Below are 57,671 nucleotides of genomic sequence, written 5' to 3'. Positions count from 1 at the left end.
TTTCCTGATAGAGTTGAGTTTGGTCAATATCGATAGGTGTGAGTACCTGTTGGCGGCTAATCCGACCGCTTTGTGCAAAGAAATCAATCGGGTTATTAAACAAAACCGTCTCTATTTGCTCTTTGTTGAAGCCTGCTTGCTCCATCGCCAATCCGGTTTTAGGTACTTTTAGAGGGTCACTTTTTCCCCAATCAGCAGCGCTGTTGACGATCATCTTTTCGGTACCGTATTGTTTTAACAATGCCACCATTCTTTGTTCGGACATTTTGGTGTCTGGATAAATAGAATGCCCACGCCAGCAGTCCGTCTCTAAGACGATTGGAAGAGTAAGTTCGTTGAGATGATCGATGACCACCATAGACTCATCCAGACCAACTTCGCGAATCGCTTCTATCGTTCTTATGGTGCCACCTATTTTGTCTCGGTGCGGGGTATGGATGAGCACGGGCAGTTTGAATTCTTTGGCCATTTCGAGCTGACGACATAGGACATAGTGCTCTTGCTCTGTAATGTCGTCATAACCAATCTCACCGACGGCAACAACACCAGGCTTGAGTAAATATCGTGGCAGCAAGTTCAGAACCTCTTCTGCTAGGGGCTTGTTGTTGCCTTCTTTTGGGTTGAGACCTATGGTCGCGAAATGATGGATACCGAACTGACTGGCTCGAAAACGCTCCCAACCAAGCAGAGTATCGAAGTAGTCTATAAAGCTGCCTATATGCTTACGAGGCTCACCCTGCCAAAAAGCGGGCTCTATGACACCGGCAATGCCAGCATGGTTCATGTTTTCGTAGTCGTCGGTGGTTCTTGATACCATATGGATATGAGGATCAAAATAATTCATCTTTTATGCACTCCTTGCTTGGTGAATCATATTTGTTTTTGTCTAATCGGTTTGCAACGACTGATACTGTGTTAAAGAAATTCGTTGTTGCTCAGTAAGGTGAGCGGGCTCGATCAAATGAAACAGATAATTTGGGAAAGGTCTTTGAGCTGCGAGGCGCTCAAGAATAAAGTCGCAGATAAGTCGATTGAGTGTCGCGTTGTGGTGGCGATCGAAGTCTGCGATGAGTCTGATATCGAGTTGATAGAAAAGCGACTTTAGAACCATGCGATGAAACGATTCTGTGGGTAAATGCTGCGCTGGCCAAGGGTTATTTAGCGCTATGGAGGCAAGCAATTGGGTGTTGTTGGTTCGGCATTGTTCTAACACAAGCTCCACGCAATCTCCCTGTTCATCAAAAAGACACATTCCTTCCATTAGTATCTGTTTTTCGGCATCAGAGCCGAAACTTAAACAGAGTCTAAGTAGCTCAAAGCGCACGTCTTCTTCTAAAAGGAGTAAAGCATAGCAGAGGGCTGACTGAAGAAAATGCTTGTACCAATAAGCCTCAAAGGGTGTGCTGCTGTTTTGTTGGTGATAGTTATGTTGCATTGAGTCCGCACTTAGTCGCACCCATGCAAGCGCCATATGTTCAAGGTGCGAGTCTTTACTTTGTGCATTGAGCGTACGGCTACAAAATCGACCTAAATCTTCGTGTAGCATCAAGTTTTTATCAGTTGCCTTGTCTACTTCCGATTGTATTTTTTTAAGTAAAATCTCATTGAGTTTCATATGTGACACTCCCTTTTAGCCTGACAATTAGCTCGGCGCTATCCAGCGATGAAGTTTGGGGGCAATTGAGAAATAACCAATGCAAAACAACACCCCCCACCACTGGGAGCAGGCAAGGAGTATGGCGGCGTCATAGAGTGGTATTCTGCTAAGTAATGCACCAATTGACGGAGTCGAGGGCTGTTGATTTGTTTTGATGAAGCGCAGAATTAAGTGCTTCAGAGTTGGATAGGTACACATTGCCAACATTATTATTAGAGGCAGTGAAACTGGAAGTGCAAGCGTAAGCAGCCAAGGCGACAATAGAAGCGTTAAACTATACCAGTGACTTTTTTGGGTAGTATGCTCATACTGAGCGAGCAACGTAACGCCAGAAATATAGCCAGCTAAAGGTAGAGCAATAGCTAATGCATCGCTAAAAGAGTCGGCCATCATCTGTGCGCAAATAAGGTAAATCAAGGCACGACATGCGCCCATGAGGAATCGAGACAAAGAATAGCGTTTGTGAAGACAGTTGTAGCTGACGATGCAAAACAGCAGCAGTAGAGCCAAGCTAGTTAATAGGCCAACGTACTGAACGCTTGTTTGAAAAGCGAGCGCTAACAATAGAATGAATCCTGAAGTTAGCAGGACCAATGAGTAACAAAGAACGAGTCTTTGCGATATTTGTCCCTGTATGATGGGGCGCTCAGGGTTGTGAATGCGGTCCCAATCGACGTCAGAGGCATCATTGAGGTACATACCACCTAAATAGAGTAAAGAGAAAGCAACACATAGCCAAAGCAGCACCAATCCTTCTATAGGTTTTTGCGTGACCCACGCAGTCCAAAAAAATGCTGCAAGGACATTGCTCCAGACGGTAGGCAGGTTGGATATTCTACCTAAGCACAATAAGGTATGAAGTGATGGTGACTTTTTGTCGATAAGACTGATCATAGCTTCACTTATGTCGCCAAGTTTTGATGTTTTTTCTTCAACAATACGATCGCCTGTTCAAAGCGCTGAAAATCGACCGAATTGTGGCTTTGATGGCTGCCAATCTCATGAACAATAGGAATGGACAGCTCCCCACCAAGATGTTGACGAAACTCTTCTATGCCATTCAAAACGGCGAGATTGCCTTTTTCGTCCAATAAGCTTAGACATGGATGCCATAACTTGAAGCCTACATCGCAAAGCACGTTGATACAGCGTTGATAGACTGTGTTGTCAATAAGATTGTTTAACAAGGCGTAAGTAAGATCTATCGCAATGCCAATAGCAACCGCCTCACCATGCTTGAGCTGATGATTTGATAGCTTTTCCAGTTTATGGGCGCTCCAATGACCAAAGTCGAGTGGGCGAGTATTGCCCCTTTCAAAAGGGTCATCAGACTTCACGATGTGATCGAGATGACAATCTGCGCAAGTTTTTATCATTTTCGACATAGCGTTGGTTTCGAAGCGAGCTAAAGCCATTCGGTTATCTTCTAGCCAAAGAAAGAACTCTTTGTCTTTTATCAGTGAGACTTTTATTGCCTCTGCCATGCCTGCGCGTTTGTCCCTTTCACTTAGTGTTTTTAACCACTCAATATCATTGATAACAGCGGCAGGAGGAGCAAAGCAGCCAAGTAGGTTTTTATGTTCAAACCCATTGATACCATTCTTTACACCTATGCCAGCATCGTTTTGTGCCAACGTGGTTGTCGGAACGCGAATATAACGAACTCCCCGATGGAAAATAGAGCAGGCGAAACCAACAGTATCGAGTAGAGCGCCTCCTCCAACAGCAATAACGCAGCTTTGGCGGTCTAGGTCATTTTGCAGCATTGCATTGATGCATTTGTCAATGTTAGTTTGAGTTTTATTAAGCTCGCCATTGCTCAAAATAAAAGGGACGGCAGCTTTTTGGTAGGAAGCGAAGTATGTGACAATACCGTCTTTAAGCTGAGGTATGGTATCGATAACCCCTGAATCAATAATAACTAGAGCAGGGCTTTGGGTATTACACTTAAAAAGTCCATCTATAGTGTCGCTTAAACAAGAGTTTATAGGTGAAAATATATGGTCGTTATAAATTACGTCATAAGAATAGTTAATCGCAAAACTAGCATGATAAGTTTTATGACTATTTGAATTTGGTTTAGTATCGGATTCCTCTATTAAGTTTTCGCAAAGTGTGTGTGGGGACTCATATTGACCTTCGCTTATAGCTGTCGGGCTCGAACGGAAGTATTCGATTAAAATGCGAAATGAACAAGCCAAAATAGGAACTAAAATAGACGCTAAAATAATATATCCAATAGAGTCTAGATACTGGATACTGCTACCGACAGATGCATAAATTAACGCGATCCCAAGGTTGGCAGCTCCTGTAATAAATAGAAATCGCCAGAATGGATATCGTCTCATGCCTGAGGCGACGACAGAGGTTTCAGCCAAGATAGGTACGCCACGCATTGTAACTAGTGCCAGGTCGTTAATACACAGCGATAGTTTCGAAGCGCTTGCAATATCTTTTTCCTTTAACCATCGACTTGGTGCAATTGACAGTAAGCCACTTCCTAAGAAGTAACCTATGATGGCGCCCAAACACATGCCGGAGAATACTATCAGGGTAGCGTAAGCAAAGCCATAATATGTGGCAGCGAAAATTGAAATTAAGCTAGATGGCACAGGGAGGAATATATCTAAGGCTAAAAGTAGTACCAATAATAGAGCGATGGCAACAAGTTGGTTTTGGTTGTTTGAAGCGGTGCGAGTAAAGTCAGTGTATACCTGAGTTATCGTGTTATCCAGCATCAAAAAACTGATCAGTATCGTTGTAGATATAAAAACACACGATAGAACTAAATAGTGATTTCTTAACATGCTCTAATCCAATGAATAATAATGTTTAGGTACAAAGTTATTACGGCTGATTAAATGCAATCAAAATCAGACTTATTCATCAGTGAAAAGCATAATTGCAATACAAAACCAAGCTTAGCTTACGCTTGTTGCATTTCAATCTGATGCATATCAATTTGGTGGTGCATTGGTGTTTGTGTGATAAAAGTCACACAAACATTACTTCTTGAGGTGAAGTTTAAGACAAAGCAGGAGGAAGAAAGAATCTCCCCCCTGATAATGCAGCTAGAAGTGCTGATTCAAGTGCGCTTCAAATCGAGCAAAGTCATTGTTGATGTCGCCATTTTTCATCACGTCATAAGAAGCCGCAAAGGTTGGCATGGTTGTCATACCAAAGTAGCGGAAGTTGCCGTGCATGATATTTTCCTTTTAAAGAATGAACCCATTTATTTGGGTAAGGGTAAATGATATTAAATAGACGTCTATTAAAGCGTGTACAAGATTACAATCAAATCAAATTTAACAAATCTATGATCTAGACCTTGTATACCGTTTGAAATAAAGAAGAAACTCAATTAATAACGATAATTTATGCTATCCGATCTGTCGGATCTTCCAATATTTGTACATGTACACTAAGTAATAACGTCATAATTGTTCGTTTGTAGGGGTTATCAGTGATGTTAGGCATTGACATCTCAGTTATGAAGTGACTATTGCAATCACACAGTGGATTTGTCTTTTATATATGGAATCAATAACAAGATAGAAAAATATCGCCACTTCTAATTTATTGGCACGATGCCCTGGCACACTAGTAAAATTCGCACCACTCATTGCAATGGTTAACATCTAAGGTTATGTGAATCTACTTAAAGAAAACATAGTTCTTGTAGAACCACTACTTTCTTTGTTGATTGGGGTTATATTGAAAAGCTCATTTCTGTCCCGAATCTTCTCAGAACCTGCGAATGGGACACCTGACCAGACACCAATAAACTAAGTTAACCTAATCCGTACTTTAAGCTCTTGTACGTAACTTTTCTGTAATTTGCTTCCATAATTAAATTCCTACTCACATAACAGGTTGATATCAGTTGAGTTTCATAATAAATGGCAGCAACATAGGCGGAATACAAAGACGGAAAAGTCCGTCCATAAAGCGTTAAGCATACAAAATTGAGTGAATTATTCATTGTGAGAATAGATATATGAAGAAGCCGAATACTTATCGCAAAGCATTGAAGGATTGCGAAAAGATTGCTCAGGAAGAATTCAAAGCGGCGGTAAAGTTTAGTAAGCGTTGCGATCAAATTGTTAACAACCTAAACAATGAATTTAGCGATATTGCATGGAAGGCAGAACAAGTTACCGCCAAGGGTCAGGTTGCAGCAAAGGGATTGGCTGATATTCAAAGCTGCTTGGGTGCCGGTTATGAGTTGCTAAGGGCTAAGCAAACAAAGGCTTTAGAACAGCAGAAAGAGTCACTAAAAAGCTTTAGCGTTATGTTGTTTGGTCGCACTATGGCGGGTAAAAGCACTATACGTGAAGCCATTACTGGAGGAGATGGTTCAACTATAGGGATGGGGGCGCAAAGAACGACCCGAGACGTGCGTCAGTATGACTGGAATCATCTTCGTATTATTGATACACCGGGGTTTGGCGCTTATAACGGTGAGGAAGATACAGAGATAGCACGCAGCATTCTTGAGCAATCAGATGTGGTTCTCTTTTTACTCAGCGATGACAGTATTCAAGAGTCTACATTTACCGAGCTGAAATACGCCTATCAGTTGAACAAGCCTTTAATATTTGTTGTGAACGTGAAGAAAAACCTGGAGAAGAATGTTCATCGAAAAAAGGCGATAAAAGATCCCGATAGCTATATCTACAATGCTTCAGACCTTGAAGGGCACAAGGAAAGGTTGCGAAATGAAGCTTCAAAGCTGGGTATGAACCCAAGATACATCCATATTGTACCTATACATGCTCAAGCAGCTTTTTTGTCGACTCAGGAAGCCTATAGCGATCAAAAAGAAGATCTTTATCGAGTCAGTCGAATGGATAACCTTCTGGCGCTATTAACAGATGAAATTACACATAAAGGCCGTACTAGGCGAGTTCAAACGCTATTAGGATCGACATTAACCCATACGGATGAACTTGAGACATTGATTCGTTCCCAAAAAGAATCAGTGAAAGGACTGCTCAAGGAATATGCTAATACCCAGAAGCGTGTATATATATGGCACGAACGCCAGTCAAAAAGGGTGCCGGATAAGATTGAAAAAGATGTCGGACGCGCTTTTGCTCCTTTAATGAAGTCAATATCAAGTTTTGTTGATGACAATATTCAGTCTAATTCTTTTGGCAATAGACTCGACGATCACATTGCTTCTTTTGATTTAGAAGAACGCTGCAAAAATGTGGCAAATAATATAGCTGAAGAGCTTGCTGCTGATCTTGAACAATTCAATCGGGATATGGCTAAGAATATTGAGCTTGGTGGCAAGCTCAATATGGAGGGAAGTAAAAGGTCATTTGATCCTTTCGATTATAAACGCATGAATGGTTGGACAGCAGCCGGGTTAGGTGTTCTTTCTGCCATTGCTTTTGCAAATAGCTGGAATCCCATTGGTTGGGGACTAGCAGCGGCGGGTTTCGTGTTTGGTTTATTTCAAATGCTCTCTGATTCAAAAACCAAGAAGCTACAAATGGAAAAACGTAGTCGAACTAAAGAGATTCGTGATGAAATAGAAGTGCAACGGGATAATTCGATTAAAGAAATCACAAAATGGTTTCACAAGGATATCGAACGAAAGCAGATATTGCAGGTTAAATCGGAATTAAAAGAGGTCTGCATGGGGCTTGAGAAGTTTATTCAGTCTCTCGAAAAAGCGTTTCTCCAGCTTGACCAATTAGAACATGACATAAACGAAAGGTACTTGCTGCGGTCTATGGATATCGTGGCTTCCGATAAGTATCAAAAACCACAGTTTAAACGCATAGTCCGCCAACCCGGTTACGCTTGCTATTTCACCGTCACCAATCATTTTAAAGAGCCTGAGCTGCTCTCGTCGTTGCAGACACTTTTGGGTGAGCGGGTTAGAGTGGTATACGAAAACTCGGTAGAAAAGATGCTTTCTCATATGTTGGATCTTAGAAAAGTTAGGGCTCGAGTAGAAGGTGAAAATGGAGAGTATTTCATTTTTGCTAAAGAAGAAGATCTTGGACGGATTATTGGAAAGCAGGGACGCAATATTATGTTGGCTGCTGCTATTTGTAATATCAAGTTATCAGCAAAACCAATGCATGAAATGAGTGAGGTTTGTCATTAATGGAAGAGTTGAAGTTTAATCAGGCTAAACAGATGGTAGCGGCATTTATCGTTAATTTGTCTAATAGAAATAAGTTAACTGAACTGGGTCTCAGTTTTCCTAATCAAGACGAGTATCAAAATTCAAAGCTAAATATCGCTTTTGTAGGCCAATATAGCTCTGGGAAATCCTCTCTAATTAAAGGGTTAACAGGACTTGATGACATTCCCATTGGCTCAGGCGTCACAACCGATCAAGTGACTAAGTATAACTACAAAGATCTGGTTGTATGGGATACCCCAGGCATACTTGCTGGTGAAAGGGAGCAGCATGATGAAGCATCATTTGCAGCGATGGATCAAGCGGATTTGTTGATTTACGTGATTACAAATGAACTGTTTGATGATGTTGTTGGGGCTGCGTTTAGAGATCTATGTTTTACAAAAGGAAGAGAAAAAGAAATTCTTCTGGTAGTAAATAAATCTCAACGCGATTCAGGTACTGTAGAGACCAAATTAAATGGGATTGCTGAGGTTTTAGAACCTAGAATACCGGAAGACTTTCCTATTGTATTTGTTGATGCAGAGTCATATTTCGAGTCATTAAAAGAAGAGGATGAAGAAGATAAAGCAGAGTTAATGGCTCTATCCAACTTTAGTGGCTTTATCGAAGCTATTGACAAATTCTCCCAAGAGAGAGGTTTGCTAGGCAAGGTGACTACACCATTAGCCGCTATGCACACTCAATTAGAAGAGTTACTAGGCAAGTTGGCAGCTGAAGATCCGACGCAGGAAGCGCTGGTTGAACTGCTTCAGCAAAAGATGAGAATATTAAAGTCTAGTCAAAAGCAGCTTCAAGAGCAGTTTGATGGCAATCTAGCTGAAATGGAGCAAAATATTCTACTTATTGGTGATGAGCTGGCGGAGTCAGTGGATGATGGCCTCAATGAGGCGGATTTTAAGCAAATACAGCAGCGCTCTGCAGATGATGTTCTTACTCAAGTTAAGCAAACCCAACTGAAACTTGAGAAAATCGTCGATTCAGCTTTAAGTACTCTTGAATCTGATCTGCAAGAGTTGGATACAAGCCCGCTAGCAGAGTCACTCAAAGCCGCTTTGAGCGATCATTTTCAAGCTACAGAGCAACTTAATGCTAGAGCAGATATTGATATTGAAACGCATAATATCGGCGATAAATATGAGAGTTCGGTAAAAACACAGCAGACTCTTAAGTCTGCAGAGAAAGGATTCTCATGGCTATCAAATCAGGCGATCAATAAGACAGCTAAAGAAGGGATGAAAGCAGCATCGGGCAGTAACCTCCACAAAGCAGTCCTGGAGGTAGGACACTTTTTTGGCGCCAAATTTAAACCTTATCAAGCTATTAATATTGCTGAAAAGATTGGCTCAGTTGCGAAGTTTATCGGACCGGTTATGGCGTTAATCGGCGTAATCGTACAAATCAATGACGACATTCAACAAGAGAAATGCGCTGCAGACCGAATAGCTGCTAGACGCGATATTAGGAAGAATTATCGGGAAATATTTCTTGAGTTGAAAAATGAGTTTGTTAAACGTATGGATGAGCTATCAACATCTTTCTATACGACTGAAATTCGCCATGTTTCTGAAGCATTGCAAGACTTACAGCGCACATCAGAAGCGAATATTGAACAGCGACAACAAATTGAAAAGGCGATATCTGAATTAAACAATCTGCGCGATAGATTGGTCCTTGGGTAGAGTTACGAACTGTTTATCTCTGAACGAACCAAAGCAGGGTTAAAGGCTACATGAGTCAGAGGCCGTAAAGTTAATCTGACGACTTCTGATATCAAGAAAGCACTAGCTAATTATATAGAGAATTAATAATGGATAATGCACAACAAATAAAGCTGATTGCTAGTGAGGCTGTCGATGTAATGGAGAGTGTATCCAATGCTGCTGAAAAGTTTGCAAACAGATCTAAAGCTTCAAGTGGATACGCTCAACTAGCAAGTATCAACGCATTCACTGATACGCATGCTGTTGATAATATGTGTGAAATATCAAGTTCTATCCAAGCAGGGTATCGTGCTCTTGAGAATGAGCCAGCTATTGCAAGAGTCCTGTATCATGACGGGGTTGACTCTAAAATACTCTACATATCTCGTAAAAGCGCTCTCAATTTAGATGGAGACATAGCACTTGCCAGTTATGATTCCCCATTAGGCCATTTAGCTTCTCTACAAGTTGGGGATGAGGCAACATTAAATATTGGTGGTAAATCAGTATTATTAGAAGTGTTAGAAACTTTGACACTTAAACCTCAAAAAAGCACCAATGGTTGGGATTCTTCATTTTCTATTTTTACATCAGAAGATGAGGAATGTAGAACGTATGAGCCTTCTTTACGTCGATTGTTTGAAGAGGAAAAAGATCTATCCGATACGTCTTTTTTAGATTCGTTACTTAATGGTGGAGATTCCTCAACTGACTTTACTATGGGTGTTAAGCACCAAGTTCGTACAGCCATGAGTCTTAGAGACCAGCCAGTCTTAGATAAATTTCAGTCAGCTATTTTTCGCTTACCTTTAGATAGCCAATTAATCATTCTAGGGCCGCCTGGAACGGGCAAAACAACCACACTAATTAAACGCCTAGGTCAAAAACTAAATGTTGAATATCTAGACGTTGACGAACAAACTCAAATCAAGAACTTAAATGGTGGAGAAGCCAAACACAAAACCAGTTGGATCATGTTCACACCTACTGATCTATTAAAGCACTACTTGAAAGAAGCTTTTGCTAAAGAGCAAGTACCTGCGTCATCTGAGCAAATCAAAACCTGGGGAAGTTACAGCAACTATCTTGGGCGAAATGTTCTATCCATTTTACAATCGACAGGTAGCAGTGGCTTCGTTAAAAAAGATGATAGTTATCTCAATTCTAAAGCATGCTCTAATCTGCCTAAGTTTTATGAAGACTTTATTGATTTCCATAAAACTGCCGTCGCTAAAGAGTTACTAGCTAGCATCGAGCTTCTTAACAAGCTTGAAAGTTCAGAGCTTATAAGCATACAGTCCGCATTACAATCGGTCGCAAAGTATTTGGAACAGGGTAAGCTAATTGCTTTCTATGAGAATCTTGATAAGTATCAAGATGACATTCAATTACTCTTAAAAAAGCAGAAAGATAGCTCAGAGTCACTACTACGTGGGTCTTTAGCCTATCAGGTAAATACTGACAAAGGCTTTATTTCCGATTTGATCTCTGTGATTAATGATTGGAAAAAGAACAAACTATCTGAATCAATCATCGATGAAGAAGATGATGAAAATGAAGAAGATGAACAGATCGTTACTCCGCAACAACAAGCTTTTAGTGAATATAAGAAAGCTATTAATGCATTAGCGCGAGCTAAATACCTAAAACGAAGCCTTCCCAAAGATGGGCTACCTAACACGATCATACAGTGGTTAGGTACTCGACTACCTGAAGCGGATAAACTTCAAAATCTTGGTTTCTTAGCGATTCAAATGCGTGAGTTAAGGAAGTTCAAAAGTGCTGAATTAAAGTATTTAAAAAATATATCAAAACACTATAGAGCCTTTAGGAAATCTGAAGAAGTGCCTCAAACCTGGTTTGATCATCTACCAACTAAACCTAATCATATCGAGCAATCAGAGTTGGACGTGATTATTTTAAGTAAGCTAAAAATTGCAAGAGAACTGCTCAATGAAAACTTTGTTCGACAAAGAGTTGAGTTAAGTTCTTACCTCCAACTTCAATTAATTAACGAAACATTCAGAAACCAAGTCTTAGTTGATGAAGCGACCGATTTTTCACCTATTCAATTAGCGTGCATGGAATCGCTAACAACGCTTTCTATAGGTTCTTTCTTTGCGTGTGGCGATTTTAACCAAAGAATAACTCTGCTGGGAACTCAGTCCGTGGAACAACTTAGTTGGGTATCGGCAAATCTAAGATCTGAACCGATCAACATTGTGTACCGCCAAAGTAAATGCCTAAACGAGTTCGCCAAGGCGCTTCTCCAAGAGATGGGTGGCAATGTCGAATACAGCGGAGAGCTTCCAGACAAGTCGAACCATCAAGGTGTTAGTCCTGTTTTGCTAGAGAACGAACATAATATTCACACGCTTGTACGCTGGCTAAAAGATAGAATATCTGAAGTTGAACAGACTGCAGATGCACTACCTAGTATTGCAATTTTGGTAAACCATGAAGAAGAAGTAAAACCATTGGCAGAAGCTCTAACTGAAGAATTAGAAGATTTAAACATTAGAGCGGTAGCTTGCAGTGATGGACAGTCCTTAGGGGAAGGTAATGACGTTCGAGTATTTGATGTTCAGCACATTAAAGGGCTTGAGTTTGAAGCTGTATTTTTTGTAGGTGCGGATGTATTAGCTGACACTCAACCTGAACTCTTTGATAAATACCTTTACGTTGGTGCAACTCGTGCAGCAACTTTTTTGGGGATTACTTGTGAAGGTTCTGCTCCAAATTTAATAGATAAATTGCGGCTTTCTTTCCAAGAAAATTGGGGGTAGTCGGTTATTAGATGGATAAGGAAATTTGGCCAGCCATATGTAGGCTGGTCGGATAATGGCGATACTAGAAGTCATCCGAAAAAACAGAGTGCTCTACGGTTCGTAACTCAGAATTGTACTAAAGCTTCTCAAGTTGAACTTTTACCCGTGGCACTTTCTAACTCGAAAGTGTCCCTTTTATTTTCGGCAGTACCGCCAGGTACTCCTAGACAATAATATAGAAGAGATTCTAATTTGGATGTATCTAAAAACCACATACGGTCGGATGCATAAGTTACTATCTAATCTTGATTACTTATCAGAACCAGATTTTTCGGTCGAATGAATCATTGAGAGCATCGAGGCTAGATTGGATAGTTTCCGTAAGGTACTATCAGCATTGAAATAATTGTTGTAATTACGAGATTATGAACAAAGAGCCTCGGTCTCGTTCTATTTAATGTATGAGGGAGAGTATGGCGACAATCGCAATTCCACGTGTAAGTGATAATCTGTTACTTCAAGTTTTCATGAATGATGTCTTATTTCACTATGAAGAACTTGGAATGGATTCCACCTCCAAGGTGATAGTGTTAATCGCTAGTAATTCATATTGTGTCCAAGCTGTAAACGGGGCTAATGGCGATGGTTCGTTAAAGGATGAGTTTTTGGAGTCATTACGATCGTCGACAAATACGAGTTGTGCAATTGAGTCCATAGTTGTCCAAGATCCCACAAAAACTCATAGTTCAATTACCTACAGGCGTTCTACTGAATCTCTAATAGATCAACTAAGTACGGTTTCTAATCAAAGACTCCCAGTTGAAATGTTAGGGGTGTACACACTATTACAAACGAAACTTCAGATGAGTATCGGCTCTGCATCGACTGGAGAGATGCAATCTGATGTGTTTGCTGCTCACCATGAAGTGTTGACTAAGTTGGAAGGGCTAAATACCACCCTGATTGACAAGCAACATGAAAAAGTTAGGGCATTAGATGCTGAAAAATCAACATATCTTGACCAGAAAAATAAAGAATTTGCTTCTAAGCATGAAGCACTAGATGCAGATTACGCTGCTAAACAACAGAGGCTAGAAGACGAATATAAAGCAAGAAGTGAAGAGCTTGATGCAAGAGCCAAACTTATTGAAGATTCTGATAATACGACTGCTAGACGAAAAACAACTACGTCTATGCTTGAAGATGTTCAAGAAAAGGCTAAGTATTTCAACTTCTCTTCGTCTGTTACACTTCGTTCAATATGGGCAATTGTATTAACAGTATTGCTATTAGTTGCAGGTGCACTTGGTGCGTATGTCAGTGCATTAGAATTAAAAGAGCTTCATTATCAGTACCCTAGTAATGGGTTAGTGCAGACAGGAAAGTCAACGCTCACTGAAGTGTCGAAAGATGCTGCAGAAGCTAAACTAACCGCAATAAAGGAATCAAATTACGTTTGGTTCTTGTATATCAGAGCATTTTTGAGTTCCGCACTGTTTATTTCATCAGCTCTTTATATGATCAAGTGGTTTAACTCATGGGCAAACAGGATTGCTCAACAAGAACTGGATAATCAGCAATTTGTTCGAGATTTGAATAGAGCTCATTTGGCTGTAGAGATGTGTCTTGAATGGAATGAGAAGAAAGATGGTGATATTCCTGAGCGCCTATTAGACTCGCTTACGGAAGGGTTGTTCAAGGATAAAGCGCAACCTAACAATGAGATATTACACCCGGCAGAACAATTAGCTTCTGCATTAATCCGAAGCTCAGATTCGATCAAACTCCCTATTGGGTCTAGCGAGCTAGATGTAAGTGGTAAGAAACTATCAAAGCGAAAGCAATCAAAACCAATTCCCCTTGAAGCAGCCGAATAAAATCAAAAACGGTAGTAAGTAATATGTTTATCTACCAAACAAAAGACATACACAAACTACCGTCTTCACGCAGAGTCAATTAACAGATGGCAAGAAGCCTCGGAGTTGCGTATGAAAAACAGAGAAGCGTTTAGATAGAAGAAGCTCTGAAATTAATGGACGTTGGGTATCTCCCGGTCATTAGCAATAGAACTACATCATTGACTTCTTTTTCTGAAACTAAACCTACACATTTACAAGCAAAGCCCAAGTCCTACTCTTCTTAAAGAGTGTTCGGGACAACATGTCAAATTTGAATATTTTGTCACTAAAGAGCTCTAGCTGTGGAAAGTTAGGCCATAGAAAAGTAGAACGGCCTAAAGTTCACGGTTTAAACTTTCCAACAGCTTTGCCTTTTCTTTATCACTCATCTTATCAATTGCACATGCCAATTCAGCACTCAAATCGTTTCTACAGAAAAAGTAGTTTAGTGGTACATCTAATTCTTCGGCCATTCGTTCGAGTGTACCAATATCTGGCACGTGCCTGCCTTTCTCGTAGTGGTTCATTCGTCCACTCGCAGAACTTGGCTCCATACCAATTTTCACCCCCAAATCTTTTTGGGTGATCTTGGCTTTTTTACGCGCAGCTTTGAGCCTCGCTGGGATTGGGTTGTCTTTCTGCACTTACACATTTCTATTCAACCTTTAGGTAACTTAGATTGTCTAAGTTTTACTGATTTTTGTATACTTAGCAATCCTAAGTTTTTATTGTTTGTATTATTAACATGAAGAAAGTAACTAGAATTAACCCTTATATGTTTAACCTATTGATTGAAAGAGAGATGGATAATTTTTCAGTCATAGAGGCGAGGGATGTTTTATGTGACGGTGGTGAACCCTTCTCGAGCAAGGAGAAAGCGCGAAAGTATATCTATAAGCAGCTCTTGTCATATGAGAAAAAAGGTTGGCTTTCTGCCCTTGGAGCTCGCCGAGATAAACGTTACCAAATTACCAACGACTTTAAATTACTCACAACTAAACCTAAGCCGCTTAAGACTAGAAAAACTGAAGCCGATTTTACAACTATTCAAGCTTCCGAGGCTTCTATAACTGTATTGGAGAAAGAGAAGAAGCAACATGAAGGTGAGCTTGCGATTACGCTAGGAGAGATTGAAGAGTATAAATCGTTATTGATGCGCTTCCCAAACAGCAAACAAGACATGCTGCCTCTATTTAACGGAGCAAGAGAGCGCTCAGCCAAGCTATTAGGCCGAATCAATGCACTAACTAATTGGATAAAAGTAATCCAAGGGAATGACCAAAAATGTTAAGGGTGTGGCAAGCCGAGTGCGCAGAACAGGTTATTAATAAATTTACTTCAAATAAGCGACCACACTTTTTCTGCCAAGCAACTCCTGGTGCAGGTAAAACAGTTATGGCTGCAGAGGTTGCAAAGCAATTGTTTGCACGGCATATGATAGATTTGGTGCTCTGCTTTTCGCCATCTCTTTCGGTCGCTGAGGGGATGCAGAAAACATTCGCCTGGAAATTAAAGTGTTCATTTAACGGAGGGCTTGGATCTCTTGGAGGCTCTTACACTTACCAATCAATTAGATTTTTGGATGAGAACTTTTGGAAAACCGTCAATAAACATCGAATTTTGGTCGTATTTGACGAGATTCATCATTGTTCGTTTGAGAGCGATGGTCGCTCTAACTCATGGGGTTTAGATATTGTCTCAAAAATACAAGGGTTGGCACGATATACATTGGCACTGTCAGGTACACCTTGGCGCTCAGATCAGTTACCAATTGTTATGGCTGAATATTCTGACCCAGAAGGCATTCTTATTTGTGATTATCAATATAGCCTGCGACAGGCACTTGTTGATGGAGTATGCCGTAAACCAAAAATTGCTTTAATCGATAGCGAGCATTTAAGTATTAAGACTAGCAGTAACAACCACCATTTCGCCTCAATTTTGGATTGTCTTAAACAATCCGATATTTCTTACCAAAACCTCATCCATAATGAAGAGGCTATGAATTATATCTTGAATAGTGGCTGTCAAAAACTCTCTCAGATCAGGGAGTTGTCGCCAAATGCAGGCGGGTTAGTGGTGGCTGCTTCTATCAAGCACGCTAAAGACATTCAAAAACGGCTAGTTGAGCGATTTAATCAATCAGCCAGCATTGTGACTTACCATCATGTAAACCCATTAAGTGAAATTGAGTCTTTTCGTCATTCAAATGTTCAATGGATAGTGAGTGTTGGGATGATCAGTGAAGGTACGGATATCCCAAGACTGCAGGTTTGTTGTCATATGAGCTCAATCAAAACTGAACTTTACTTTAGGCAAGTCCTTGGAAGAATATTGAGAGTTAACAACTCAATTAACCAGGAAGCATGGTTGTATACCTTCGCTGAAGAGAGTCTGATTAAGTTTGCTGAGCGTGTAGAAGAAGACATTCCAGAATGTTGTATGTTTGTTGATATTGAAAACTCAGCACCATCATATTGTTTGGGGCCTCTTTCAGAAGAAACAGGCATTATTTCTACATCAAGAACAGGTGATGTTTCCAAACTTGAATGGGGTATTGGCTCTTATTCGGAAAGTGAGAATAGTTGTTTCTTAACCTCTGAAGAATCCGAACGCGTTAAGTTGGGTTCTTTTCGAGAGCGAATTATTGCGGCCTTTGATTATGTTTAACTTTAGTCAAGGAGTTATCAATGTGTTTTAAAAAACTTGATGAACTGGATGTGAGTTACAGTAACTATGAACTAGGTTTAGAGCGCTATGTCATGGGGATATGGGACTTGCATATTTACAGGCATCATGTGTTTCGCGTAGATCTGGCGGATTCATTGGTTCATAAGATTAATCAGGTAAATGCGTCGCTAGGGATTGCTGTGCAATCCATTGATTTAAATGACTATAAGAATAATTTTAGGTTATCAGAGAGCCTCAACAGTGTGATCGAGGAAAATGAATATCCTAAATGGATTTGGATTTACGGCATTAAAGCGCTAGGCGATACTTATTTTTCAGGTTGGCTGCGTTCTCGTTTAACGGTAAGAACTATAGAAAACTTAAGAGTGGTCTTTGTTGCTGATTCTCACCAGGTTTATCATGATGTCTTTTGCAAAAGTAGTGCTCCATTCTATCAATCTACGGTGTCGTTGCAGACTGAAATAGAGCAGCTAAGTTGAGCCTTAAAAGTTTTCCCCGTTAAGCTAACGATCGTTAGGCTAATGTTCGTTAGCTTAACAATGCTCTATGACTCACGAAATACAAATTAATTGAATATCAACTAAATGCTTAATGGGGTAAACTCCCTCCCTGTAAGTAAAATTAGTTACGGAAGTCAAAATGGCAACCTTACTCAGTTGGCTTGGTAGAACAGATCTTGATCAAATGAAGCTAGATAACCCAGCTTCAATTGCAACGATTGCTTTGAAATGCAAACCTCTAGACAGCATTATTATTCTTGCCAGTACCTGGGATGATGAATGGCATGACTACAAAGAGTGGTTGGAGAGAAAGCTGGCATGTGTGGGGCGTTCCAAAACCTCAGTGGTCATCCAACGTGTTCGATTGGCGTCGCCGATAGATTATTCCTCTATAACCAAAGTGATGCAAAAGCAGCTGAGCAATATTTCTGCAGGCTCGGAACATATTTACTTAAACCTCACATCTGGAACGCCGGCAATGACAGTTGTTTCAGTCTTACTCGGTAAGAGCATTGCTAAATGCCAGTTACTTCAAACATCACCCAAAGGTGAGTTAATCGAGGTTGATATACCCGTCGATTTCGCGACGGAATACACCAAATCCTCTACTAGCGCGATACAGTCACTGTCATCAGATGCCCCTCATTTAAGCTCGGCTTTTGAAGCTATAACAACAAAGTCGAAAATCATGCAGGTTCTAGTGAAAAAAGCTCACAGACTCGCATTATCTGATTTACCTGCGCTTGTCCTGGGTGAAAGTGGTTCAGGCAAAGAAGTCATGGCAACAGCCATTCATAATGCGAGCTCTCGCTCAGATAAACCATTCAGAGCCGTTAACTGTGGTGCATTACCAGAGAATTTGGTGGACTCAATTCTATTTGGTCACATCAAAGGGGCGTTTACTGGAGCGGATAAAGATCATTCAGGGTTATTTGAACAGGCAAATGGCGGCACCTTGTTCCTAGATGAAGTAGGCGAGCTGCCACTTAATGTCCAAGTTAAATTACTTAGAGCTTTGCAACAAAAAGAGATTACTCGAGTCGGTGACGTTAAATCAAAAGTTGTTGATGTTCGCATTATCGCAGCAACACACCAAGACTTGTTTAATATGACATCGCAAGGAGCCTTTCGGGAAGACTTATTCTACCGACTCGCCGTCGGGGTTATTGAAATGCCACCGCTTAGAGCGAGATCGGAAGACATTCCTGAACTAATATCAACACTAATGAACGATATCAATCAACAGGCTGACAAACACCCTCTGTTCGAAAGTAAGAAAATTTCCACTGATGCAATAAATTTTGCAAAATCCTATCCATGGCCCGGAAATATCAGGGAGCTTTGGAATACACTGAATCGCGCTGTGTTATGGTCCGAATCACCTACCATTTCTGCCGAAGACCTTCAATCATCAGTATTAAGTGCAGGCAGAAGGCAATCATCTCGGGGGGAGTTTTTTGTACCTGGGGATATACAGCAATACATTGATACTATTAAGAAAGATGCGGTTGAATCAGCTTTAGAGTATAGTCGCAACAATAAATCCAAAGCAGCTGAAGTACTAGGTCTAAAGAGCCATCAAACGTTAAGCGGTTGGATGACAAAATTAGGCATCGAAGAATAAGCAAGTTGGCTAAAACAGGGGTGGCACACCCATTGCTCATTGAGGTCAGGAGTACAATAAGAGTGAAAACGTCAGTGAACTTTGAACATCTAAGAAAAGACTGGCCAGAATTGGCTGAATTGGGTGCATTTGCCGAAGCTTATGCAGTGACAGATCCTCAAAGCTCGATGGTAAAACTTCGTTGCTATGTCGAAAAGATTGTAGGTTACCTATATCGAGAGCTACGTATACCTGTATTGCCAAATGCATCGGTTCACGACAAGCTAACGAGTGCTTCGTTTACTGCCATCATCCATAAAGATATTCTCGATAAATTTCATGCTGTGCGCAAAGGCGGAAACAAAGCTGCCCATGACGGATATGTCAATCAGCATGACGCACTCTGGTTACTCAAAGAATCCTACCTGATTGGTTGTTGGCTTTTCATTGCCTATGGGGATGGTTCCCAAGAAGAATGTCCACGATATTCTCAACCTGACAATGCTCCGCTAGAGGGTGAGTCTAAAGCAGATTTCAAGCGAAAAAACAAACAGCTACAGCAAAAGCTTGCCCAGAACAGCGAACGGCTTACACAGGCATTAAAAGAGCTTGAGGAGGCGAAAGAAGCCCAGTTGTTGGCCCAGCAGACTGCCAGTAAGCTCAAGTTGGAAGTTGATCAAACCAAAGCTGATAAGCTAAAGCGCAACACCCTTAAGTTGAAAAATAGCTTTGACTTTAACGAAGCGGAAACTCGTAAACGTCTAATCGATTCTGAGCTAAGAAGTGAAGGCTGGGACGTTGCACTCGCAGAGGTGAGCACTGAACAAGTATCCAAAGAGTACGAAGTAGATGGTCAACCGACTCAATCGGGCAAAGGTCGTTGTGACTACGTACTTTGGGATGACAACGGCAAACCACTGGCGGTTATCGAAGCGAAGAAAACCCGCGTGGACGCGCGAGCAGGGCAAGAGCAAGCCAAAATTTACGCTGATGCGTTAGAAAAACAATCGGGTCAACGCCCAGTTATTTTTTATACCAATGGTTACGATATCTGGCTGTGGGATGACGCTCAAGGTTACGTGCCACGTAAACTGTTTGGTTACTACTCTAAAGACAGCCTGCAATACCTCATCCAGCAGCGTACGCTGAAAAATGATCTTAACAGCACTCCGATTGATACCGAAGTCGCAGGTCGACTCTATCAAATGGAGTCAATCACTCGTGTTTGTGAACGATTTAGCGATAAGCACCGTAAAGCGCTGGTCGTGCAAGCCACAGGTACAGGTAAAACACGTGTTTCTATTGCATTGACCAAGCGTCTACTTGATGCAGGTTGGGCAAAGCGAGTGTTATTCTTATGTGACCGTAAAGAGCTACGCAAGCAAGCGGCAAACGCATTTAATGAGTTCACTAAAGAGCCGTTATTCGTAAAGGGGAAAAGCAAAAAAGAACTCGCGAGTAAAGCGCGTATCGTGATCGCGACTTACCCAGGCATGATGCAAACCTTCGAAGAGTTTGACGTTGGTCACTTCGATCTTATTATTGCCGATGAATCGCACCGCTCTATCTACAACAAGTATGGTGAGCTGTTTAAGTACTTTGATGCGCTGCAAGTGGGCTTGACGGCAACGCCAGTAGAGATGATTTCCCGCTCGACCAGCCAGCTGTTTGGCTGTGACTACAAAATGCCAACGGCGAACTATCCGCTAGAACAGGCGATTGAAGAGGGTAATCTCGTCCCTTTCAAAGTCGTTTCTCATACCACCAAGTTCTTGCGTGATGGTATTAAAGGTAATGAGCTCACTGATGAGCAGATGGCTGAGCTAGAAGAACAAGGCATCGACCCGAATGAACTCGATTTCGATTCAAAGCTGATTGATAAAGCTATCTTCAATAAAGACACCAACCGCCAGATCATCCGTAATCTAATGGAACGTGGTCTTAAAGATGTTGATAATCAATTGCCTGGTAAATCGATCATCTTTGCTCGTAGCATCAAACACGCAGAACTTATCGCCGATCTGTTTGCGGAATTGTACCCCGATTTGGGTGGTAACTTCTGCCGAGTGATTCACTCGAAATATGAACGAGCGGATGAACTGATCGACAACTTCAAAAGTGCAGAAGGCAACAAAGAAGAGATCACCATTGCGGTGTCTGTCGATATGCTCGATACCGGTATTGATGTGCCGGAATGTATCAACCTTGTGTTTGCTAAACCGATTAAATCGAAAGTGAAGTTTTGGCAAATGGTAGGTCGTGGTACCCGTTTGTGTGAGAACTTGTTTGGTCCTGGCGAACATAAAAAACATTTCTTGATCTTCGATCACTGGAACAACTTTGAATACTTCAAAATGAACCCAGATGAAGATGATGGTGCAAAAGGTAAGTCTCTTGCGCAAAAGGTATTTGAAGCGCGGCTAAACTTGGCTGATGAGGCTCTAAAACGTGCAGAGATGGATATCTTCGACGCAGTAGTTCCACAGATTAAAGCCGATATAGAGTCGCTTAACGACAAAACCATCGAAGTGCGTGAAAACTGGCAAATCAAAGCGCAGCTAAGTAATGAGAAAACCTTGCACCAAATGGCTCCGGATACCAAAGAGCTACTGCGCTCTACCATGGCCCCGCTAATGCAATGGAAACCGATTACTGGCGAGAGCGAAGCTTTGCGCCTCGATCTCCAGTTCTTAGAACTTGAGCTTATCAAACTCACACAACCCTCCAAGGTCGATATTGTTGCGATGCCGATTATGGACAAGGTCACTACACTATCCATGCACCTTAATGAAGTACGCAGTAAGGCCAGTTCGATTAAGCAGGTGCAGCAGCCTAACTTCTGGAATGACGCTGACCACCATGAACTAGAAACTTGCCGAAGCGAGCTTCGGACGGTAATCCATTTGCGTGATAAAGGCGCGACACCGCCTCCTAAGCCAACACCTGTATTGGACGTGAAAGAGGACGCGGCTGAATATCGCACTGAAGAGGTGAAAACCGATATTGTGACGGTGGACTACCAGATCTACAAACAAGAGGTCGAAAAAACACTGTCACCATTGTTTGAATCGAATGAAGTGTTGCAGAAAATACGCGCTGGACAATCAGTAACAGAAGCGGATTTAGACACGCTCAATGCGCTTGTGCATACCCAAAACCCAAGTGTTGATCTTTCAATTTTGAAAGAGTTTTTCCCGGAATCAACCGCAGGACTTGATCAGATTCTGCGTACCATTGTTGGCATGGATGCAAAAGCGATTGAAAATGAGTTTACGGCCTTTGTGCAGCAAGTGCATACCCACCTTAACTCGAGACAACAGCGCTTTATTGGCATGCTCAAAAACCACCTTTGTCGCTACGGTAGCGTCGATATTGAACAGCTGTACGATGCACCATTCAATCAAATTGATGATGCTGGCTTGGATGGCGTATTCCCAATCCCAGCTCAAGCGGATGTGGTGGAGCAGTTTGTGCGTCGTTTCAGTGTCCATTTGGGCGAGAAACAGCCAAGTGTTGAGAAAGTACTTAATTAACACTTTAGCCCCAGCAAGTCGATAAGTACACTAGACGCAATTCCAATTGACGCGGCTCAGGCTCATTAATTCATACCCCGAAGAGGGGAAAGCGACCTGCGTTAATTGCCTAAAAGATACATAGAGAACCGATCATGATTACATCAGGCGCATTAAAGAGCCAAATCAACAAACTGTGGGATGAATTCCATACGGGTGGCATCACCAATCCCCTTACCGTCGTTGAGCAAATTACCTATTTGATGTACGCCCGTATGCTAGACATGAGTGAACGTAACGACGAAAAGCGGAGTGCTCGCACTGGCAAACCCTTTAATCGCCGCTTTCCTGACGACAAACAACATGTCCGTTGGGAAAATTTCCGTCACCTTGGTGCAGAGCAATTGTACCCATTAGTAAAAGATGAATTGTTCCCATTTTTCAAGCAGCTGACTACGGAAGACACCCTGTTTGCTGAGTTTATGAAAGATGCGCAGCTCATGATCCAAAAACAATCGCTACTGGTGAGAGCGGTTGAGTTGGTGAGTGAACTGCCACTGGAAAACAAAGATGTAAAAGGTGACTTGTACGAATACCTGTTGTCTAAATTGACCACCGCAGGGATCAACGGCCAGTTCCGTACCCCGCGCCATATTATTCGCGCCATGATTGAAATGCTCGATGTAGAAGAAACCCACCGAGTGTGTGACCCTGCCTGTGGTACGGGTGGCTTCTTGTCTTCGACCTATGAATACCTGCTAGAAAAGTATTCATCTCCTGAAGGCGTAGAGAAAGAACAAGCGTTTGATACAGAGGGTAAGCCTGTACTCGATGTGTACGGTAACCCAGTGTTTAATTACCTTTATGCAGGTGATCTACTTTCTAACCGTTGGCACATTGACGAAGACATGTTCCACGGCTTTGACTTTGACTCTACTATGCTGCGCGTGGCAGCAATGAACTTGGTGATGCACGGCGTAAAACAGCCAGACATCCATTACCAAGACACCCTAAGCCAAAGCTTTATGGAACGTTTCCCTGATGAAGCGAAAAATGGCTTTGATATCATCCTAGCTAACCCGCCATTTAAGGGCAGCTTAGATGAAGAAGACGTCGATCCTGCGATTCTAAAAGTGGTCAAAACCAAAAAGACCGAACTGCTGTTTGTCGCGCTGATCCAACGTATGCTGAAAGTAGGTGGTCGCACTGCAACCATCGTTCCTGATGGCGTGTTATTTGGTAGCTCTAAAGCGCACCAAACCCTGCGTAAACACCTAGTAGAAGATAACCAGTTGGAGGCGGTGATCTCGCTACCAAGCGGGGTATTTAAGCCTTATGCGGGAGTTTCAACCGCTATTCTGATTTTCACCAAAGGTGGCAGCACCAATAATGTTTGGTTCTACGATGTTCAGGCCGATGGTAAATCGCTCGATGATAAGCGCACACCAATCAAAGATAACGATCTGCCAGACTTGGTGAAGCAATACAAAGCCTATCAAGCAGCGGTTATGGCAGGCGAATCAACCGAGCAGTGGTCAGACAAAACCCAAAAAGCGTTCTTGGTAACGAAAGATGACATCAAAACGAACAAATACGACTTGTCGATCAACAAATATAAAGAAGTGGTGTACGAGCAAGAAAGCTACGAAGAACCCAAAGTGATTCTAGGCAAACTTAAAGCACTAGAAAATGAGATCTTGGCTGACCTCGATGAGTTGGAGTCGATGCTATGAGTTGGCCATTGGTGAAGCTAGGCGACCTGTTTAAGGTTACATCGGGCGGAACTCCATCGCGCAAAAAGTCGGAATATTACGATGGGGGAGACATCCACTGGGTAAAAACTGGAGACCTCCACAATAAGTATGTTCGTTCAGCTAGCGAGTTTATTACTCAAGAAGGGTTGGATGGTTCTTCTGCTAGGCTTTACCCAAAAGGTACGGTACTGGTTGCAATGTATGGGGCGACGATAGGAGCTTGCTCTATTCTTGATATCGAAGCAGCAACTAATCAAGCATGTGCTGCATTCACTCCTAGTGAAAAAGTTGATCCGGTGTTTTTGTATTACTTGTTGAAGCATAGCAAACCAGCTTTTGTCAAAGCAGGTTCAGGTGGAGCACAACCCAACATTTCAGGTACCTTTCTTAAGAATTTTGAAATCCCACTCCCTCCACTAGATGAACAAAAGCGCATCGCTGCCATTTTGGATAAAGCCGATGCGATTCGCCAGAAACGCAAGCAAGCTATTGACCTTGCGGATGAGTTCTTACGCAGTGTGTTTTTGGATATGTTTGGTGATCCGGTGACTAATCCGAAAGGGTGGGACAAGAAACAACTCAAATCACTTTTATCATCTATTGATAGCGGGAAAAGCCCAAAATGTGATGGACTACCAGCGAATGTAGGTGAATGGGGAGTGTTAAAGCTCAGCGCAGTGACATCCGGCCAATATTTAGCCCAAGAGAACAAAGCAATGCTGTCGAAGAGTGATGTCGATGAGCGATTTGAAGTTGTTGCTGGTGATGTACTTTTTACTCGGAAAAATACTCGAGATCTTGTTGCAGCAGTTGCTTACGTGTTTGAAACAGAACCTCGTAAGCTAATGCCTGATCTAATCTTTCGACTAAATATTAAAGATAAGTGCGAACTAGAGCCTTTGTATTTGTTTTCGCTTTTAGCTAATAAATCCCAGCGTTCAGACATTCAGCAATTGGCAGGTGGTGCGGCTGGGTCAATGCCGAACATATCGAAAGCAAAGCTACTTGAAGTTGAAGTCCCTGTCCCACCTATTGTGCTGCAACGTAGATTTGCAGAAGTGGTAAGTAAAACAAGGAAGATTCATCAGCAAAATACTGAAAGTCAATCGAATAGCTTTTTGTTTTTCAATTCTCTTTCCCAAAAAGCCTTCTCAGGCCAACTATAAATTTCAGAGGTATCTTCGGATGCCTCTTTTTTGATCAAAGGTTAGGTAAAAATGAAAATAACATCACTTACCATTGCTGGATTCAAAGGCATTAAGAATAAAGCGACCATTCCACTCACGCCCATCACCTTGTTCTTTGGCGCGAACAGTACAGGTAAAAGCACAGTATTACATGCATTACTGTATCTGTATGAAGTGGCCGCTAAACGTAACTTTGATGCGCAGTACAGCTCAATCGCAGGGGAGTCACTTTACTTTGGCGGCTTTCACAATATCGTACATGGTAAGGACTTAAATTGCGTGATCACCTTAGGCGCAACTCTGGATTTCAGGGATGGTGCTGTGGATATTTGGGATGATTATTTGTCTAGTCCTGAACGTCAGTTATTAGAGGGTGAGTTAGGTTTCACACCGGATTCAGACGCTGACGTTGTATCCTTTGAGTTAGACATACCAAAAACCGTGCGTATATCAGCCGATATGAATGCAATAGCCAAGGGATTGAGTATTTCAAAACAGCAGCTCAAGCCGGTCGCCCAGACTGCCAAATTACTCACTATCAACCACTGCCACATTGGGAAGTCGATGAATCGTTTAAAGTCGAAAATCTCTTTGCTTCGGGCCTGTGGGAAGATGTCTCCATCAATAGCCAAGATGCATTGCCTAACATCTATAAAAGGCTTGACCTATCAGAACCACCGTTCGAGTGGTCTGATGTTTTCGAAAGTAATCCGTTAGCTGCTCAGTTGTTTGCTGAGGCTTCACTCTCTCAAGCAGCGTTTGCACCACTAAAACTATTAGTGAAAAAACTTGAAGACTTGCTTCACATTGGGCCGCTACGTATTGTGCCAGCGCGAGCAACCGTCTTGAACAAGAATACGAATACTCAGCGTTGGTATGACGGCACAGCTGGCTGGGAGACTTTCGCCTTTTCGAGTGAAAGGGTAAAAACCAAAACTAATGAAAAGTTCATTAGTAGCCAGTTCTTTGGCACTAATTACTGCTTTGAGTCTCCAGCTTACGGTGAAGCTAGTTTGAGTGAAAAGTCAGTCATCCTTAAAGACTCTCATACTGACATCCCTTTATTGCCGTCAAGCGTTGGTGTTGGCGTATCGCAAGTATTCCCATTTGTAGTTGCGACCTCAATTGAACAAGATCTTATCGTATCGTGCGAACAGCCCGAACTGCATATTCATCCGAAATGGCAGTTGGCTTTAGGGGACATGATGATTGAAGCAGTTAAGAATAACCCAGAGAGAATGTTTCTGATCGAAACGCATAGCGAGCACTTGATGTTACGTCTTCTCAGAAGAACACTTGATGAGGGGGCTCTTTCAATAACGCCTGATGAGATTAGCGTTATTAATGTGTTTAAACACAACGAAGAAATCCATTATCAACGCTAACGTATTACGGACAGTGGGGATTTTGAACTTGACTGGCCGGAAGGTTTCTTTGAAGAGCGCTACGGCGAGGTGTAAAAATGATCAGAGAGTATGCCGTTGACCCTGATGCTTACACGAGAAATCGTGACTCACTACAACGCTTCTTTACGGACTTTCGGGCCGAGCAAGGCAGAGTCGTTTCTGCAATCCCAAAAAACTGGGAAAGGGCACAACAAGCAAGTATACGCGCTATGGGTTTACAACCTGTCGAACGCAGGAAGTGCTTTGATGAGCTCAGAAAACTATGTAATACATCTTTGATCCCAGGCATTACAGTGCCTGAGCATATTGATGAATGGTTAGCTCAAGCTAGACATGCGAAGGAGAGCTTCGCTATTCAAGCGATAATTACATCTATCTTTAATGAAGCAAATAGTGAATACGATTACGCAAGTATGATGTTTAATCAGCCAGAAGATTGGATAATGAATCAAACTAATAGCGTTCCTAGAAATGCCGAAGCGTTAGCTGATGCCATTTCCGTGTCACTTTCGCTAGCTGATATTGCTATGTTTATTGATCCTTACTTTCACCCTTCTGATGATAGATATAGAAGGCCTTTTATTGAGTTCATTAAGCGGCTTTCTAGTGGCCGCCGTCCGTGCCGAAGAGCGCTGATTTATACTGCTCTCCAAGGAGATAAAACAAAAGCTGATTTGCAAAGAGGCCTTGAGGACCATATTCAACCACTATTGCCAGCTGGATTTGAGTTAGAACTATCTATTTGGCCGTCGAATCAAATGCATGATCGGTTTGTATTAACTAAGCAAGTTGGTTACTCATTTGGCCATGGGTTGGACGAAGCTACTTATCAAGATGCAATCGAAGTCAATGTTCATCGATTGGCAGAGACTGCAAGGCAGGCTGAATATCGTAAGTTTTCAAACTCTGCTATTCGTCAAGGAGACCCAATTGTCATCGCTGGCACGTAGCATACAAACACTAGAACCATAAATACTAAACCGCTATCCACTGAATGGCGGTTTTTTTCATTCCAATTCAACGTAACAATATTTACTGTTGATAAGCATTATTACGATATGAAACTGTGATGACTCACGAAGATTCAATTAAATCATAATGTTAGCGTTTGGCATGCTTGTTGATTGCATTGTTGTATCAACATTTATGAATCGAGGTGCCATCGAATATGACAGACGCTAATCTTACTACTTTAACAATCCCATCATTTTCTTTTCCGGATATCCAAGTATCTGGAAATAGAGTCGAGAGGTTTGGGCGTCGCTCGTTTGAGCTCGCTGTATCAATAGCTGCTACAGATAACGCTGATATCGTTGTCTGTAAGTCGCCAATTGGAGGTGATCTCTCCCAGTTCTATATTGTCAAAAGTAAGCGCGTTTGTACTTCGCACCTTGAAGGTTACTCAGTTTTATACACACTAAAACCTGCAAGTTTTAAGGCGTTAGCCGTTGGAACCGAACTTCGGTGGCTAAATCATCCGTTGACAAAATTGAATGATTTGAAACCTTTGCAAATTTCCAAGTCTTGGCAGAATCAGTTCATGTTTAAGGCTGAGGACACAGAGTCGGGTGCCTTAGGATTGCGAACACCTCAGATCGGCGCTCTTCACGCAATCTCTGCTGAATTTTCAAGGTCAGCGAATATTGAGCCTAGTACAGTTGTCCTGCCGACTGGAACCGGCAAAACAGAGACTATGTTGGCGACAACGATCTACCACCGCTGCGACAAAGTTCTGGTGTTGGTCCCTTCAAATTCGTTACGCGATCAAGTCGGCGACAAGTTTAAAACTCTTGGTTGCTTAGCTGAGCTTGGTGTTGTCCCCGAACAAATTCTTTACCCTGCTGTAGTGAAGATCAAAAAGGGCATTAAGACTGTAGAAGAGGCGCAGAAGCTGCTCGACAGTGCTAATGTGCTCGTTGCAACACCTCAGATACTGAAATCACGTTTTTCCAATTCAGGTGTACTCGAAACAATCTGCAACGCTTGTAGCCATCTGTTTGTCGACGAAGCTCATCATATTTCAGCTAATACGTGGAATGGAATAAAAGAGCAATTTGTTGGAAAAAGAGTTGTTCAGTTTACCGCTACGCCTTTCCGTAATGATACTCAAAGTTTGGGTGCCAAAATCATCTACAACTACACAATGGGTGAAGCTCAAAATGCAGGCTATTTTACTAACGTACAGCTCGAACCAGTAGAAGAATACTTTCAAGACTCCATGGATCTCGCTATCGCAGATAAAGCAATCAAGTTGCTACAGCATGATATGGATTCAGGGCTTGATCACTTAATGATGGCTAGGGTGAAAACTAAAGAAAGAGCGAAAGAGGTCTTTAATCTATATCAGAAATTAGCGCCTGAGCTTAAACCAGTATTGGTTCATTCTGACCTTTCTAAAACGGAACAAAATAAGCGCCTTGCCTATCTGCGAGCACGAGAAGCCAAAGTGGTAGTATGCGTCGACATGCTAGGTGAAGGATACGATTTACCAAACTTAAAAATTGCCGCTATTCATGACCATCATAAAAGTTTGGCGATAACGTTACAGTTCATCGGGCGGTTTACTCGTGTATCTCACAAAGAAACACTCGGTTCTGCAAGCGTTGTTGTGAATATAGCTGACCCTGGTGTTGAAGGTGCATTGCAGAAGTTATACGCACTTGGTGCCGATTGGGATGAAGTATTAAGACGCTTGTCTGAGAACCAAATTGAACGGGAAGTGCGATTGCAAGAGGTTGTTGACTCTCTCAAGGGGCATGGGGACTTACACGAACAACTTTCGCTCTGGAACTTGCGACCATCTTGTTCAGCTATGTTATTCAACACAGATTGTGATAAATGGACCCCTGAGAAGTTCACGGATATAAAATTCAGTCATGATGAAATGTGGCATTCAATTTCGGCTGAGGAAAATATTTTGGTGCTGTTGGCTGTAGCTAGCACGTCAGTGAAATGGGGGCACTTTAAAGATGTTAAAGACATCAACTACAAAATACTGATAGCTCATTGGGATAATGAACGGAACGCTTTACTCATTTATTCAAATGATTATAAGGGGTTTAAAGTAGAAGTTCTGGCTGAAAAATTATGTGGTGAGTCTACTCATGTTATGTCGGGAAAACAGATTTTTAATGTCCTCAATAACATCGAATATCCACTGGTGAATAATCTTGGTTCTGCACAAAACGGAGCGATAAGTTTTACGCAGTTTTTTGGCCCCAACGTTACTGAGGGGCTAAGCGCAGTTGAAAAATCAGCGTCAACTCTTAGTAATATTGCAGCCATGGGGTACGAGGATGGCAACAAAGTATTGTGGGGTTGTTCTGAGCGTAAAGGTAGAGTTTGGTCTCCCAAAGCGGGTTCAATCGCCGACTGGTTACTCTGGGCAAAAGCGGCGTGGGATAAAGTAGTAGAGTGCGGTAATGATGATACAAACATTACACGTGACTTCTTGAGACCTCAGAAAATAAACAAGCCTCACCCTTATATGCCGATCTCAATTCAGTGGGGTGAGCAACTTCAAGTCCGTAATGAAGAGGGAGTCAAAATTTACTTTGGTCAATCTTCGTTCTATTTGTATGAAGTCGATTTAAAAGTGACATGGGATGAACAAACCAAAGAACCCATTCTGGTTTTTGAGTCCTCTCAAGCTACATCAAAATACAAATTGCTTATCGACCAAGAGTTGACTAAAGGTTATGACTATCAATTGTTAGAAGGTGAGCCAGTTTCCATTCAGGCTGGAAACTCTGAACCTAGAACACTCGTAGAAGAAATGTACCACGATCCAATATTCGTCTATTACGCTGATGGTTCATTCTCTTATAACTGTTACTGGGTAGAGGTGAAAGACAATATCGGTATCTATTCTCCTGATGCGTTAAATCCCGTCGAATGGACTGTAGACATAACGAAAGAGTCAATGGGTACGAACTTAAATATTGATACAGTACAGTACCAAACTTGGCAGCTTATCGACTCTGAGTACGACATTGTCATCAATGATGATGACCATGGAGAAGCTGCTGATTTAGTGGCGATTAAATCTCTACCAGACAAGATAATTCTAAGCCTATACCACTGCAAATTCTCTCATGGTAGTGAACCAGGAAGACGACTAAGTGATCTTTATGAAGTCTGCGGGCAAGCTCAACGTTCTGTGCGTTGGAAGCATGTTGGTCTTCCTTATTTATACAAACATATTCAAAAGCGTGAGGGAGCTTGGAAAGGGCGAGGTCAAAGCCGTTTTTTGAAAGGCAATATGGCTCAGTTGGAGAGCATCAAGAATCGCTCGCGTACCACTCCTATCGAGTTTCAGGTCGCAGTGGTGCAACCGGGTGTGAGCAAAGAGCAAATTACAGAAGAAATGCTCAAATTACTTGGAACAACAGAACTTTTCATAAAGAAAACAACATTAGCTGAGTTACGCGTGTGGTGCTCGGAGTAAATCCGCTACCAAGTTCACGTTGTTCTATACATAGCGATAACGAGAAGCGATGTCGCCTGTATAAAAATATAGCAATCAGTCTACTCTGATGAAGGTTGAGTAGACTGATTAATCAACTCCAAGATATCTCATCATCAAAAAACACCACAATACTGTATTAGCGTGCCTTATCATCAAAGTGTTTATTTTTACGATACGAACGCGCGCTGTTTGTTACCCTTAAATGCCATAGGGTTTCGCAAATGGTTATTATGACAGTGATTTTCATCGTTTTAACTGGTTAAATTAGATACTTTGACAGGTGCGACTAGGTCTTTAAGTTGGTATTGTTCTCGATATTAATGAAACTAGATGAACATTGATAAGGCGCACCAATATGCCTCTAGAATTTCCCAAACCAAAAAGATTAACGAGCGCTGGGTATGCGCCAGTTCAAGACGATGTAAAATTGACTCCACCTACATCCATGCCTGTTATCGAGTCGGCACTAAACGCAAATTTTGAGTGCCGTATAAAAGTTTACGCCCCAAAAGCTGATTTGGCGGGCTTAAAACTCGGCATATTCTCACTCGGAAAGTCAGACAGTGAAGGGCCTATTAACAGATGGAAAACTTCCGAGTTGGTGGATAAGACAAGACACTGCGTCCTAACAGCAGAGTGCTTTCATGAGGAAACCAAGAAACTCAATCACGAATACCATTTGAACTTTGGGATCACCAATACATTTGATATAGAACCAAAAACTGTCGGGTCAGAACACATAAACGCGGAGTTCGTGCCATTAATGCTAGCAGTTCAATCAGAAGACTCAATGGGATGGGCTGCGATTGGCTTTTACTACTACTTCTACGAAAACAATCTCACTTACGAATGTGACATATCTGGCGGCGGAAAGTGGAGCTGGCTGATAACCACATCAACCCAGTCTGGTATTACTGCCGAGTATACGAGCGAACAAGCATTCAATTCACTACTAATTCCGGTCAAGATCGAAGGGCAACAACCGGCAAAACAGCACATACTTTACACAAGGCAAAAACTAACTAATGACGAACTCGCCGAGGTCAATGAAAGCTGGCTTGACCAAAATGCGACGTTAATTGACCCTGAAAAGGTCATCAAGTCGCAAGAGCAGCCGCCACTACCAAGAACCGCCCCTCAAGAAGACAAATCGACCGCGAGCTTAAACAGCAAGAAGCATAAAGTTCGTTCAAAAGAAGGCGGAAGTCACGAGTCATGGTCAGAAATTGCGGCGATATATGGACTCTCGGCCAAATCATTGCTTAATCTTAATCCATCTTTCGAAACCGACCCTCTCGCATTAAAAGCCGGAGACACTCTGGTTGTTGAAGAAGCAGTGACAGAAGGACCGAGCAATCATTCCCTGACAGAACAACCATCGCCTTTAGAAGGACTCTGCACTGGTGAGTGTTACAGCCTTGGTGACGCTTGGGGAAGTTATCAATCTGCAGATCTAACACCATCAGTTAAGAATATTTTCGAAACAACAGCATACGCCCAATCCACTCCAATCCTAAACGTTAAGCGGGTAGAAGAGAGAGTCATGAGGATAGGGGTGTTCTTTGACGGCACAGGGCAGAATTATAAGAATGATGTCTACAAAGAAACGCACGGAGTTAAATCCCGAACTAACGTAGCTCGATTGTTCGAAGCCTACCCACTAAAACCCGGCATACACCAAAAGATTTATGTCTCTGGCGTAGGGACAGTCGACGAAGCATGATGCGTGACCTATATCCATGCCGCCAGATTAGCATTCATTTTAAAGGCATGGAGGAGGGATTCTGTATGGGTTATATGCTTAATCCAACAGAATTCAAACCAACAGAAGAAGCAAACAGATACACGATTATTCAAAAGACATCGTCTGTTCCTCCTGAGAAGGAGGACTTCATTCAATGGGTAAAACAGTCTGTGAATCAAACAGCAAGAAACCATTTCATTGATCTTAACAAACGACTTACATTAAGTAATTCCTTAGAGTGTATGTTCGGTACTGAGCACCCCTTTGAAAGTCATCTATTGAATATCAATGCTAGCGAAAGTGACATTAAATCAAATGCTTTGAATTGTACTTTACAAATGGATGTACCATTTTTGGACAAGGTTTCGTCGGAGGATTTAATGTCAATACGAAACAATGATGGTTCAGCATTCCATTCGTTTCGTGCAGAACTGGAAAAAGGCTTTCGAGCAGCAAGAAATGAACCTGATCCAAAACGTGTTCGCACGATCATTGAAGATACACAACATGAGCTGTTTGAAGTTCAAATGCGACAAATAACGCCACAAATGAAGCACATTAAGAAAGTTCATTTAACTGATGTTGGTATTGCTTTTGCGGGTTTGGGGCTAAGCTTGGCAACAGCGGGAACAAGCTTATTAGCAACTGCGCTCGCTATGGCACATGGGTACAAGTCCTATAGTGATTACAAATCGAAGATGGCAGCAAATCCATGTCATTTCTTATGGAATGTAAAACAAAAGGCGAAAAAATAGTTATTCATAAGAATTAACTGACGCGAATGGAACAGCATAATATACCAAATATACGCAGATCATAGCTGTCAATAAGTTTTTTTATCACTTACTAAGTTGGATCGAAGCGAATAATGAGCAGACTTACTAAGATTAACCAAGTTCAATCAGACAACAAAATATGTAACCTAATAAATCAACATGATGTTTCTACGGTAATGTCAGAACTAGGCATTTCTCCAGACAAGTTTCAAGTTCAGAAGTTACAAAATCATTGTCGTTTGACGAATTGTGATCCATGTCCTTTCGAAGGAGTTATCGCATCAGTCTCTAAGCTAGAAAGTGACTTTTAAAATAGGAATAAAATTAGTTACTTAACTGGATATTACTAAATCTAAAGGAGGGCGAATGAAGCGTCTAATACCAATACTTCTTGCTTTATCTGCAAGTACTCAAGCAGAAAACTTAAAGCTAAGCTGTTTCTTTGACCATGACTATACTAGACCCAATGGTATGAATATTGAGGTAAACCTCTTTAACGATGAAATTACTGTAAAAGACAGCATGACGAAACATACAAGTAATTATGAGATCAAGAAAAAAAGTCCTAACTCATACACTGGTCTCATTTACTATTCAGCGTTTCAAAACCATGTAGTGCTTACAAAATTGAATGACGCTGAGTACAGTTTGGCAAGAGCTCAAACAGAAGGTGGTCTACTTAATTCTGCATCTTATTATTACTGTAAGTAATCCCAAATAATGAACCAATATTTGGTATGTCGATAAGGAGAGAAGATGCAGCACCTTGATGATTTTTGCAAGGAAAGCTAAAACTTGAAATCATAGCGTAGTGGCAAAATTTGTAGTTATTAGAAAAATACAATAGCTCTAGTGAAAAAGAACATAACCGATTGAAAAAACAAGTAATCGTTAGTAGAGATCTATTTAACTTTAGTTAAATAGATCTTCTGATAACGTAGTTTATGGTAAATAGATTATGGTTAAATTAGAAAAGTAGCTTTCAGGGTAGTTACCATAAGGCTTTTCTAAGGATTTTTCTAACATCTAATATCAGGGGTGTTTATGGTAAATCAGTGTACTGTTAAATAGAAAATATTAATGAACTTATGGAAAACCCAAAACTGTTAGCATATGAACTTATGATAAACCCAAAACTAAAACAGCATACCAATACAACAAGGTCTATAACTTATTGAAAGTAGGGTTCTCATGAAGTTAACTTAAAACCCAAGACATTTAACATAACACATATAATGCGCACTGTAATAGAGGTTCCTGTGGACTTGCAATCACTAAAGCCAATCCGGCACAAACCATTGAAATGCTTGATAATCCAAGTCCGTTATACTTTTTTGCAATGCTTTCCCACATGCTTTTTATCGCAGGATTTTCATTGCGATCAGCGTGACATCCTAGTAACGCGATCTCAGGGTCTATACCTGCGCCGTGTGCGAGAAAAACTGCTTCTTCATCAGTAAGTTGTCTAACACCTTTGCGAATTTTACTAATCTTCGGCGGGTCTAGATTCAAATCGTGCGCAACCTGCTTATCTTGTACGTAGTTTTTCGCCTTTTTGTAGGCGTTAATTAGTTCAGCTGTGTACATAAGAACCTCCATTTCTTCTCATTGTAGCCACAAAGTTGCCATAAATCGCATCTTGCAGTTGCCATTCGTCGCAACTAGGATTGCCATAAATCGCAATTAAGACCGCCTAGCTCTGGGCGTTTGCCCTTGACGCTTTCGCGCTTGGCTTTGGCGGTCGCTCTCACAACTAGTCAAGGTGGTTGTTTATGTCAGAAGTCTCCAATACAAAAAAACTAGAAATATATCTGAATCGCGCTTGGAGTTTGTTCCTTGTCTCGGTTATTGCGGCGGGTATTTATTTCTTTGGTTCCCTTATCTACGACTCGTTTGAAATCCCATACGACGATTACGAAACTTTTTCGTTTTATCTTGACCATGAGTTTTGTGGTGATTTGGCTCGCGACTATGCCTCTGACGGTCGCGTCACCGTTTACGAGTATCTGGTTGTTTCACATTGCTCTGGCAAAGATGAGAAACGTAAATTCTACTCAGAGCTTGAGGCTCAATAATGCGTGAACTTGTTATTGATTTGGCATCAGGCAAACAAGAATGGATTGATTTTGTTCCTGTCCATTCTTGGGCTTCTTGTGAGCACATTCCTGATAACTTATTCGACCATCGTTTTGAGTACGTCGACCACAGATTCACAACGCCTGAGGATTTCATTCCGTCGGCTGTGAAATCGGCAATGAGTGCGTCAATCTACTCACACGACCTGTCAGATTTTATTGAGCGCCCTACTTCTAACCCTTGTTTGGACTTGCCGAAATCATTACACCGTAACGGCGACTTCGCTCGACACATGACACGCGCTTACACCGACATTCTGAAAACACGCAACGCTCTGGAAGCTGTACGCGCAGTTAACGACGCTCACGACCGTTTGACTGAGCACGGCTACAGCTACGCGATGTCAGATGAGCAAATTACCAATCTAGCCAAGCGCAAATCACGCGACTTTTCTCGCGTGTTAAGTGCGATTCCTCTTGAAGAATCACAAGCGCGTTTTGATAAAGCGGTTCAACTTCTTGATTCATTAGGCTTGGCATTCTCACCTGAGCAAGTTCAATACGCAGAAAACAACTGTGAACTTTTCGCATTGGTGAACCGTGCGCTTGATGAGCATTGGCTTGTTCGTCAGCTGCGCCGTAAATGTGCTTACGAGGTTGAATGTGTTGCGCGTGATTTAGCGCTTGTTCAACGCCGTAAGCAAGTTTACTGCTCGGATTTTTCTCTAAGCCGTCAACGTGACCGCAATACGTCTAACCGCATCGCGCTAGAAAACACGATTGCTTACGATGAGGCTGACCCGTCTAACTACTTCACACTCAGTGAGTTATCGGCTAAGTCGGTTTCTAACGCTGAGATTCGCCGCGCTGAAATGTTTGTTCGTCTGCGTGGCTTTGAGGAAATCGCTCAAGAATCGAATCACGATGCGGTGTTCTTCACGGTAACAGCTCCGTCTCGTTTTCACTCTGTTTCTAAGGGTGACATCAACCCTAAATGGCTTGAGGCTGGCAAGCCTGACGCGAAAGCGGCTCACGCTTACCTAATGGGCGTTTGGGCGAATCTTCGTAAGTCGATTGATAAAAGCAAAATCAAGGTTTACGGGATGCGCATTGTTGAGCCTCACCAAGACGGCACGCCGCATCACCACTTGTTGCTGTTCATGGAAAAATCCGCACGCAAATTTGTGACGTCTGAGTTTCGTCGTCTTGCTATGGCTGACTCGCCAGACGAAAAAGGCGCAAAGAAAGCCCGTTTCAAAGCGGAGCTTATCGACTGGTCGCAAGGTTCAGCCGTTGGTTATGTCGCTAAGTACCTGAGCAAAAACATCGACGGTCAACACATTGATTCTGACAAAGGTTCGTCTTTGTCTGGCTCAGATGCGGCAGAACGTGTCGTGACTTGGGCGCGTGTGAATCAAATTCGTCAATTTCAATTTATTGGTGGTCCATCTGTCACGGTATGGCGTGAGCTTCGTCGTCTTCGTGATGAATTCAAAGAGGACGATGCTTTGTTTACAGATTTATCTCAAGACGAACACTTTCTATTAGAAAAGGTTCGCCGCTCTGCTGATGAGGGCGACTGGAAAGCGTTTTGTTACGCAATGGGCGGTGTGTTCGTTAAGCGCAAAGACCAACCAGTAAAAGCGGAATACTCCGTTTCAACCTCTATCGAAAAACTGATTGCTTCAGGCGGTGAATACTCATCGACTCGATACGGCGATATGGCTCAAGCGCGTTTGAATGGCTTGATGTTCCATAAGATTTTTATCGCGACTCGTTTCCGTACTTGGAAAACCGAGAACAAAGAGCAATTCATCCGTGCTCAACAAGGCATCATGTCTAACGTGGTCGATTACTTCGACGCGCTAGAGCGTGAAAAAGAGTACGAACGTATGTATGACGACCTTTACGAGCAGTACGAAAAACACCTAGCGCTCTATGACGAAATGGAAGCGCTGTTGCTCACCGACCCTCAGGAAATTAATGCGTCGTGTTGGGTGGGCGCAGCCCCGCCCGACATGATGCATTAATTTCCCTTGGACTTGTGTCAATAACTGTCATTTCAATTTTCAACTAACCAACAACGTAAAAATAAGGGCAAAACACTATGAGAATGGAAGGTTTAATTCTAGATGTTTCGGACATCGTTCAAGAAACCAAAACAGACCGTAACGGCGAACAAAAGCAAAACGGCAAGCTACGTCTTATCACGACCAACCCAACGGACACTATTGAAGTGCGTGTCTCTCCTGAGCTTTGGGAAAACGGCAAGGCTGGCGAACTGCTCAAGCGTTGTGTGGGTAATCGCATGATGTTTGATGTGGAACACAAGAAATTCAGCTTTGGTAACGATGAGGGTAAACACGTCTCTATCGACGGTTTCCACCTCTACGCCCTACCTCAATTAAACGAAAAGTAAGGGTTAAATCATGACCGAGACGCAATTTGCAGAGCTAATGGCTCGACTCGATAACTTTCAGTTGATGGTGTTCTTAGGCATTTGTTTCTTGCTAGTTGCGCTCGGTTGGATGGTCGGAGGACAAAGATAAATGCTGTCATCAGAGTTCATGCTCGGCTGTTTCGCGACAGCCTTTATCCTTGGCTTCTCGATTGGCTTCCACATTCTCGGATTCAAGAAAGCGGCTGAGGTTTCAACTTCTTCATAAACCATAACATAGGAAATAAGACTATGGAAAAGCAAAGCAAAGTACGCGCAGCAATGGCTAAGGCTGGCGCAGTAGTAACAGCAAAACGTGCGGCATTTGGTGGTGCACTTCTTATGGCAGCATCTTCCGCGAATGCAGCACTGCCAGAAGTGGCAACACAAGCCTTTAGCACACTGGCAAGTTACGTCACTGAAATGCTCACCTCGACATGGGGCATCGCCGTGCCAATGACGGTTGGCTTCATCGGCATCAAGCTATTCAAGAAAGGTGCAAACAAAGCAACGTAATTCTAACGACTGCTTTATACACCCATTGGTCAACGCCTCCGAATGGGGGCGTTATTTTTCACGAGGAAGATTTACAAATGAACATTAAACAAAGCATAGCGTCACTGATTATTTTACTGGGTGTTTTGTTTAGTGCTTTTAGTGTAAGTGCAGCTCAACCTACTTACGCTGTAAGGGATGTTATCGCTTACCCCGATTGCAAACTGTCTAGGGGGATGAGAGTTAACCCTTATTCTTATGTCTCTTGTTATGAAAATAAGTTTGTTCGATACAAAGACTTCTCCACTAAGTCATGTTACATGGATAGCGATGAGTTCGGCTTACGTATAATGTGTAATACCGACAGCTCTTCTTTCCCGAAAATTCAAACTGTATGGTTCCGTCATGATACTGCTAAGTGTCCAGCAGACCATGAAAAAGTAAAAGATGGTGATGGTTACACCTGTGAACCTATCGTCCCTGCATGTGAGTTTGGTGAAAACCCTGACGGCACTTGTATGGATGCTTGCCAGTTCAAGCAATCCATCAATGACACTCAATCACTTCATTGGTCGGCTTATGTTTATGGTGAGCAAGTCACGGGGGCGTGTTATGGCGATTTTGGCGCAACCCGTTGTGAGCTTGAGCGTATTCCAAATGACACTACCCTTTGTACCGATGTTGATTCGGGCGAATTTACCCAAAACACTCGCTGTCACGGTAAGTTTCAATTTACTGGTAATCAGTGTGATGGTGGTACGCTGTTTTGGGGTAAAGATGGTCCTGACACCCCTATTATTCCCGATGACCCGATTCACGACCCTGACGACCCAACGGGTGATATCGAAGACCCTAGCGTACTCCCTGACGATTCAACCAATACAGTGAATCCACCGGATACCGAAGATGAGCCAGAAGTTGAAGACCCTGACACAGATGAAAACACTGACACGGCAGTAGTTAGTGCAATCAAAGGGCTTAATTCGGATGTGAACAAAGCACTCAACGCGCTAAATGTCGACCTCAATCAATCGAGCGCTGATATTCAAAACCAAATCATTGCGCTTAATGCGTCGATGGTGACTAACACCCAAGCGATTCAAAAGCAGCAAATCAACGACAACAAGATTTACGAAAACACTAAGGCGCTGATTCAGCAAGCTAACGGTGACATCACGACGGCGGTCAATCGAAACACCAATTCTGTTGGTGAGGTGGTTAAGGGACTCGATGATTTGCAAACCACGAATGCTGATGGATTTGCAGAGCTATCGGATAAGCTCGACGAACTCAAGCCTTGTGAGCCCACCGAGGAAAACAACTATTGTGAAAACCCTCATGGTTTAGGTTCGGATTATGTCGGTGATGTGCTGACTCAAGCGGATAAAGCAGTGTCCGGTGCGATGAGTTCCTATGAAAAGACCGTGACCGATGCAGCGAACGATTTGATTGAGAAGAATCTGACGGCGGAATCTGAGGGGCATATTAATGCTATATCGGATTCGTTTTTGAGTGTGTTACCTAAGCCTACGCCCTGCATGAATCTATCTTTGCCTAAGCTTGGCGGTGGTCGCGCTTCTATCTCTTGTGAGTTTTCGCAGAAACTCAAAATGATCATCTCAATTCTGATTTACATCTACACGATTAAGACGCTTGTTGAAATCCTGCTGACTGAGGTCACGCCTGTACCAAGTAACAAGCCAGGTTCGGGGAGGTATTACTAATGATTCAGCTATTACCAATTGTCAGCACCATTGGGACGGCGTTGCGCCTCCCTGCTCTGGTTGCCTTTATCTCTCAGATAGCGACCACGTTATTTGGTTGGTTCTTCATTGCGAAAGCACGAAACGTCACGATTAACTTGGTTATTTTAACGCTGCTAATCGGCTTGACCGTCACCCTCACCTTGGCAATTTACACCCTTGCAACGGGTCTGTCTTATGTTGCGCCTCCAATGTGGTCACAAGCAGCGGGTATGTTCATCCCTAATAACGCCGTGCCTTGTGTGAGTGCGATTTACTCGGCGCGTCTGCTGCGTTGGGTGTGGGAGTGGAAGTTCTACGCGATTGTGAGGGCGGCGTAATGGCATCGGTCTACTTTGTCACGGGTAAGCTCGGCTCAGGTAAAACACTAACGGCAGTCGGTAAGATTCGCGAGGCATTTATGCGCGGTGTGCCTGTGGCGACAAACCTCGATATCAACTTGAAAGAAATGCTTGGACGCGATAAGCGCAACACTCGCCTTTATCGCTTACCGGACAAGCCTCAAGTGGAAGATTTGATGGTGATTGGTTCGGCAAACAAAAGCTATGACACCAAAAAAGACGGCTTGATTGTGCTCGATGAGTGCGGAACGTGGTTTAACTCGCGCACATGGAACGACAAGAATCGACAAAAGTTAATTGATCACCTTTTGCATATTCGAAAGCTTGGATGGGATGTCATTTTCATCGTTCAAGACATTTCGATTGTTGATAAACAAGCGCGTCTTGCACTGGCTGAACACACCGTGTTTTGTCGTCGTTTAGATCGTCTTCAAGTCCCTATCATCTCGACTGCGGTATCCGTTCTGACGCTCGGTCAACTCAAGTTGAAAATGCCTAAGCTGCACGTTGGCATTGTGAAGTATGGTGACAACGCCAACTCACTTACCGTCGACAAATGGATGCTTTGGGGTACGGATTTATACAGTTCTTACGACACTAAGCAGATGTTTAGAAACAACTATGAGGACGGCGTTTATTCAGTATTGCCGCCCTACTATACCCACGGACGTTACACTGTCCCGTATACGTTGAGAAATATCATGCGCATTACAAAAATCTATCTCCGTAAATACTCTCGATTCAGTGTATTTGCGGCAGGTGTCGCCGTCTCGTTTGCGGTGTTCACCTTAGTTGGCACGCCGAACATGTCGACGGAACCCGAAACGGCTCAAGCCTCGGAGCCTCGCGAGTCATTGAGTGACTTGCTCGACGGCTATCGAATCGAATCGTCAATGAATCCCCCAAACGTTGCCCCGTCTTTTGTGTTGGTTAAGGACGATGTGCGTCTTTCGTCGTCGCAACTATACGCAAAAGGCTTTACGGCTCAATCTAACGGCTCTTGCTCTATTACGGTTAGCGGCAACGGTCAATCATTCAAAGTCATGTGCTAGGGAATAAGGTGCGCTTTATGTCATGGATAATCGCAAAACTCACAGCTTTTCTTTCAAAAAAACAAAAAGAATTTTATTACGCCGGAGGCTCACTGCTCACGCGCACATTACTAACTATGCGCTGTGGTAAAGTTGAGAAACAAACAACGGCTTGTTCCAACTTTTCCACATCCAGCATTACCGTCTTTCTGCTCGCGTGCACCCTGCTCGGCTCTCCTGCTTTTGCCGCCACCTCTGCGCCCTTTGAGGCAAAAAACACACCGATTGGAGACTTTGCATCGTGGTTCTCGGTTCACACTGGAAACACAGTTGTGCTCGGTCATGGTGTCACTGGTGAGGTCAGCTTTACCGCGCCGGATTTGAAAGATGAGGACTATCCAGCCTTTTTCCTTTCGGTGCTTCGTGCGCATGGTTACGAGCTTACGCATGACCACGGCGTTTTTACCATCATTGCTGACGCCAACAAAGTGGAGACGTTCGAACCCTCACAAGTGAAGTTGTACTTCTTTGAGAATGTTCGAAATACCAAGGTCGTTGATTTGATTTCCTCGATGCTTGCTGCAACGCAGAATCAAACACTGAACAATAAAGCGATTAAGAATTACAAGGTTGAAGTGCTACCGACCACAAACAGCATTATCGTGACTGGCTCTGAAAACCAATTGAAGCACATTGATGTGCTCATCAAAGGTATTGATAGACCACAGAAGCAAGTCTTTATCGAGGCGGTAATTACCGAAACTGAGCTCGGTGATTCTCAGGAAGTCGGCGTAAATATGGACTTGGCATTGAGTGAGGCTGGCTTTGTTTCGCAACCGACCGCAATTAAGAAAGCCGTTGATAACCTGCTGTTCTATGAGGGCGGTGATTTCAATGCACTTATCAAAGCTGTATCAAAGAATCAGAATACCAAGCTCTTATCGCGACCAAACATGTTCATTATGGACAGGGAACGCGGTTACATCACGGTTGGTCAGAACGTGCCGTTCCTCACTTCATCTGAGGTAACTGACGGCGGTAATCGAGTCCAGCAAATTGAGCGTAAGGATGTGGGCGTGTCACTTGAGGTAGTACCGCATGTAATTGGTGATCATGTTGTGTTACAGATAGTGCAAAAATCCGACTCGGTAACGGATTCCTCTATCGCATCCGACATCATCACCAATACGCGAACATTGCAAACAGTGGTCAAGGTTAAAGACCGCCAAACGATCTCTTTAGGTGGTTTGCTCTCCCAAGAGCAACGCGACTCGGTAAGCGGCGTACCTGTCTTGATGGATGTTCCGTTGCTTGGTGCTCTATTCCGGTCAGAAAAGACCAATACGGTAGATAAAGAACTTAAAGTAACGATAAGAACCACGATACTTTGAGTTAAAAAGAAAGCCGAACAATGGATGTTCGGCTCTGCTTTAGCTGTACTGTAATACGCTTTCCAATTCCCTGCACTTTATTATCGTGTCACGCTCTAATACGCTTGCGATATGTGTTTTGTCATAAGAGCTTTTAGCTTCAAACCGAAGCAACGGATGGTGTCCGTTAAGTGCATTGTTTACATATATGTCTCGTTCTTGTCTCTTCTTCTGCCTATGAGATGAGTCGTCTAGCTCGATAACTGCCAATACTTTTGTGTCTCTATCCGTTATCACGTAGTCCATTCTTTTAGCCCAAGTTCGAGAGTTATCTTTAAAATTGGTCGGTTGAACTAACGCCATCAATGAAACTTGGCTGTGAATCACGTATTCATCAGGTATAAGCTCCTGCAACACTTTGTAGAATCTGCGCTCTGTCTTGGTGGCCAAGTATGTACTTTTCTTGTGAGGTACAGAATTAGTTTTATTGCCAATCTTCGGTAAAGGTACTTCGACTATCTTTGGGGTCTTTTCTACAACTTTGGGTTCAAAAGAATGCACGCTGTTCGGTCTTCTGATCGCCGTACCTTGTTCCCATTCGTTAAGCCTACGTTTCGGTTTCTTACCCTTCTTTGTGAATAGATACACAATACACGCTAAGGATATAAGTATCAGTAATTCAGGCACTTTCTGTTCCTTACTCATAAAAAATGAGTGCATGGTAGCATATCAGCTTTGTTCAGTGTGCTATTGAAATCAGCTTTTAGGCGCCCCCGTAGTGTATTACGGGGGGTAAATTCCCACTCAGCGCTAGTTTTATTCATAACCAAACTACTAAGAGTTTCTCTGACCGTATAAACTAAAGAGCCAGATCTCATATGCCATGAGTAACTTAGACTACTGGTTTTATAATGAGTTAGACTGAGTCGCTAAAATCAAAAAAATGTTTAAGGTTGTTGTATGGATTTTGAAAATCTCTTTGATAAATTTTATAAAGACGCAAACTCTAGATCAGAAATTAAAAAGAGTAGATTTAAAGGCGAAAGTTCGATTGTTGTAGGTGCTGAATCTAGAGACTCTTACGCGCTGGTACTTCAGGGGCCGCAAAGTGAGTTTATTCTTCAGGAAGCAATACGCAAACAGTTCGGCAAAAGTGGTTACAATAGTACTCCTATCGGGACGCACCCTGACTTTATTCATCTAGAGTCATCTGATGAACTAGTTAAGCAATATTCATGTACAATGTTTGTCGATATAAAGGGTTCTACTCGTTTATCTCTCTTGTATGACCTAGAGCAAGTCTTCTTATTTAAAAATGCAGTAATTCAAACTTGTGTAGAAGTTGTTCGCGCGTTTGATGGTTGTGTTCATCGCTTAATGGGTGATGCAGTTATGTCGTTTTTTGGCAGCAAAGAAAAATCAAAGGAAGATGCTATAGCTGATGCTGTTAACTGTGCTGCTACATTGCGAGTTATTCTTGAAAAAAGTATTAAACCTTGGATGTCTGAAAATCAATTTGACGATAAAGATTTCGGTTTTCGCGTAGGGTTAGATTTTGGTAATGATGACCAAGTGCTTTGGGGGAACTTTGGATACTCTACAGTAGCCGAGGTATCTGCGACTGGCCTGCCCATTGATATGGCTTCAAAGTTACAAGGGTTGGCTAGTAAGAACCAAACTATGCTTGGACAAGGGTTATTAGAGCACATTGAATGGCCAGATTATTACTCCAAAGAAAAAGAACAAGTAAGAAAAAATGAGGATGGAACAGAGTTCACAGTCAAAGTTCCGTATGTTAAGCCCAACATTACGTGCTCAGAGGGGAAACCTATTAATTACCGTATGAAGGAGTTTGACTTTAAGAAGTTCATGGAAGTAAGTGCCCTGCCAGACAAAGTCCGTTCAGAAATTAATAATAACATTCGCTTAAACCCTGCGATTAGATTTGATTGTTACGTCATAGACGACGATGGAAGGAAAAAATACATTTCTGCTTCTCGTTATTTGGAAAAAGATTTATCTCTAGTGTTTGAAGTATCTGCAAATAAGAATTCACGATTACTCTTCCCATTACAGGTTAAGTTTACTAAAACGAATCATGGGCAATTTGTTCCCGATAATAAAAGTGGTATTCCATTACCATCGAAGCCCTACATATTATCAAAAAAGTCGCCTAACCAGTTTTCTCAAGGAAATTCGCCTTATGCGACTGTAAGCCATCTTGAATCCACTTCCTACAGGGGACTTCATACCATGAAGTGCGAAGTCAAAGATAAAAATGGAAATACAGTGTTCACTGATTGGATTGGTGTAATGATTAAATGATATGGATAAGGGAGATAACTTAGTGGAAGCCAAGCTAGCTGTACTGATGGAGTCATTGCGAAGAACAGATTCTTACATAATAGCAGCAGATCAAAAGGCGTCTTTCACTCTAGCAGCTGGAGTGACATTTTTGGGTATATTTTGCTCTATTCTTTATGGGGTTCTATCTAACGAAGGTATTGATTTGCCAGTAGAATTAACGTTGTCTGTTCTACTTTCATCATTATTGGTGTGGTTAGTATGGTTTTATAAAATCAGATGTATTTTTCTACCCAAAGTGACCCCCTCAAAGCGTAAATCATTGGTCTCATTTGCTTCTGCCACTTCAACGCACTCTTCATTAACTCAATATTTTGATACTTATGCAGACTGTTATAAGCTTGGGAGTAAGAAGTTACTGTTGACTCAGTTAGAGCTTGATATTTTAGAAAATCACTGGATATGCTCTCAAATCTGTATGCAAAAAATGCAGCTTTTTAAAGAAAGTCTAGTCTGGCTGTTTATATCACTAGCAGTTTCCACCACAGGATTGGCTTACATTGCATTGTACTTAAATATACTCTCCATGTTTTAAGAACATAAGGGCTCTTAAGAGCCCTTTTTTACATCATACCTCTCAGAGCCCTAGCATATTTCAGTACTTGACCAGCTGCTTCTAAATCAGTTAATGCTCCAATTTCTAACAAAGCTATCCCTGTCAAAACCTGCTGAGCCGTTACCAGTTGCCCTGTTGGAAGTTCTAATCTGTCGTAATGCATCTTAAACTGTTCCCACTGCTCTGATGGGCTTAACTCCCTTCCTTTTGTCATTCTCATGAGTCGTTTACACTCAGGAGGAATGGTTTTTCCCTTATCCCACTCTTTGACCGTTCTCACAGTTTTTAAACAAAGTTCAGCAGCTTGTTCGACGGATAAACCACATTCAAATTCACGAAAAATATAGTTTTTAGTCATTTCGTGATACTTCATTGAATAGTCCCTCAAAAGAGAGACATTTTATAGGACTGACATATGCAATCGCATTCAACATAAGCAGATATAATGCGCACTGTAATAGTGGTTCCTGTGGACTTGCAATCGCTAGTTTGGTTTGTGGTTATGCTTACGAAGCAAATCAAATCTCTTATTGAAAATTGATGCGCGCTTAGTCCTCGACTTACTGGCGTGTTCTTCCGTAAGCACCTGAATCAATCTATGTATGATGATGACGGCCAACTCACTGAGTTCGCCATTCAATGTCATCACTACTTTAACGAACTCAAACGCGCTGCTGAGCAAAAAGCCTTTCATACTCGCCTCGTACAACAGCAAAAATCAGCTAAACGCTCTAATCGCTTCGCAACGAAATCTGCCAAAAATCACGAGCTCAGTTGCGTTCTGAAACATTTATAAGCCTGTGGTTATATGGAGGCGAATGTACTTTTCGGGGTATTTGTAACGATAGCGTTTTCCTTTCTTCAAGTTGGATTTAACGTACCTACACACTTTTTGGTCACCACTGCTGGTTACTCTTTTTATTACTGCGTTTTTACTTTTGTGCTCCATTTCTATCATGACGTCACAATAACCTTGATAGCCATCAAACTTATTGTCTACTTTCTTTTGAAGCTTAGTCTTAATCTTTTTAGCCAACAGGTTCGTTTCTGAATCGTCAGCAAAAGCTGAATTACTTGCAAAGATCAATACCATTAAAGTTACAACGTATCTCATCGTTTTGGTCCGTTTATGTTGTTGATTGTTCGATGATAAGTAATTTTTCTGTAGATACGAAAATGGGACGCCACATTACGTCCCATTTAACATGATGAAGTAACTGATATGTAATTAAGCGCGCTTCTTGCCTTTGTTTGCTTTGAAGCCCTGGTGCGGAAAAACGTTACGAATCCTCTGTTGAACTTTTTTGGGAATGCCTTTGGAAAAGCTTAAGCGCATTCCTGTTCGTTGGCTATACACCTTCATTTCACCAGTAAACGGGTTATGCTCACTAATATCCTGTAAGTTGTGTTTGAAAGAAGGAGGTAGATGCCCTTTTACGTTACTAATATGGCCATTATCGAACTTTACTTTTAACACTGGCCTATCGACTGCGATCAACCAAAAGATCACGATGGCTGCAATTAAGATTACATATAACATTTGGCACTCCCTATCCTAGCTAGATAGCAATTTACTCAAATCCTCTTTAATTGAGGTAACTTTTTGACTCGCTTTTTCACTTCTCGACGCTTCGGAAAGCAAATATTCAATTGCGTCAGATAACGTACAACCAAGTTCATTCGCTCTACTAGAAAGCTTTTCCCAAACTCGGTAATCTAAATCAATGGATTTCTTCTTTGTATGGACTTGCTCTGCATTGAAGTGACGTTTCCGTTTCGCTCGGATAGCCTGCTTGAGTTTATTATCTAACTCTTCTGACATGTGGTTTTCTATCCAAGCTAAGACAAGTGTAGGCTCGTGTTCAAGGCGTTTTAGTTCTGCGACCGCTGCATCTGCTTCGCTTGTATCAATATGTCGGGTAATCGCTTCACCATCTTTCCATTTTTTGATGAGATACTTCCATTTCCACCCACATTCTAGATTCTCAAGCTGCTGATATTTCATTTGTTCCGACCCATAAACATAACCTAGTGACAGCGTAACCCAGATGGTTTACTTGGGCAAATAAAACTCTTAGAAGTATCGATGTTGATCACTCATTTGTCTAAGTATTGTTCATTGAGAGTTGAATGCCGAGAGCAAACCAAATTGGTGCTAGGGTGTTATAGTCCGTTTCGTTATAATGTCGGCAAGATTGAATTACGATGAATTTTAATGAACCAACTTAATTGGCAAGACGTAACACCTTCACTTGAGCAGTACGAAGCACTTTTAAAGTCTGCACCTTCGTTACCAAAGAAGTCTTTTACTGAGCTCCAACCGAGAATGTCGGCAACGATATCTCGTTTTTCAAAAATTTCCGGATTGACGCGAGCACTACTCATTAACTGCGTAGATAATTCTGTATATAGAGAGTTCATCAGTAAAGCTCTTCAGAGCCAGTCTAACGCTGCGATAGTTTTGTCGGAATCACTTGATGCCAAACGTTTATTTGACCGTTACAGTGTCGATTTAAGTGGTGATATTGCCTTCCAACCTGGTTTAATTTCACAGGCAGATAACGGTTACTTAATTGTACCGGCTAATCTAATTTTGGCTAACCCAGGACTTTGGCCAAATATAAAGTCTGCAATTCAACAAAACCTTATCGAGCCACTGAACCTAAGCACTACTCGTTTACCTACTTCAGTACCGCAAGCTAAAGCTTATGATGTAAAACTGATTGTAACAGGAGAAAGAAGTCAGTTAGCAGAGCTAGAATACATCGATGAAGACTTCTGTTCTGGCTTTGCCATGTATACGGAAGTTGAAGAAGATATTCATCTGTCAGAGCAGAATTTGACAGATTACTTTGGTTTAGTGAACTGGATATGTTCTCAATATCAGCTGCCTCACTTAACTGAATGTGGTTTTAGAAGATTGTTGCTAGCCGGTATGAGATTTACTGAAGATCAACATTATCTGCCTTTAGGAGTAATGTGGCACTCTCAACTTCTAACGCTTGCCAGCCAGTTCAGTGATGGCCACGCATTAGATTACAAGGCGTTAGATAAAGCGATTGACGACAAGTATTACCGAGAGTCTTACCTTCCTCAGCGTGCCGTGTACGATATTTTAGATGGACAAGTCATCATTGAGACAACTGGGGAACAAGTTGGTCAAATCAATGGCCTAACCGTTATTGATATGGCTGGGCACCCTGTCAGCTATGGTGAGCCTGCACGAATATCTTGTGTAATTCATTTTGGTGATGGCGATGTTTCCGATGTTGAGCGCAAAGCTGAGCTTGGAGGCAATCTACATGCAAAAGGCATGATGATTATGCAAGCTTTCTTGAGCTCTGCTCTGAAACTGGATGAACCACTGCCTTACTCAGCCTCCATCGTATTTGAACAGTCTTATAGTGAAGTTGATGGTGACAGCGCATCTCTTGCAGAACTTTGTTGCTTGGTAAGTGCTTTATCTGAATCTCCAATTAATCAACAAGTTGCGGTTACAGGGGCTGTTGATCAGTTTGGTCGAGTGCAAGCCGTTGGTGGCTTGAACGAAAAAATTGAAGGTTTTTATCAGGTTTGTAAACATCAAGGTTTTACAGGAAATCAAGGTGTTGTGATGCCAAAATCAAACCTTAAACACCTTGCATTACATAAAGATGTAATAGAAAGCATTAAAAATGGTGAGTTCCATATTTGGTCCGTTTCTACCGTAGATGAAGCTATTCCGATTGTAATGAATAAACCTTTTAGAGGTGAAGACGATAGTATTATTGGCAAAATAGCGGAACGTATTGAAAACTTTGAAAGACATGAGCACCCAGAAGGAATTGTGCAGCGCATCAAAAACTGGTTTGTCTAGTACTGATCGGAGTTGTTTAGCGTACACGTGTTCACTAAGATGCAGCTATCAAAAATTGGAGTAATTGATAATGCAAAACAAACGTGATTCTTATAACCGTGACGATCTACTTGCTTCTAGCCAAGGCGAACTGTTTGGGCCTGGTTACCCTCAGCTTCCTGCGCCAAACATGCTAATGATGGATCGTGTTACTAAAATGTCTGAGACTGAAGGCGATTTTGGTAAAGGTTTGATCTTGGCGGAATTGGATATTACTCCAGATTTGTGGTTCTTTGACTGCCACTTCCCTGGCGACCCTGTAATGCCGGGTTGTCTTGGCCTTGATGCGATGTGGCAACTTGTTGGTTTCTTCCTTGGCTGGGTTGGTGGCAAAGGAAAAGGTCGTGCTCTGGGTGTTGGCGAAGTGAAGTTTACAGGTCAGATCCTGCCAACAGCGAAAAAAGTGACGTACGAAATCCACATGAAACGCGTTGTAAACCGTAAACTTGTGATGGGTTTGGCCGACGGTCGTGTATGTGTGGACGGCAAAGAAATCTACGTAGCAAAAGATTTGAAAGTTGGCTTGTTCCAAGACACTTCAAGCTTCTAATCACGATTTTAATCGATTTATTAAGGCTCCTATTTAGGAGCCTTTTTGTTATCGAGTGTTAACCTACTTCCCTATGTCCCTATAATGTAGAAAAGGCTCCGTAGAGCCCTTTCGAATCCTTCTTTTTGTATGTGGAGAGTTTATTTGTAGAGACCAGATTGTCTTTCATCTCTGGCATCACGCCAACCACCTAACCAATACGACCGAGCATCAACTTGTTGATATGGGCAAGCCTCTTGAGACCTTCCATTCAACCCAGCTTTGTAGCCTTGAGATTGAGCTCGTTCTAGGCGATCACGCTTTTGTCTCTTCATAGTTAATTCCTCATACAGGTCCATTTACTAACGTACAGCTGTTATTGTGAAACTTTGATGGAGTTTTTATGACTCCACTTATAAGAATCGATCAAAGTAGGCAATTTCTCAAGGCATAAAAAAAGCAGAGACTCAAATGTGTGAGCCTCTGCTTGATTTAAAAATTACTGACGATTTTTAACTATTTTCTACGGAACCCAAACAATCCAAGCATGGTCAAAGCTAACCAACCAAGACCTGCACCTTGACGCTCTGTCGTCGTTGAGTCAATGCTTCGAGATACGATGTCGTCCTTCGTTGCGTCAGCAATAGGTACTAGTTTGACGGCTACAATTTGCTCTTCAGAGCTACATGTCGCATTGTTTGCTGTTGTGCTATAACCACCTGCACATTTCATAGCAGTACCAGAGATCACACCTGCATCATTGATATCAGTTGCGTCGATAATACGAAACTGATTGTTTTGTTCAGAGTAATCACCGCCATTAGTCAAACTGTCTAGGAACCAAGCTTTTCCATTAAACAATGTTGCAGCACGTTCACTAGTCTCGCCACCTAGGCTATATGGATAGATAAAACCGCGCTTACGACGTGGCTTGCCATCGTCTTCACGAGTCGTTTCTGCATCAAGTTGCCCGACGATCTCATTGTAAGAGTTGATACCGCCCATCTTACCGCCCGCACCGCTAAAGAAAATGCCAGTAGTTGGGTAAAAAGCGCTAATAGAATCCTTACGAACATCATCTACGATAAAGAGACGATTCGGAGCAGAGCCCGTTGGCATTAAGTATCCGCCCGAACGTTTCGCTTCACCAATAGCAACAAAATTAGAGTTAACGTCGGTTAATCGTGAGTTTGTATGAACCGTATCATCACCTTCGCGCTGTCTAGCTCCTACAACAACTTTATTTTTCCAAGTTGCGTTTTCAACGCTACCTTCGGCTTCTAGAGTTCCGACAAAAACAGTCGCATTCAGGTAGTTATCATCACTGTAAGTGTTGTAACCTACGCCATAGACCGTTGTTCCATCAGTGACAAGGTCACGCATGCTCCCTTGAGCTAACCTTTCTCCATCTTTAGATGTGCCACTTGGCCAAGCCAATTCACTGACGGTTCCGCTTTGATCCCAAATCGCTGCTTTTGATGTGTGGTGAGATCCATTGGTATTGCTTGCTGTTCGAGAAACACTGCCAACAGTAAAAATGCCGTCTGTGCTCCAAGCATGGCTTTGCACAACACTTGCGTCACTATCGCCAGTAAGAATATTTGGCTCTACTGGTGCAACTACGGTATTTCGTGTTTCTAATGTAGAAGTATTTTCTGTGCTAACTTTACTCTGATTACCGACAGCTGCACCACCCTCGGTAAGCTGGTTGATAACATTGTTATATTCATTTTTATAAGCAGCAGAATCTTCTTCTATGAACGCTAACGCATTAGAAGTAAAGTCTTTACTACGTTCTTTATTCCACGGCGTCCAGTTTACTGAAGCCCATGAGTCACAGGTGGAATAGCGAAGCTGGTTGTAACAGTAACGCTCAAAGTCTTTGAGTTCTTGGATGTAATAAAAGCCAGCGTCTAATCCGAATGGGATTTCTTCACGATAGCTGTTCCCATCCACGGCTTGTGTCGCTGAAATCGGCGTAGTGCGAGTTTCCATTGCAAGTTTAAACTGCTCTGGCGTGCAGTTTGCTGCTGCATCAAAGCAGCCTAAAGCGAAAGGTGAACCTGTTGAAGGATCTGTACCTGCATCGCCCTGTTGAATTGCAACCCCGTAAGCCGTTTGGTAGTCACCGTTTGAACCATGATCCTGAGGTGAAACCTCAACAACTTGATACAATGCCGCCTGTGCGTTCATTGTGGTACCAACCATCATTGCAATGGCGGTCAATTTGAATTTATTACTACAATTCATTGAATTCTTAACTATCCTGTTGCATTGCTTCGAGTTCTTCCCATCTCTCGAATGCGATTTCCAACTCCTGCTCTAGTGCAGCAAGCTGTTCCAATACCGGCTGAGTTTGCTCTACAGGTTTAGCAAAGAACTCTGGATCGTTCACTTGCTCCTGAAGGCTCTCGATATCCGACTCTAATTGTTCAAGTTTAGCTGGTAGAGCCTCTAATTCTCTTTGCAGCTTATACGATAACTTCTTCGAATTGTTCTTAGGTTGCGTAGTTTTGGGAGTTTCCTCAACCACTTTCTCTTTCTTCGTTGGTTTTTCAACCTGACTGCGCGAAGCAAGAACTTGGTCACGCTGCTGTTTAGCATCATGATAACCACCAACGAACTCTTCGATTATACCGTTACCCTCAAAAATCCAGCTGGTTGTTACTGTGTTGTCTACGAACTCACGGTCGTGACTCACTAACAATAGTGTACCCTGATAATTGGCAAGCATTTCTTCTAAAAGTTCCAACGTTTCGATATCCAAATCGTTAGTTGGTTCATCAAGAATAAGTAAGTTGTTTGGTTTCAACAAGATACGGGCTAGCAATAATCGGTTTTTCTCACCACCAGAAAGTGCCTTAACCGGGGTTCTGGCGCGCTTGGGTGCAAATAAGAAGTCTTGAAGATAACTCAGCGCATGACGCTGACGTCCCCCAACCATTACTTCTTGTTTCCCATCCGCTAAGTTATCGATCACTGTCTTTTCTGGATCCAAAATCTCTCGGTACTGATCAAAGTACGCGACTTCTAATTTTGTTCCGCAGTGTAAACGACCAGACTGCGCTTCCAATTGCCCTAGTAGCAATTTAAGTACCGTACTCTTACCGCAGCCATTTGGTCCGATAAGTGCAATACGGTCACCACGCATGATGTTAAAGCTAAAGTCGTCGACAATTGTCTTGCCTTCGTAAGCAAAAGATACATTTTCTGCTTCAAATACAATCTTACCTGAACGAGAAGCATCATCGATGTTTAGGTTAACTTTACCTTGAACTTCACGACGGTCACGACGCTCTTCACGAAGTTTTTTAAGGGCTCGAACACGGCCTTCATTACGAGTACGACGTGCTTTAATGCCTTGACGAATCCACACTTCTTCCTGCGCTAGTTTCTTATCGAACTCAGCATTTTGCATTTCTTCGACGCGAAGCATTTCTTCTTTGTCATTCAAATACTGTTCGTAATTACCAGGGAAAGAAGCTAATTGACCGCGATCTAAGTCAACGATGCGTGTCGCCATCGACTTGATGAATGCACGGTCGTGAGAAATAAAGATGATCGAGCCTTTGAAGTCTTTTAAGAAGTTCTCTAACCATTCGATCGTTGTCACATCGAGATGGTTTGTTGGTTCATCAAGAAGCAATACATCAGGATCACAAACCAGCGCACGAGCTAAAGCAGCTTTACGTTGCCAGCCACCGGATAGATCGGTCAGTTTGGTTTCTGGGCTTAGTTTTAAAGCGCCAAGTACGTTCTTAACACGGTCATCAAAGCGCCAAGCGTTAGAATGATCAAGTTGCTCTTGAACTTTCGCCAAACGGTTAATGTTCTTCTCACTTGGGTCTTGAGCAACAAGATCGAGAAGATCGTGATAGATCTTCAATTGTTCGCCGATTTCAGCCAAACCGCCAGATACGTATTCGTAAACCGTACCCTCTTGATTGCGCGGTGGATCTTGTTCAAGCCGAGAAACTACTACGTCTTGAGTTATTTGAATCTTGCCATCATCCAACAAAATGTCGCCGGCAAGCACTTTCATTAACGTGGACTTACCTGCTCCGTTACGACCAACTAAACAAACGCGTTCGTTTTCTTGAAGAGCGAACTCCGCTTTATCTAGCAATGGGTGGTCACCAAATGCAAGTTGTGCGTTATGAATGGTAAGTAATGCCATTATTATCCAACCAATGTGTGAGTTGTTCTAAGTCAAACGGCCAGTTCAACTCAGACTCTTGATATTTTAAGACGGGTATTGTGAGGCCGTAACGAGAAAATAGTACATCATCGAACGCAATATCGATGATATCTGTTTGCTCGGCCAAACCGACTTGGCCTACTAGAGCAAATGCCATCTCACAAAGATGGCATCCCTCCGTGCTATACAATATCAGCACGTATTAATCCTTTTGTTTATACTACGCGTGCGTTACTAGCCAACAGTTATGAATCTGTTTATTACGCGCAAAATCTAATGGTAACGTTTGAGAAGAAATATTCTGAGCCTTCAAACCCAATTCAGCGAGTGATTCTTCATCCATCTTGAAATGACGTTTGTTATTTGAAAATACGATTGTGCCTTCACTTCTCAGTAAACGTTTGAGGTTCTTCATTAGCTTAATGTGGTCACGTTGTACATCGAATGATGTTTCCATACGCTTAGAGTTAGAGAACGTAGGTGGGTCAATAAAGATCAAGTCGTACTCACCTTTTGCGTTTTCTAGCCATTGCAAACAGTCCGCTTGTTCATATTTATGTTGGCGCCCTACACAGCCATTAAGCTGCATATTGTCTTTCGCCCAGTTCAAGTAGGTGTTTGACATATCGACAGTTGTAGTGGAACGCGCACCACCAACTGCAGCGTGCACTGTTGCACTACCAGTGTAAGCAAACAAGTTAAGGAAATCTTTACCCTGTGCCATTTCGCCAAGACGACGACGAGTGATCTTATGATCCAAGAACAGGCCTGTGTCTAGGTAGTCATGAAGGTTCACGATCAGCTTCACACCGTACTCGTTTACTTCGAGCGTCTCTGATACCTGACCTAATTTTTGGTACTGGCTTCGACCTTTCTGCTTCTCACGAACTTTCAGTATAACTTTGTTCGCTTCGACACCGGTCACCTGAATCGTCGCACGGATAATGTCCGTTAGACGACGCTTGGCTTTTTCTTCAGGGATGTTCTTAGGTGCTGCGTACTCTTGAATCACAATTTGATCGCCGTACACGTCGATCGCTACGTTGTATTCTGGAAGGTCTGCATCGTAGATACGATAGCAGTCTAGTTTCTCTTTACGCGCCCACTTGCCAATCTTGCCAATGTTTTTCTTCAAACGGTTTGAGAAGTCTGGTGCGATTTGAACGTTAGTATTTGCACCTTTAACTTCATCAGCGCTGCGCTCGGCAATGCTGTAGTTCTTTTGGTGACACGGTAACGCACCGTTGTTCAATTTAAACTGTTTATCAGCGCGCATACGAAGGCAACTCAAGAGCTCGTCTGAGCTAGAGAAGATAGATGCTTTACATCCGCCAAACTCAGATTTTAGCTGTCCACCGAATGCGGTATATAGCGCAATCAGCCCCGGCTCAGTTCCTAGACGCTCACCGTAAGGTGGGTTTGAAACGATAACACCGTGTTCAAATCCTGCGGGACGAGTAATAGTTGCAGCATCACCTTGCGCAAACTCAATCAACTCTTCAACACCTGCTCTGCGGGCGTTTTCTTGAGCGACTTTTAATACTTTGGGGTCGTTATCGAATCCAAAAAACTTAGCGTCAACTTTCTTGACACCCCGTCTAGCTTGAACATTAGCCTCTGATTTAATCTCAGCCCAGGTCTCCGGTTCAAAGTCTTCCAAAACTTCGAAGCCCCATTGTTTGCGCTTAACGCCAGGTGCCATGTTGGCTGCCATCATTGCCGCTTCAATAAGCAAAGTACCAGAACCACACATTGGATCGAGTAATGGTTGATGCCCATCCCAGCCACAACGCATGATAATCGCAGAAGCAAGCGTTTCACGTAATGGCGCACGACCCGATTCTGGTCGATAACCACGCTGATGAAGACCACTACCTACCATGTCTATCCCAAGCAACGCTTTATCTTTATGCAAACGAACGTGAATACGAATATCTGGGCGTTCTTTGCTGATATTAGGACGTGGCAAGCCTTTATTCTCAAAGCAATCTACGATGCCATCTTTGACCTTCATAGCCCCGTATTGGCTATTTCTAATCTCACGGTTTGTGCCGTTAAAGTCCACAACAAAGCGTTTAGAGCTATGAAACTGGTTAACCCAGTTAATAGTGGAAGTGGATAGATACAAGTCCATGTCGTTGTTACACGTGAACTCAGATAAAACACGTACAAATCGAGACGCTAAACGGCTCCACAAACAACAGCGATAAACCTGTTCGTTTGTCGCTTTAAATTTTACGCCTGCCTGTACTGGTTTCGCATTTTCAATGCCTAGTTTAGTCAGTTCTTCAACAAGCAAATTTTCCATGCCATTTGAAGTTACCGCGAGATATTGATTCATAGTGTTCTTTCGCTGATAAAAAATGGCTTCAATTATACCTGACTTTACGATCAATGCCTCGTTTTTAAAGGTATTTTCCCACCCGTTAGTTCAAATCATCACCACTCAAATGATCTAAAACTTTCAACATCTTTAGTTTGAATGTTTTTCATTCATGAACGTATTTTGTTTCCTTTAGAAGAAGTGAATACTTATTTACATGCATTTTGGTATATACCAGCCTGAGTTGATTGATGTAAGTTACTTACAAATACCCTTTATAGGGGAATAAATAGGGTTGTTTTAGGCGATAGGTTGCCTAATTAAAGGAGTAATCCAATTGAAATAAGTAAAATAAAAGTGACCAGCTTCATGTTTGCATGCATAGAAAACAAACAGTTTCATGGTCTTTCGGATTGGAGTGTCAGAGGAAAGGACAAAAAAAATCGACCCAATAAGGTCGATTA

The 57,671-nt window shown here is 42.3% G+C and carries 48 protein-coding genes and 1 pseudogene (1 of these 49 only partly in view); 31 read left to right on the top strand and 18 right to left on the bottom strand.

Features of this window, described 5'->3' with window-relative positions; genetic code table 11:
- From R7M92_RS12200 to R7M92_RS12180, 5 genes and pseudogenes are all read right to left on the bottom strand, one after another.
- Window positions 1–844 carry the 5' portion of a TatD family hydrolase gene (locus R7M92_RS12200; RefSeq protein ID WP_239918474.1) on the bottom strand. The gene continues 47 nt to the left of window position 1, outside the view, so only the first 844 of its 891 coding nucleotides appear in the window; the start codon lies at window positions 842–844; the stop codon falls past the left edge of the window.
- 42 nt (window positions 845–886) lie between these two features.
- Entirely contained in the window at window positions 887–1,615 is a 729-nt protein-coding gene (locus R7M92_RS12195; RefSeq protein WP_318133467.1) for an EboA domain-containing protein, read from the bottom strand.
- 27 nt (window positions 1,616–1,642) lie between these two features.
- Window positions 1,643–2,551: a UbiA family prenyltransferase gene (locus R7M92_RS12190; RefSeq protein ID WP_318133465.1), complete on the bottom strand. Its 909-nt coding sequence runs from the start codon at window positions 2,549–2,551 to the stop codon at window positions 1,643–1,645.
- A gap of 8 nt (window positions 2,552–2,559) precedes the next feature.
- On the bottom strand, window positions 2,560–4,464 hold the full coding sequence (locus R7M92_RS12185; protein WP_318133463.1) for a 3-dehydroquinate synthase: 1,905 nt from the start codon (window positions 4,462–4,464) through the stop codon (window positions 2,560–2,562).
- A 264-nt stretch (window positions 4,465–4,728) separates the two neighbouring features.
- Window positions 4,729–4,860, bottom strand: a pseudogene (locus R7M92_RS12180) (flavodoxin family protein); the annotation flags it as partial.
- Window positions 4,861–5,654: 794 nt separating this feature from the next.
- Here R7M92_RS12180 and R7M92_RS12175 point away from each other — a divergent pair.
- The 4 genes from R7M92_RS12175 to R7M92_RS12160 all read left to right on the top strand — a co-directional run bounded on the left by R7M92_RS12175 (window position 5,655) and on the right by R7M92_RS12160 (window position 14,168).
- Entirely contained in the window at window positions 5,655–7,781 is a 2,127-nt protein-coding gene (locus tag R7M92_RS12175; RefSeq protein WP_318133461.1) for a GTPase, read from the top strand.
- Window positions 7,781–9,502: a GTPase domain-containing protein gene (locus R7M92_RS12170; protein WP_318133501.1), complete on the top strand. Its 1,722-nt coding sequence runs from the start codon at window positions 7,781–7,783 to the stop codon at window positions 9,500–9,502. Before R7M92_RS12175 ends, R7M92_RS12170 begins: the two co-directional genes overlap by 1 nt.
- A gap of 128 nt (window positions 9,503–9,630) precedes the next feature.
- Window positions 9,631–12,309, top strand: a complete 2,679-nt coding sequence (locus tag R7M92_RS12165) for an ATP-binding domain-containing protein (protein WP_318133460.1) — start codon at window positions 9,631–9,633, stop codon at window positions 12,307–12,309.
- A gap of 455 nt (window positions 12,310–12,764) precedes the next feature.
- The gene (locus R7M92_RS12160; protein ID WP_318133458.1) at window positions 12,765–14,168 is read left to right on the top strand and encodes a hypothetical protein; all 1,404 of its coding nucleotides are present in this window, start codon (window positions 12,765–12,767) and stop codon (window positions 14,166–14,168) included.
- A 356-nt stretch (window positions 14,169–14,524) separates the two neighbouring features.
- Here the strand turns inward: R7M92_RS12160 and R7M92_RS12155 are convergent, their stop codons facing one another.
- Window positions 14,525–14,833, bottom strand: a complete 309-nt coding sequence (locus tag R7M92_RS12155; RefSeq protein ID WP_053303062.1) for a helix-turn-helix domain-containing protein — start codon at window positions 14,831–14,833, stop codon at window positions 14,525–14,527.
- Window positions 14,834–14,934: 101 nt separating this feature from the next.
- On the opposite strand from R7M92_RS12155, the gene R7M92_RS12150 reads away from it, so the two are divergent.
- From R7M92_RS12150 to R7M92_RS12080, 15 genes are all read left to right on the top strand, one after another.
- Window positions 14,935–15,480: a hypothetical protein gene (locus R7M92_RS12150; RefSeq protein ID WP_053303061.1), complete on the top strand. Its 546-nt coding sequence runs from the start codon at window positions 14,935–14,937 to the stop codon at window positions 15,478–15,480.
- Window positions 15,474–16,859 (top strand): DEAD/DEAH box helicase, encoded by a 1,386-nt coding sequence (locus R7M92_RS12145; protein WP_318133453.1) that lies wholly within the window; start codon window positions 15,474–15,476, stop codon window positions 16,857–16,859. Before R7M92_RS12150 ends, R7M92_RS12145 begins: the two co-directional genes overlap by 7 nt.
- A gap of 20 nt (window positions 16,860–16,879) precedes the next feature.
- A complete protein-coding gene (locus R7M92_RS12140; RefSeq protein WP_318133451.1) occupies window positions 16,880–17,359 on the top strand; it encodes a hypothetical protein in 480 nt (159 codons plus the stop codon).
- Between the two features lie 160 nt (window positions 17,360–17,519).
- Complete coding sequence (locus tag R7M92_RS12135) at window positions 17,520–19,004, top strand: sigma-54 interaction domain-containing protein (protein ID WP_318133449.1); 1,485 nt, start codon at window positions 17,520–17,522, stop codon at window positions 19,002–19,004.
- A gap of 62 nt (window positions 19,005–19,066) precedes the next feature.
- Complete coding sequence (locus R7M92_RS12130; protein WP_318133448.1) at window positions 19,067–22,516, top strand: DEAD/DEAH box helicase family protein; 3,450 nt, start codon at window positions 19,067–19,069, stop codon at window positions 22,514–22,516.
- Between the two features lie 134 nt (window positions 22,517–22,650).
- Window positions 22,651–24,228 carry a class I SAM-dependent DNA methyltransferase gene (locus R7M92_RS12125; protein ID WP_318133446.1) on the top strand — a complete coding sequence of 526 codons (1,578 nt, stop codon included), beginning with the start codon at window positions 22,651–22,653 and terminating at the stop codon, window positions 24,226–24,228.
- Complete coding sequence (locus tag R7M92_RS12120; RefSeq protein WP_318133444.1) at window positions 24,225–25,415, top strand: restriction endonuclease subunit S; 1,191 nt, start codon at window positions 24,225–24,227, stop codon at window positions 25,413–25,415. Before R7M92_RS12125 ends, R7M92_RS12120 begins: the two co-directional genes overlap by 4 nt.
- A 51-nt stretch (window positions 25,416–25,466) precedes the next feature.
- Complete coding sequence (locus tag R7M92_RS12115; protein ID WP_318133442.1) at window positions 25,467–26,153, top strand: AAA family ATPase; 687 nt, start codon at window positions 25,467–25,469, stop codon at window positions 26,151–26,153.
- Window positions 26,075–26,821, top strand: a complete 747-nt coding sequence (locus R7M92_RS12110; RefSeq protein WP_318133441.1) for an AAA family ATPase — start codon at window positions 26,075–26,077, stop codon at window positions 26,819–26,821. Before R7M92_RS12115 ends, R7M92_RS12110 begins: the two co-directional genes overlap by 79 nt.
- A 77-nt stretch (window positions 26,822–26,898) precedes the next feature.
- On the top strand, window positions 26,899–27,792 hold the full coding sequence (locus R7M92_RS12105; RefSeq protein WP_318133440.1) for a hypothetical protein: 894 nt from the start codon (window positions 26,899–26,901) through the stop codon (window positions 27,790–27,792).
- A gap of 590 nt (window positions 27,793–28,382) precedes the next feature.
- Window positions 28,383–31,289, top strand: coding sequence for a DEAD/DEAH box helicase (locus R7M92_RS12100; protein WP_318133439.1), 2,907 nt, complete (start codon window positions 28,383–28,385; stop codon window positions 31,287–31,289).
- A gap of 376 nt (window positions 31,290–31,665) precedes the next feature.
- A complete protein-coding gene (locus R7M92_RS12095; RefSeq protein ID WP_318133437.1) occupies window positions 31,666–33,033 on the top strand; it encodes a LysM peptidoglycan-binding domain-containing protein in 1,368 nt (455 codons plus the stop codon).
- Window positions 33,034–33,098: 65 nt separating this feature from the next.
- Complete coding sequence (locus R7M92_RS12090; protein ID WP_318133435.1) at window positions 33,099–33,809, top strand: hypothetical protein; 711 nt, start codon at window positions 33,099–33,101, stop codon at window positions 33,807–33,809.
- A gap of 113 nt (window positions 33,810–33,922) precedes the next feature.
- Window positions 33,923–34,141 carry a hypothetical protein gene (locus R7M92_RS12085; protein WP_318133433.1) on the top strand — a complete coding sequence of 73 codons (219 nt, stop codon included), beginning with the start codon at window positions 33,923–33,925 and terminating at the stop codon, window positions 34,139–34,141.
- Window positions 34,142–34,196: 55 nt separating this feature from the next.
- Complete coding sequence (locus R7M92_RS12080) at window positions 34,197–34,541, top strand: hypothetical protein (protein WP_318133431.1); 345 nt, start codon at window positions 34,197–34,199, stop codon at window positions 34,539–34,541.
- Between the two features lie 507 nt (window positions 34,542–35,048).
- On the opposite strand, the gene R7M92_RS12075 is transcribed toward R7M92_RS12080, so the two are convergent.
- A complete protein-coding gene (locus R7M92_RS12075) occupies window positions 35,049–35,417 on the bottom strand; it encodes a DUF3693 domain-containing protein (RefSeq protein ID WP_005389163.1) in 369 nt (122 codons plus the stop codon).
- A gap of 185 nt (window positions 35,418–35,602) precedes the next feature.
- Between R7M92_RS12075 and R7M92_RS12070 the strand changes: the two genes are divergently transcribed.
- From R7M92_RS12070 to R7M92_RS12035, 8 genes are all read left to right on the top strand, one after another.
- Window positions 35,603–35,905 (top strand): hypothetical protein, encoded by a 303-nt coding sequence (locus R7M92_RS12070; RefSeq protein ID WP_025518896.1) that lies wholly within the window; start codon window positions 35,603–35,605, stop codon window positions 35,903–35,905.
- The gene (locus tag R7M92_RS12065) at window positions 35,905–37,935 is read left to right on the top strand and encodes a replication endonuclease (protein WP_318133430.1); all 2,031 of its coding nucleotides are present in this window, start codon (window positions 35,905–35,907) and stop codon (window positions 37,933–37,935) included. The genes R7M92_RS12070 and R7M92_RS12065 overlap by 1 nt, the downstream gene beginning before the upstream one ends.
- A gap of 83 nt (window positions 37,936–38,018) precedes the next feature.
- On the top strand, window positions 38,019–38,324 hold the full coding sequence (locus tag R7M92_RS12060) for a hypothetical protein (RefSeq protein ID WP_005389159.1): 306 nt from the start codon (window positions 38,019–38,021) through the stop codon (window positions 38,322–38,324).
- Window positions 38,325–38,594: 270 nt separating this feature from the next.
- Complete coding sequence (locus R7M92_RS12055; protein ID WP_021448020.1) at window positions 38,595–38,858, top strand: major coat protein; 264 nt, start codon at window positions 38,595–38,597, stop codon at window positions 38,856–38,858.
- A 77-nt stretch (window positions 38,859–38,935) separates the two neighbouring features.
- A complete protein-coding gene (locus R7M92_RS12050; RefSeq protein ID WP_318133428.1) occupies window positions 38,936–40,561 on the top strand; it encodes a methyl-accepting chemotaxis protein in 1,626 nt (541 codons plus the stop codon).
- Window positions 40,561–40,920 carry a DUF5455 family protein gene (locus R7M92_RS12045; protein ID WP_024701224.1) on the top strand — a complete coding sequence of 120 codons (360 nt, stop codon included), beginning with the start codon at window positions 40,561–40,563 and terminating at the stop codon, window positions 40,918–40,920. Before R7M92_RS12050 ends, R7M92_RS12045 begins: the two co-directional genes overlap by 1 nt.
- Window positions 40,920–41,993, top strand: a complete 1,074-nt coding sequence (locus R7M92_RS12040) for a zonular occludens toxin domain-containing protein (protein ID WP_318133499.1) — start codon at window positions 40,920–40,922, stop codon at window positions 41,991–41,993. Before R7M92_RS12045 ends, R7M92_RS12040 begins: the two co-directional genes overlap by 1 nt.
- Before the next feature lie 17 nt (window positions 41,994–42,010).
- Window positions 42,011–43,363: a secretin N-terminal domain-containing protein gene (locus tag R7M92_RS12035; protein ID WP_318133426.1), complete on the top strand. Its 1,353-nt coding sequence runs from the start codon at window positions 42,011–42,013 to the stop codon at window positions 43,361–43,363.
- 39 nt (window positions 43,364–43,402) lie between these two features.
- Here the strand turns inward: R7M92_RS12035 and R7M92_RS12030 are convergent, their stop codons facing one another.
- Complete coding sequence (locus tag R7M92_RS12030; protein ID WP_158159357.1) at window positions 43,403–44,062, bottom strand: DUF2726 domain-containing protein; 660 nt, start codon at window positions 44,060–44,062, stop codon at window positions 43,403–43,405.
- Window positions 44,063–44,302: 240 nt separating this feature from the next.
- Between R7M92_RS12030 and R7M92_RS12025 the strand changes: the two genes are divergently transcribed.
- Entirely contained in the window at window positions 44,303–45,667 is a 1,365-nt protein-coding gene (locus R7M92_RS12025) for a nucleotide-binding domain-containing protein (RefSeq protein WP_318133425.1), read from the top strand.
- 1 nt (window position 45,668) lies between these two features.
- Window positions 45,669–46,241 (top strand): hypothetical protein, encoded by a 573-nt coding sequence (locus tag R7M92_RS12020; protein ID WP_158159359.1) that lies wholly within the window; start codon window positions 45,669–45,671, stop codon window positions 46,239–46,241.
- Between the two features lie 28 nt (window positions 46,242–46,269).
- On the opposite strand, the gene R7M92_RS12015 is transcribed toward R7M92_RS12020, so the two are convergent.
- The 5 genes from R7M92_RS12015 to matP form a co-directional block, all read right to left on the bottom strand.
- Window positions 46,270–46,635, bottom strand: a complete 366-nt coding sequence (locus R7M92_RS12015; RefSeq protein WP_318133424.1) for a regulator — start codon at window positions 46,633–46,635, stop codon at window positions 46,270–46,272.
- Between the two features lie 111 nt (window positions 46,636–46,746).
- Window positions 46,747–46,956: a hypothetical protein gene (locus R7M92_RS12010; protein WP_318133423.1), complete on the bottom strand. Its 210-nt coding sequence runs from the start codon at window positions 46,954–46,956 to the stop codon at window positions 46,747–46,749.
- Between the two features lie 96 nt (window positions 46,957–47,052).
- On the bottom strand, window positions 47,053–47,376 hold the full coding sequence (locus R7M92_RS12005) for a hypothetical protein (protein WP_149192352.1): 324 nt from the start codon (window positions 47,374–47,376) through the stop codon (window positions 47,053–47,055).
- Window positions 47,377–47,490: 114 nt separating this feature from the next.
- On the bottom strand, window positions 47,491–47,802 hold the full coding sequence (locus R7M92_RS12000) for a DUF3634 family protein (RefSeq protein WP_005377468.1): 312 nt from the start codon (window positions 47,800–47,802) through the stop codon (window positions 47,491–47,493).
- A gap of 15 nt (window positions 47,803–47,817) precedes the next feature.
- Window positions 47,818–48,267, bottom strand: coding sequence for a macrodomain Ter protein MatP (gene matP, locus R7M92_RS11995; protein WP_005396497.1), 450 nt, complete (start codon window positions 48,265–48,267; stop codon window positions 47,818–47,820).
- Between the two features lie 210 nt (window positions 48,268–48,477).
- Here matP and R7M92_RS11990 point away from each other — a divergent pair, with 210 nt between their 5' ends.
- Together R7M92_RS11990 and fabA are read left to right on the top strand one after the other, a co-directional pair.
- Entirely contained in the window at window positions 48,478–50,118 is a 1,641-nt protein-coding gene (locus R7M92_RS11990; RefSeq protein WP_318133422.1) for a Lon protease family protein, read from the top strand.
- 70 nt (window positions 50,119–50,188) lie between these two features.
- Window positions 50,189–50,707 carry a bifunctional 3-hydroxydecanoyl-ACP dehydratase/trans-2-decenoyl-ACP isomerase gene (gene fabA / locus R7M92_RS11985; RefSeq protein WP_005390081.1) on the top strand — a complete coding sequence of 173 codons (519 nt, stop codon included), beginning with the start codon at window positions 50,189–50,191 and terminating at the stop codon, window positions 50,705–50,707.
- A 140-nt stretch (window positions 50,708–50,847) separates the two neighbouring features.
- On the opposite strand, the gene rmf is transcribed toward fabA, so the two are convergent.
- From rmf to rlmKL, 5 genes are all read right to left on the bottom strand, one after another.
- Window positions 50,848–51,021: a ribosome modulation factor gene (gene rmf / locus R7M92_RS11980; RefSeq protein WP_005377453.1), complete on the bottom strand. Its 174-nt coding sequence runs from the start codon at window positions 51,019–51,021 to the stop codon at window positions 50,848–50,850.
- Between the two features lie 181 nt (window positions 51,022–51,202).
- Window positions 51,203–52,936 (bottom strand): DUF3466 family protein, encoded by a 1,734-nt coding sequence (locus R7M92_RS11975; RefSeq protein ID WP_005390080.1) that lies wholly within the window; start codon window positions 52,934–52,936, stop codon window positions 51,203–51,205.
- 7 nt (window positions 52,937–52,943) lie between these two features.
- Entirely contained in the window at window positions 52,944–54,863 is a 1,920-nt protein-coding gene (locus R7M92_RS11970; RefSeq protein ID WP_005377449.1) for an ABC transporter ATP-binding protein, read from the bottom strand.
- The gene (locus R7M92_RS11965) at window positions 54,841–55,083 is read right to left on the bottom strand and encodes a glutaredoxin family protein (protein WP_318133420.1); all 243 of its coding nucleotides are present in this window, start codon (window positions 55,081–55,083) and stop codon (window positions 54,841–54,843) included. Before R7M92_RS11965 ends, R7M92_RS11970 begins: the two co-directional genes overlap by 23 nt.
- A 21-nt stretch (window positions 55,084–55,104) precedes the next feature.
- Window positions 55,105–57,225 carry a bifunctional 23S rRNA (guanine(2069)-N(7))-methyltransferase RlmK/23S rRNA (guanine(2445)-N(2))-methyltransferase RlmL gene (gene rlmKL, locus R7M92_RS11960; RefSeq protein WP_318133419.1) on the bottom strand — a complete coding sequence of 707 codons (2,121 nt, stop codon included), beginning with the start codon at window positions 57,223–57,225 and terminating at the stop codon, window positions 55,105–55,107.
- Window positions 57,226–57,671 lie beyond the last annotated feature (446 nt).

It is taken from the genome of Vibrio sp. Vb2880, from assembly GCF_033337975.1.
Classification (GTDB): Bacteria; Pseudomonadota; Gammaproteobacteria; order Enterobacterales; family Vibrionaceae; genus Vibrio; species Vibrio alginolyticus.
This window is presented reverse-complemented; position numbering and strand designations above follow the sequence as displayed.

Bases quoted from the DNA above. Each gene is read 5' to 3' on its own strand.
- R7M92_RS12195 (WP_318133467.1), bottom strand. From the start codon at position 1,615: ATGAAACTCAATGAGATTTTACTTAAAAAAATACAATCGGAAGTAGAC.
- R7M92_RS12190 (WP_318133465.1), bottom strand. From the start codon at position 2,551: ATGATCAGTCTTATCGACAAAAAGTCACCATCACTTCATACCTTATTG.
- R7M92_RS12185 (WP_318133463.1), bottom strand. From the start codon at position 4,464: ATGTTAAGAAATCACTATTTAGTTCTATCGTGTGTTTTTATATCTACA.
- R7M92_RS12175 (WP_318133461.1), top strand. From the start codon at position 5,655: ATGAAGAAGCCGAATACTTATCGCAAAGCATTGAAGGATTGCGAAAAG.
- R7M92_RS12170 (WP_318133501.1), top strand. From the start codon at position 7,781: ATGGAAGAGTTGAAGTTTAATCAGGCTAAACAGATGGTAGCGGCATTT.
- R7M92_RS12165 (WP_318133460.1), top strand. From the start codon at position 9,631: ATGGATAATGCACAACAAATAAAGCTGATTGCTAGTGAGGCTGTCGAT.
- R7M92_RS12160 (WP_318133458.1), top strand. From the start codon at position 12,765: ATGGCGACAATCGCAATTCCACGTGTAAGTGATAATCTGTTACTTCAA.
- R7M92_RS12150 (WP_053303061.1), top strand. From the start codon at position 14,935: ATGAAGAAAGTAACTAGAATTAACCCTTATATGTTTAACCTATTGATT.
- R7M92_RS12145 (WP_318133453.1), top strand. From the start codon at position 15,474: ATGTTAAGGGTGTGGCAAGCCGAGTGCGCAGAACAGGTTATTAATAAA.
- R7M92_RS12140 (WP_318133451.1), top strand. From the start codon at position 16,880: ATGTGTTTTAAAAAACTTGATGAACTGGATGTGAGTTACAGTAACTAT.
- R7M92_RS12135 (WP_318133449.1), top strand. From the start codon at position 17,520: ATGGCAACCTTACTCAGTTGGCTTGGTAGAACAGATCTTGATCAAATG.
- R7M92_RS12125 (WP_318133446.1), top strand. From the start codon at position 22,651: ATGATTACATCAGGCGCATTAAAGAGCCAAATCAACAAACTGTGGGAT.
- R7M92_RS12120 (WP_318133444.1), top strand. From the start codon at position 24,225: ATGAGTTGGCCATTGGTGAAGCTAGGCGACCTGTTTAAGGTTACATCG.
- R7M92_RS12115 (WP_318133442.1), top strand. From the start codon at position 25,467: ATGAAAATAACATCACTTACCATTGCTGGATTCAAAGGCATTAAGAAT.
- R7M92_RS12105 (WP_318133440.1), top strand. From the start codon at position 26,899: ATGATCAGAGAGTATGCCGTTGACCCTGATGCTTACACGAGAAATCGT.
- R7M92_RS12100 (WP_318133439.1), top strand. From the start codon at position 28,383: ATGTTTAAGGCTGAGGACACAGAGTCGGGTGCCTTAGGATTGCGAACA.
- R7M92_RS12095 (WP_318133437.1), top strand. From the start codon at position 31,666: ATGCCTCTAGAATTTCCCAAACCAAAAAGATTAACGAGCGCTGGGTAT.
- R7M92_RS12090 (WP_318133435.1), top strand. From the start codon at position 33,099: ATGGGTTATATGCTTAATCCAACAGAATTCAAACCAACAGAAGAAGCA.
- R7M92_RS12085 (WP_318133433.1), top strand. From the start codon at position 33,923: ATGAGCAGACTTACTAAGATTAACCAAGTTCAATCAGACAACAAAATA.
- R7M92_RS12080 (WP_318133431.1), top strand. From the start codon at position 34,197: ATGAAGCGTCTAATACCAATACTTCTTGCTTTATCTGCAAGTACTCAA.
- R7M92_RS12075 (WP_005389163.1), bottom strand. From the start codon at position 35,417: ATGTACACAGCTGAACTAATTAACGCCTACAAAAAGGCGAAAAACTAC.
- R7M92_RS12070 (WP_025518896.1), top strand. From the start codon at position 35,603: ATGTCAGAAGTCTCCAATACAAAAAAACTAGAAATATATCTGAATCGC.
- R7M92_RS12065 (WP_318133430.1), top strand. From the start codon at position 35,905: ATGCGTGAACTTGTTATTGATTTGGCATCAGGCAAACAAGAATGGATT.
- R7M92_RS12060 (WP_005389159.1), top strand. From the start codon at position 38,019: ATGGAAGGTTTAATTCTAGATGTTTCGGACATCGTTCAAGAAACCAAA.
- R7M92_RS12055 (WP_021448020.1), top strand. From the start codon at position 38,595: ATGGAAAAGCAAAGCAAAGTACGCGCAGCAATGGCTAAGGCTGGCGCA.
- R7M92_RS12050 (WP_318133428.1), top strand. From the start codon at position 38,936: ATGAACATTAAACAAAGCATAGCGTCACTGATTATTTTACTGGGTGTT.
- R7M92_RS12045 (WP_024701224.1), top strand. From the start codon at position 40,561: ATGATTCAGCTATTACCAATTGTCAGCACCATTGGGACGGCGTTGCGC.
- R7M92_RS12040 (WP_318133499.1), top strand. From the start codon at position 40,920: ATGGCATCGGTCTACTTTGTCACGGGTAAGCTCGGCTCAGGTAAAACA.
- R7M92_RS12035 (WP_318133426.1), top strand. From the start codon at position 42,011: ATGTCATGGATAATCGCAAAACTCACAGCTTTTCTTTCAAAAAAACAA.
- R7M92_RS12030 (WP_158159357.1), bottom strand. From the start codon at position 44,062: ATGCACTCATTTTTTATGAGTAAGGAACAGAAAGTGCCTGAATTACTG.
- R7M92_RS12025 (WP_318133425.1), top strand. From the start codon at position 44,303: ATGGATTTTGAAAATCTCTTTGATAAATTTTATAAAGACGCAAACTCT.
- R7M92_RS12020 (WP_158159359.1), top strand. From the start codon at position 45,669: ATGGATAAGGGAGATAACTTAGTGGAAGCCAAGCTAGCTGTACTGATG.
- R7M92_RS12015 (WP_318133424.1), bottom strand. From the start codon at position 46,635: ATGAAGTATCACGAAATGACTAAAAACTATATTTTTCGTGAATTTGAA.
- R7M92_RS12010 (WP_318133423.1), bottom strand. From the start codon at position 46,956: ATGAAAGGCTTTTTGCTCAGCAGCGCGTTTGAGTTCGTTAAAGTAGTG.
- R7M92_RS12005 (WP_149192352.1), bottom strand. From the start codon at position 47,376: ATGAGATACGTTGTAACTTTAATGGTATTGATCTTTGCAAGTAATTCA.
- R7M92_RS12000 (WP_005377468.1), bottom strand. From the start codon at position 47,802: ATGTTATATGTAATCTTAATTGCAGCCATCGTGATCTTTTGGTTGATC.
- matP (WP_005396497.1), bottom strand. From the start codon at position 48,267: ATGAAATATCAGCAGCTTGAGAATCTAGAATGTGGGTGGAAATGGAAG.
- R7M92_RS11990 (WP_318133422.1), top strand. From the start codon at position 48,478: ATGAACCAACTTAATTGGCAAGACGTAACACCTTCACTTGAGCAGTAC.
- fabA (WP_005390081.1), top strand. From the start codon at position 50,189: ATGCAAAACAAACGTGATTCTTATAACCGTGACGATCTACTTGCTTCT.
- rmf (WP_005377453.1), bottom strand. From the start codon at position 51,021: ATGAAGAGACAAAAGCGTGATCGCCTAGAACGAGCTCAATCTCAAGGC.
- R7M92_RS11975 (WP_005390080.1), bottom strand. From the start codon at position 52,936: ATGAATTGTAGTAATAAATTCAAATTGACCGCCATTGCAATGATGGTT.
- R7M92_RS11970 (WP_005377449.1), bottom strand. From the start codon at position 54,863: ATGGCATTACTTACCATTCATAACGCACAACTTGCATTTGGTGACCAC.
- rlmKL (WP_318133419.1), bottom strand. From the start codon at position 57,225: ATGAATCAATATCTCGCGGTAACTTCAAATGGCATGGAAAATTTGCTT.